Origin of the sequence: Micromonospora chalcea, from assembly GCF_002926165.1 — a bacterium.
GTDB lineage: Bacteria > Actinomycetota > Actinomycetes > Mycobacteriales > Micromonosporaceae > Micromonospora > Micromonospora chalcea.
Genome location: NZ_MAGP01000139.1, coordinates 1 through 41,840, shown reverse-complemented (window position 1 = coordinate 41,840; position 41,840 = coordinate 1). Strand labels below are relative to the sequence as shown.

Genomic DNA, 41,840 nt, shown 5'->3' with positions numbered 1-41,840 from the left:
ATGGCCTTCGGCTTCCACTCATCCGAAGCCCTCATTGCCATGGCCATGCTCAGCCTCGGCGGCCACCGACCCGAACTACCCCGCCCATGAACACCCGACCCACACATCCGTCACAAGACCCATATTTTTTCGCCTTCTATCGTGGCGATGGCTCGACTCGTCGCGAACGGGGAACCTCGCGTGTACGGTTGATCATCTTCTGCGCGCCAGTGGCGTTGGCGATGGACTGCACGGTCATGACGTGATCGTTTGTGGTGCGCGCGGACCCTGGTCGAGGTGCCGCCACCTTGATCGATGCCGAGGGCGTGCCGCAGGCGTGAGGTAGCCTGCCCGCGACCCCACGGTCTATCGGCGGCGACACAGTGAAGTGCGGAACCCCTCAAAGCGCCGCCAAGGGTCTAATAGCTGGTTGTTCGCCATCAAGCCCACCATTTAGGGCGTCGTGATAAGTGAATGACTATATATGCACTCGGAGATTCTGCTAGACGCCATCTGGCGCTGCAGCGGAAGGGACCCGTCGATGCTCACCACTCGATCACCGTGTGGAACAAGAGCAGTGCGCCGCCGGCTGCGCCACCGCCCAACAGCACAGCTGTCGGAACGGAGCGATCGTTCAAGAATGACAGTGCACCGGCAAGCAGGCCGACGAGGAGTGCCAGCAATAGCACTACAGCGGCGCGGACCGTCAGTAGCGGACGGGGCGGAGACGGGGTCACAGCAGCCTCCCAAAGGTGATGAACGGACACCGGCTCATAGGTGGCGATTAGTGCCCTGCCCCACGCAGAGCAGTGGATTACCGATCACGGTGAAGATCACGCAAGAAGTTCGAGAATTTCCGTGGGCTACATGGCAAGGACCCACCTACAAGCACTGACCGATGGGGACTGAACCTGCAACCGCAGGGCGAAACGAGACAACCGGAGGAAGCGGGCAGTGATGGGCGTCGGCAAGGCGGGGGGTGAGAAGCCATCAGCACGCGTGAGTCCTGCCATGGTGCAGCCCTCGAACCAACTCGGCCCCGCGGGCTACGAAGCGGTGCCCTTCGATGCGTATACCAACATGGCTCCGCAGCTCGTCAACGGGAGCAGTCTGGACGAGACGATGGCTCGCCGTAGAGCCGACCGGCAGGTGCTCCATGAGTTAACTGCCTGCAACTTTACCGGCCCGCGCTACCGAAGGTTCGAGGACGAACTGGCCGCCTACGGTTTGTCGGTGCTGCAGGGCTTGATGCACTCCGGCTACATCTTCCGCCTCACGGCCGCCCAGGGGTTCACACTGCACCCCAGCGACGCCGAGCTGGAGGAGCTGTTCAGGGACGCTGACGCACGGGATGAGTTGGCAATTATGACCGTAGCCCTCGCGTTGATCCGTTTCCGCGAGGACGCCCTGATCAGGGGTGGATGGCGCGTTGAGGCGGGTGCCAGTCTTTCCACCTACTTTATTGGCACTTGCTTGTACATATTCCCGAATGAGCTGCGCAAGTGGCGGTCCCAGCGTAAGAGGTGGTCGCTGCAAAATAATGAGCACTGGGCGCTGATCGAGCCGGATGAGGATGTCACCTCCGACCCGGCGGTGCTTGCGCTGGGCAAAATCCGTGTGTGTGCCGCCCTTAAGCGCCTTGACGAGCGCACTCGCGCAATCGTTGCGCTCACTATCGATGGCTACACCCAGCAAGAGATTGCCGATCTCCTCGGCGAGACGTCTGTTCGAGCCGTTGAGGGTGTGCTACGTCGATGGCGCATGAAGGAGAAACTGAACAAGCAGTGGGGAGGGGAACCGGATGAAAAAGAGTGACAGAGAGTTCGACGAGTTGCTAAAGCGCTCTTCGCTCGGCAAACGCGATGCCCAGCCTGGCCAGGACGGGCGGCGAGAGCACGTAGAGGTCGTGCGTAAGATCGTCGACCTCCGCCGCCGAATGAGTAATCCGGTGCAGCCCGGTGACCCGGAAACCGCGGCTATTGAGCTTTCGCGGCTCTTCTTTGATCTCGGCTACGTCGGGCAAGCTGAGCAGGTACTGCTCGAGAGACCCGCGAGACCGGCGCAGTCGCCCAGCGTGGCCACCTTCCCCGGGTCGAATCGACCCTTCGCGGTGGTGGTCGGTCCTAGGCGTAGCAGGCGTCGGGCCGTGGTTGGGGCGCTGCTCGGCATGCCGGAGCTGGACCTGCCGGTGGCGCCGGATAGCTCAATCGTTCTGAAATATGGAAATGAGACTGGCGTCTTGGCCTATGTTCCTGGCCATCGCGCCCCTCAGCCCTACGAAGACCCGACAGGTCAGACCCTGGCGCGGCCGCCGCGGCGGATTGAGCTAACCCTCCCACAGTCGTTACTACGGCACTTCGAGCTCGTGTATACGGCAGACAACGAGATGCTCGGCCTCGCTGGGCGCCGAGTGGCGCTCGATGCTGCAAGGCGCGGCGGTGCTCTTCTCTACGTCACCTCGGCCGATCAGCCGTTCGATCCGGCAGATCTGGACCTACTGGCGAAGGTGGCGAGCGGGCCCGTGGTTACGAGCTTTGTTGTGACGCCGAGAGCCGACGACGGCTGGTGCACGGCTGCGGGGCCGGCCAAGCCGGACGGGGTTAAGCAGACCTCAGCGGCTCTCGCCGCTCAGCGGGCAGCACTGCTGGCCGCCGTGCCAGCGCTAACCGACGCGCGGTGGTTCGTAGTGGACCCGGGAACCAATGACATCGCACAGTTGCGCCGCGCTCTGGTTGCTTGGGCTGCTGACGACGGTATTCGCCGGTCAAGCGACGTTCTGCCGCCTATCGTCTCCGGTCCTGAATGGACGAACCGGGTTGCCGCCGCCAACATCACGGCCACCGACATAGACAGAACGCACTGGATCGAGCGACTTAATCGCGCGGCTGGAATGGGTGCTCGATGGGTAGGGCAAGCTCTTGCCCTGGAGTTGGCCAACATCCACCTGCGCTGCACACATGAGTTGATGTTCGGTGGGGAGCGCTCTGGATTTCCGGGTCTGCTCGATCGCGAATTGCACGCCCTGTCCCTGTTTGCGACAGCGGCGTGCGACGGGCGGGTACAGGATATTTTGCAAGATCTTACCCATGTCTTTGGTGAAACCGCCTTGAGCGACATCGTGACGGAAGGGTTGACCACCGCCGTGCGTCAGCGCTTTGCGGACCACCGCGGCGAAAAACTAAACAGGCAGCTGCTCGTCACCAGTTCAGGAGCGATAGCTGGCCTCTCCGGACTCGGTGCGGTAGAAGCCCTTGGCGTTTTCCCCTCGGACTCCGATAGCGGCATCCTGCCGCCGGTCGGTCTAGCTCTCGCCGACGGTTGCTATCGGCAATGGAGCAACATCAATAGTGTAGACGCTAATCGTGCCAGAGCCTGGGTGCAAAGGGCTTTACGCGAGGTTGAGTCCGAGCTCAAGCGTGAGGTAACTCGCCGTTTCGATGTGCTTCGTCTCGTGCTGACCACCGTTCTGGCCGATCAGCCGCCGCTGCTTGGCCTTGGCGACCAAGGCGTTGCGGCGCGTTCGGCGAGCTCAACGGCCCAACGCCTTAATGACGAGTTTTGATGGGGCGAATTCAGGGGATGCCCGGCAGGTGAGGGTTAAGGCCCGAGGGCCTGGCTTTTTGTGGCGCAGGCTGCTCGGGCTCTGGCCACCTTTGCGGGGGATCGAAAGGGCTCGGCAAGTACTTCGGTCATGAGCGCCAAGACGAGATCGTCATCTTCCGGTGCCGCGGGATCGACGAAGTCTCCGTGCGTCATCTCGTTTCCGAGGCGGCGCACTTCATGGGCCGCCTGTCTGACGTTTTCTCATGAGTTCTTGGTTGCCCATTTCGTCAATCTTCGCCGCCAACCCGCTGTTTTCGATGCCCTTCTCCTTGGCGGTTTCCTCAATTATGGAACGTGCAGTTAGGCAGCTCCCCGCAGGTTCAGGCTTTCCGCGCAGCGGTGTTCCTCCGATGCCGCACCTCCTATTCGTTCAGGCACGTCGGGGAAGCTCCCTGCAGTGGTTCCGGCCGGGGGCCACCACAAGAATTCGCGAGGTCGCAGAAGAAGGATAGGGTGTCGCTAACCCTCTCGCTATCCGGATAGCTGTCGGCCTCAACGGAGGCAATCATCAGTCCCGAACAACCATCGCACCTGTAGTAGACCATTGTCGTTGCCGTGAACGTCTCGGGGTCCATGAACCAAGTCGCCGCTTGTGATCCGTCCACGTACGCCATCAGGGCCTCGGCAAAGTCGTGACGCTGTCCGACTTGAGGCTTCTGGAGTAGAAGCGCCAGCGTTGGTGGCAGCAAGACGGGCATGACCGGCTCAGAAGATCATCAAGGTTCCTACGCCACGGTGATCGATCCGAAGTGAGTCATGCCCGCTCTGCCATCATCGCTGATCTCGTCTTTGTCCGATGCACCGGCTCTGACTGTGTCCGAAACCGCTGGCGGGCTGCCCGCAGCACTGGCCGGAGTGCCTGATCCACGGGCTCGCCGCGGTGTGCGGCATCGGTTGTGGTGGTGACCGCGGTGGTGTGTGCCGTGGTAGCCGGCTACCGCTCGTACTCCGCGATCGCGGAGTGGGTGGCCGACGTCCCGGACGAGACGGCCGAGGCGCTGGGTATCGCCGCTGACCGGCGCCCGTCGGAGACGATGATCCGCCGGTTACTGCAGGCCCTGGACCCGGATGTGCTGACCACGGCGATCAGCGGCTGGCTCGTCGGCCGGGCCACGACCAGCGCCTCGGGCAGCCTGCGGGCGATCGCGGTCGACGGCAAGACGCTACGCGGATCCCGCACCGCCGTCACCGCCGCCGATCACGTGATGGCCGCCTGTGATCAGGGCACCGGTGTGGTCCTGGCCAGCACCGACGTCGACGGTAAGACCAACGAGATCACCCGCTTCCGGCCGCTGCTCGACCAGATCGGCGACCTGCGCGACACGGTGATCACCGCCGACGCGCTGCACTGCCAGCGCGAACACGTCGCCTACCTCGCCGAACGCGGCGCGCACTGGATCCTGACCGTCAAAGCCAACCAGCCCCACCTGCACGCCCAACTCGCCGGCCTGCCCTGGCGGGCCGTCCCCGACGCCACCCGCCACGACGACCGCGGGCACGGCCGCCGCGAGATCCGCACGTGCAAGATCCTGACGATCGCCACCGGCATCGACTTCCCACACGCCGCCCAGGCCATCCAGGTCCGCCGCCGACGGCGACGCCTCGATGAGCCGAAACGCTTCACCACCGAGACCGTCTACGCCATCACCGATCTGCACGTCCACCAGGCGAAACCGGATCAACTGGCCGTGTGGATCCGCGGCCACTGGTCCATCGAAAACAAAATCCACTGGGTCCGCGATGTCACCTACGACGAAGACCGCAGCCAGATCCGTACCGGCACCGGACCGTAGGTCATGGCCGCCCTACGCAACGCCGCCATCGGCGCCCTACGCCTCGCCGGGGTCACCAACATCGCCGCCGCCAACCGGCACCACGCCCGCGACAGCAGCCGGACACTGGCCCTCCTCGGCATCACCTAACAACTTTGCCGGGGCCCTGCGTACGCCATGTGGGCGTACCGCTGGCACCAAGCGCAGTAAGCTCTTGCCATCTGGGGAAGCCGACGTCCCAATCGAGGCACGACCCACCCATGCCTAGGCCCGGGCTACTCGACGTTGGGGGGCTGGGTGGGGAAGGTTGTCCTTGCCGGGTGTGGATGAAGCTGCCACCATCAACTGCCTCTTGAGTGGCGGAGGAGGACTCAACCGTGGAGCCCTTTTCATCCTGCATGACGGTTGGCTTCGACGTGGTGCAGAACGAGGATGGCCTGCACGATCGGGGTCGCTCGCCGTGGGCAGGAGCGCAGCTTGTTCAGGATTTTCCAGGTCTTGAGGGTGGCGATCGCGTGTTCGCCGCGAGCGTGGATTTTTGCGTGGGCGCGGTTCACGGCCTTCTGCCGGCGTGACAGCTTCGGGCGGAAGCGGCGCCGTTTGAACGGGGTGCGCACGCTGCCGAGGGCTTCTTGGTAGCCCTTATCGGCGAAGGTCATCACGTCTGCCGGGGTCAGCGCCGCGATGATGCCGTGGGTTCGGGCTGCGGTCAGGTCATGGACCGAACCGGGCAGCGCCGGTGAGGCCCAGGCGAGCCGGCCAGCGGCATCGGCGATGACCTGCACGTTCACGCCGTGGTGCTTGTGTTTTCCCGAGTAGTACGGCTTCTGGTCCGCGACCCGGTCGATCGGAATCAGGGTGCCGTCCAGGATTGCGTACGCCAGTCGGCGGATCCGTTCCATGGCGGTGGCCAGGTCATTGGCGGCCGTTGCGAGCAGGACTATCGCTTCTTGCACGTAGCGCCAGGTGGTGGCGAGGCCGACCTCGAAGCCGGCCGCGAGTCGGGTGTAGGTGTCGCCGTTACGCAGGTGGGCGAGAGCGAGCAGCGCCTGCCGGCCGGGTTCCAGGCGCCGCCATCGGGATCGGCGCTGTTTACGGTGGCCGCGGATCCGTTCGAGGTGGTTCCGGGTGCGGCTGGACAACGGAATCGTGGCGGGGTAGGACATCATGGCGAGGCTCCCGGTCGGGGCTTCGAGTCTTGGTCGACAGCTCTCCTACCTGGAGCCTCGCACCCATCGATCACCGGGCCTGCCGCACCCGTCCTGAGCTGCAAGATGATTTTGGAAAAGGCTCGTGGATGCGGAAGCCGTCTCGACGGTTCACCGTGACGTGAATTTCAGCAGGGGCCGTAGCCCTCGTCGAAGAGGCGGCGGGCCCAGTCCGCGTACCCGGCGATGATCTCGCGGACGGTGACGCCGTCGTGCAGGAACAGGTACGCGCGGTCGCCGTCGCGGGCGAGCAGCCCGGCGAAGCGGTGACTGCCGGGCGGCGCCGGCAGGTCGGTGGCGCCGGGGTACGCGGCGCGGACCTCGCCGATCGGCGTGCCGGCGCTGATGCCCTCGGGTGTGCTCATCGGGTCGTCCAGCCAGAGCAGGACGAGCCGGTCGTCGACGAAGATCGGGCTGACCGCCCCGTGTCCGACGAGTGCGGGCCCGCAGGCCTCCTCGTCGGCGCGCAGCACGCCGCGGCGGGTCAGGTCCGCCTCGGTGGCGCCGAACTCCGCGTCGCGCAGGCCCTCCAGGCTGACCACCTGGGCGGCGCCGACGGGCCGGGCCGGCCACTGTGGATGAACGCCGCTGCCCGCCACTGATGCGGCAGCAAGCAGTACGGCAATAAAGCCGAATTGTCGTAATTTCATGCAATCCCCCAGTCACCAACGGGACCGGGGCGATGAGGTTGCTGGTGCTGGCCGGATTGGCGAAGTTCCCACTCTTCGGCCAGCTCGTCCCAGTAGTCGGCGGACAGCCCGCGCCGGCCGTGCGTCAGCCAGCCGTCGGTGTCGCGCTCCAGGTGCAGGCCCAATTCCGCGAACGGGTCGATCCACGCGCCCGGCTCCGCGCCCAGCCTGGCCAGCGCCGTGTTGATCGGCCACTCGGTACGCGGCCGGTCCAGCGCGGCGTCGTACCGCGGCCCCCAGCTCACCTCGCCGCCCAGCCACACCACCGCCGACTGGTGGCCCAGCCCGCCCGCGAACTCCGCCTCCAGGTACGCGACCGGCCCGCTGGTGGACCAGCGGGCCATCACCTCCGCCAGCGGCGGCGAGAGCACCAGCCGGAACGGACGCTCGGCGCGCGGCTCGTCGGTGGCGAAGTCCGGCAGCCCGCCGGTCAGTTCCTGCACCAGTTGCGGGGTCACCGGCAGCAGCGCGAAGTCCTGACGGAGCGCGGCGAGTACCGCGTGGTCCAGGTCGGCGGTCTGCTCGCGTAGCAGCTCGACGTCGGCGACCACGGCGCTGAGCTGGTAACTCATCCGGTCCTCTCGGCGTCCACAGGCTGTGGATGGAACATGTGTACGACGGTCTCAGGCGGTTCCGTTGGTCAGATATCTCGGGCGTCCGTCGCTCAGCGCGGCCACCGCGTGACGCAGCCGATGCCAAACGTACGGGCGAAGCAGCGCCTGCGCATCATCGAGCGCGACGAATCGTGCGTCGGCCAGTTCGCCGTCAGCCGGTTTCAACGGCTCGGCGGGAGGCAGTGCACCGCCGTCGAAGATGAACATCAGGCTGTCGTCCCACGGGCCGTGCGGTGCGACCCAGTCCACCGCCAGCAACGGTCCGACGCGCAGTTCGAGACCCAACTCCTCGCGCACCTCCCGCTCGGCGGGCAGGTGCGGCGGCTCGTTCGCCTCCGCCATGCCGCCCGGCAGGTCCCAGTCCGGCTTGTAGCGCGGATCTACCAACAGGATGTCGCCGTCACCGTTGCGCAGCAGTACGTCGGCTCCCACCCGCTTCCGGGGCTGCCGCGCGTTGCCCTCGGCGAGGTGGGCCTGCCAGGCTGCCGGATCTCGCTCGTACAGGGGACGCTCGTCGGCCATACCGACGATTGTCGGCCGTCCTCACGCCGTCGGCAGCGGCCTCGGCGTTCGCGTACGAGAATCGCCTGGTCGATCTCGGCGGAGGTGGTCGGATCGGGGTGGAGGCGTTCGTAGCCGGGGTGACGGCGGCCGACGATAGTAAAAGAGGAACCGATGGCGCAGTACCTGATCTCCGTACTCGACGACACGACCGGCTCGGCCACCGAGGCGGAGATGGCCGCGATCGGTGAGTTCAACGAGCGGCTGCGCGCCGACGGCCACTGGGTCTTCGCCGGTGGGCTCGCGGCACCGGAGACGGCCACAGTCGTGGACGCGCGGGACGGGAACCCGGTGTTCACCGACGGCCCCTACGTGGAGACGAAGGAGTACGTCGGCGGATTCTGGATCGTCGAGGCGCCGGACTTCGACGTGGCGCTCCCGCTCGCCGCGCTGGCGTCGCAGCGGTGCAACAGGCGGGTCGAGCTGCGGCCGTTCCTGACCGCGTGACAGACATCGGCGAGGCGCTCACCCGGGTCCACCGCGAGGAGTGGGCCCGGGTGGTCGCCACGCTCGCCCGGCGCATCGGCGATCTCGACGTGGCCGAGGAGATGACCGCCGAGGCGTTCGCCGCCGCCGTCGAACGCTGGTCGGCCGACGGCGTACCGCCGAACCCCGGCGCGTGGCTCACCACAGTCGCGTACCGCAGGGCCGTCGACCGGATCCGGCGCGAGAGCCGGCGGGAGGACAAGCACCGGGAGGCGCTGATGCTGACCGACGTGCCGGAACCGCTCGGTGTCATCGACGACGACCGGCTCCGCCTGATCTTCACCTGCTGCCATCCGGCGCTGGCCATGGAAGCGCGGGTGGCGCTGACGCTGCGCCTGGTCGGCGGACTCACAGTGCCGGAGATCGCCCGGGCGTACCTGGTTCAGGAAGCCGCCATGAGCCGGCGGATCACCAGGGCCAAGACGAAGATCAAGGCGGCCGGGATCCCGTACCGGGTGCCGTCCCGCGAGGACCTGCCGGCCCGCGTCACCGGCGTGCTCGCCGTTCTCTATCTGGTTTTCAACGAGGGCTACCTCGCCTCCGACCCCGACAAGGAGGCGGTGCGCGCCGACCTGACCGGCGAGGCGATCCGGCTCACCCGGCTGGTCCGTACGCTGCTGCCCGACGACCACGAGGTCACCGGTCTCTTGGCGCTGATGCTGCTGACCGAGGCCCGCCGGCCCGCCCGGGTCTCCGCGACCGGCGAACTCGTCGTCCTCGCCGAGCAGGACCGCAGCGCCTGGGACCGCGACCTCATCGCCGAGGGCCACGCCCTGGTCCGCGCGTGCATCGCCGCCGGACGGCCGCCGGGCCGCTACCAGATCCTCGCCGCGATAAACGCCGTACACACCGACGCCCGCGACGCGCGGGACACCGACTGGTCGCAGGTCGCCGCGCTCTACGACCACTTGGTACGCGTCGACCCGTCGCCGATCGTGCGACTCAACCGGGCCGTGGCGGTCGCCGAACTGGATGGGCCGCAGGTCGCGCTCGCCGAGGTGGACGGGTTGCCGCTGGAGGGATATCACGCGTACCACGCGACGCGGGCCGAGCTGCTGCGGCGGATCGGGCGGGGTGGGGAGGCGCGGGAGGCGTACGAGCGGGCGATCGAGCTGGCGGGGAACAGCGCGGAGACGGCGTACTTGAAGCGGCGGCGGGACCAGCTGGGCACCGGGTGAGGAGTGCCTGCGAGAAGCGGACGGGGAATGCCGGCGCCTGCGCTGACCAGCACCGAACTCACTTCCTTTTCCCCTTTTTCCTCCCTTCATGTTTCCTGTAGGCTGCGCCGAGTCCTTCAAGAGTCTGGCTGGCGTTGTCGGCAAAGCCTTGTATGGCCGGCTCGGTCACGACGTGAACTATTGTATGGCCCTGATTGGCTGGCGTGACCGAGTTTCGCCACACCAGTGTTCCGCAATCGACACGCCAGAGCTTCAGTTCGCCTGAACTGCTATCAAGACTGCATTTAAACAGGGGTGCATCGATCACTACGACGGGGAAGGCGACTAGAGATACCCTCTCGTCAGGGTTCTCGCTAGCCTCCTTTGCCGTCCAATGCGCGGCTTTAACGGCGGAGAGAGTAGCTTTATATGCAACGTCTTCCCGTTGATTCGGGCCGAGAGAGGCTCGAATGAGGTTGTGACCCGGATGATCCTCTACTCTCAGAAGAGGAAGGTTTTGAACGCTGCGGCGCAGTGCAGCCGCTCCTAGCCAGTCTCGCGCCGCCGGTGAGGATATTCGCTGCAATGCCGCAGCGATCGGGTGCAAGGGCTGCTCCTCTCCGCTAAAGAGGACCCAGGGCTTATCGGGGGCGCTCTTCGCCTCTATGCAAAGAGCGACTTCAAGCCAGCTCAAAAGGTTTTCGGAGTCCGCCTGCAGTGTGACGCGCACGTCGATCTCTCGGTAGCACTGAGCGTCGGTATCGTAATAGTAGTCGGATTGTTGGACTCGACCCCTGCCCTGGAAGGCTCTAGCCGTTCGAAGTTCGAGCGGGTAGCCCTGGTCATTAAGCCAACTGTGCAGCTTTTCTCTGAGTGGATCTGGTGGAGATTCGTCGGGGTCCCGTTGCGGGGGCGCTCCTTGCAGTTCGTGCATGACGCCATTAAATCGATTCGAATGGCGGCGAGCAACCTGGCCGTTATCTCGTCCCGGGAAGCGGGGGCGGAGGACCGAAGCAGCGGGAGTGGCCGCTGGGCCTACCCGGCACCTGGCACGTGCTGCGGTCTCCGACGCTCGGGGTCAGTTCTGGGAGCCGTTCATCCTGACGGTGGTCCCTCGATCACGTAGCTGGCGGAGGAGGGGGCCGTCAGCGAGCCGCAGCAGGGTGCGAACGAAACGACAAGTGAGACGAGGTGGCCCCAGGCACGACGCCGGGCCAGCCCTAGCTGGGCTGGCCCGGTCGTTTTTCCTGCTCAAGCGAGCGGAGGATACGAGATTCGAACTCGTGAGGGTGTAAACCCAACACGCTTTCCAAGCGTGCGCCCTAGGCCTCTAGGCGAATCCTCCGCGAGCCAGGATACAGGTCTCCCGACGGCGGGCCACCCCACCCTCCCGGAAGATCCACAACCCTTCGGGTAGGCTTGGCGTCACCTCCCGTGCGGCGGTACCTCGTGAACCTCCCCAGGGCCGGAAGGCAGCAAGGATAAGCGAGCTCTGCCGGGTGCACGGGAGGCCTTTCTGTCTCCCGGGCCGGGTAACGTCGCTGCGGGTCGGGTCACGGGGTGGTGGGTGGTCACCCGGGGCCGACCGGCGCAGAATGGCTCGGTCGAGAGGAGGCGGGACGGGTGGCACTGGCCCTTTACCGCAAGTACCGGCCGCGGACGTTCGCCGAGATCATCGGCCAGGATCACGTCACCGAGCCGTTGTCGCAGGCGCTGCGCAGCGGCCGGTTGAACCACGCGTACCTCTTCTCCGGCCCCCGGGGTTGCGGCAAGACCTCCAGCGCCCGGATCCTGGCCCGCTCGCTCAACTGTGAGCAGGGCCCCACGCCCGAGCCGTGCGGGCAGTGCGAGTCCTGCCGTTCGCTCGCGACCGACGGCGCCGGCTCGATCGACGTGATCGAGATCGACGCGGCCAGCCACGGTGGTGTGGACGACGCCCGTGAGCTGCGGGAGAAGGCGTTCTTCGCGCCGGCCCGTAGCCGCTTCAAGATCTACGTCATCGACGAGGCGCACATGGTCTCGTCGGCCGGCTTCAACGCGTTGCTGAAGCTGGTCGAGGAGCCCCCGGAGTACGTCAAGTTCATCTTCGCCACCACCGAACCGGAGAAGGTCCTCGGCACGATCAAGTCGCGGACCCACCACTACCCGTTCCGGCTGATCCCGCCGAAGGTGCTCCGTCCCTACCTTGAGCAGCTCTGCGAGGCCGAGGGCGTAACTGTCGACCCGGCTGTCTTCCCGCTGGTGGTCCGCGCCGGTGGCGGCAGCGCCCGGGACAGCCTCTCCGTACTCGACCAGCTCATCGCCGGCGCCGGCCCGGAGGGTGTCGGCTACGCCCGGGCCGCCGCGCTGCTCGGCGTCACCGACTCGGCGCTGATCGACGAGATGTGCGACGCGCTCGCCGCCGGTGACGGCGCCGCCGCGTACGCCACTGTCGACCGGGTCGCCGAGGCCGGCCACGACCCGCGCCGCTTCGCCTCCGACCTGCTGGAACGCCTCCGCGACCTGATCGTGCTCCAGCAGGTGCCGGATGCCGCCGCCAAGGGCCTCATCGACGGCCCGGCCGACCAGATCGAGCGGATGGCCGCCCAGGCGCAGCGCCTTGGCCCGGCCACGCTGTCCCGCTGCGCGGACATCGTGCACAACGGCCTGGTCGAGATGCGCGGCACCACGGCGCCCCGGCTGCTGCTGGAGCTGATCTGCGCCCGGATGCTGCTGCCCGGCGCGGACGACTCGTCCGGCGGCCTGCTCCAGCGCCTGGAGCGGATGGAACGCCGGCTGACGCTGGGCGGCGTCGAGCCGTCGCCGTCCGCGCACCCCACCCAGACCCCTGAGGTACGCCCGGCGGCTCCCGCCCCGGGCGCGGCTGCCGCCGCGGTCCACCCGGACACCGCCGGCACGCCGGCGGCTCCCGGTGCCCCGACCGGTGCCGCCGCCGCACGTGCCGCCGTAGCCGCCGCTGCCGGTTCCCGCAGCGCCGCGCCCGGTTCCCGCCCGGGCTCTGCCGTCGGGGCTACCGGCTCCCGTCCCGCCCCGGCCGGTGCGGCTGCCGACGCCGGCCCGGCCGCTGCCGATTCCGGCTCGTCGACGACCGAGGCGACAGCGGCTGCCGGAACTCACCCCGGCACGGATGCCGGGTTCTCCGCGTCGGCCTCCGAGCGGTCAACTGCCGGCCCGACGACTTCCGGTCAGGCCCCCGCCCGACGCCCGGTGCCGCCGTCTGCGGTGATGCCCGACCCCGCCACGCCCGAGCCGCCCCGCCCCGGCGCGGCGAATCCGGGGGCGCTCGACGCGGTGGCGGTGCGCCGGGTCTGGCCCGAGGTGGTAGGCAAGGTGAACCGGAGCAACAAGCGGATCGCCGCGCTGATGCGGGACGCGGTGGTGCGCGACCTGGACGGCGACACGCTCGTGCTGACCGTGAAGTCGACGGTGCTGGCGAAGATGATGGCCGACCACGCGGCCGTGCTGACCGACGCGCTCTACGAGGAGTTCGGCGGTCGCTGGCAGATCCGCTGCGAGGTGGCGGGCGAGCGCGGCGCCGCATCGCTCGGCGGCCCGTCCCGCCCGTCCGGCGCGGCACGAGCGCAGACCGACAGCACGCCCGACCGCGCACCGTCCGACAGCGTCCCGGGCCGCCCGGCGTCCGCTCCGACGGCTCCGGCGTCCGACACCCCACCCGGTCGCCCGGCCCCCGGAGTGGCGGTCAACGCTCAGGCGCGCTCCGATTCCGGCAGCTCGGGCGACTTCTTCCACTCGACCACACCCGACGCGAGCCGTCCGGGCTCGACGGACGCCGGACCGGGCCGTCCTGACTCCGGTGCTGCCGGTCGTCCGGCATCCGCCGGTCTCGGCGACGCCCCGGGACAGTCGGTGTCCGGCTCGGCCGGTGCCACGGGCAACCGAACCCTCGGCAGTCAGGGCGCGGCCGGGCAGGCCGACGAGGACGACTGGCCGGAGCCGGTGCGGCCCGGTGGCGCGGCGACCGCTGCCGCCTCGGCCGCGAGCGCCGGCGACGCGGAGGACTGGCCGGCGGCGGCACGTCCGGGCGGGGGCACGGCGACCGCTACCGCCCCTGTCGCCGTACCCAAGCCTGCCGCACCCCCGACGGCGCCGGCCGGTGGCGCGAGGCCGGGGGGCGGCGGGCCGAAGAACAGCGCGATCGCGGCGGCGCGTGCCGCAGCGGCGGCGGCTGCTGCCGGCGGTGGTCCCGGCAAGGGGTCGCGCGCGGCGCAGCCGGCGCGGAAGACGGCCGACGCCGAATGGGCGGGCGAGCCGCCCTACGACCCGGACTTCGACGGCCCGGTGCGGGGTGGGCGGGCGCCCGCCGCGGCGCCGGCCTACGAGGGGTTCGACCCGGGCGACGAGCCGCTCGACGACGTGATCGACGAGCGGACGGCCCGGCAGTCGAGCGAGGAGCAGGCGGTTCAGCTGCTGCGTGAGACGTTCGGGGCCGAGAAGATCGACGAGGTGGACGCGCGCTGAGCGCGCGCCGACCGAGAAGGAGCTGCGCCGTGGCCCGACTAGGCTGGGCGCGGCCGAGCAGACGAGTGGAAGAAGGAGCGGTCCGTGCGCCCAGGTGGACAGCCGAACATGCAGCAGATGCTGAAGCAGGCGCAGAAGATGCAGCAGCAGATCGCCAAGGCCCAGGCCGAGCTGGCCGAGGCGGAGCTGACCGGCACCGCCGGCGGTGGCCTGGTCACCGCCACAGTCGCCGGCACCGGTGAGCTGAAGGCGATCAAGATCGACCCGAAGGCGGTCGACCCGGAGGACGTCGAGACGCTCGAGGACCTGGTGGTCGCGGCCGTGCACAACGCCGCCGAGGCGGCCCGCGAGCTGACCGAGAAGAAGATGGGCCCGGTCGCGGGCGGCATGGGCGGCCTCGGCCTGCCCGGGTTCTGAGCCGGCAGATGTACGAGGGTGCCATCCAGGACCTGATCGACGAGCTGGGCCGGCTGCCGGGCGTGGGGCCGAAGAGCGCCCAGCGGATCGCGTTCCATGTGCTGTCGGCGGATCCGGCCGACGTGAACCGGCTGGCCGGCGCGCTGCGCAAGGTCAAGGACCTGGTCCGGTTCTGCACGACCTGCTACAACGTGGCCGAGTCGGAGCAGTGCCGGATCTGCCGCGATCCCCGGCGTACCGACGAGGTGCTCTGCGTGGTCGAGGAGCCCAAGGACGTGGTGGCGATCGAGCGGACCGGGGAGTTCCGCGGGCGCTACCACGTGCTCGGTGGCGCGATCAATCCGCTGGAGGGCATCGGTCCGGACAACCTGCGGATCCGTGAGCTGATGACGCGCCTCGGCAGTGGTTCGGTACGTGAGCTGATCCTGGCCACCGACCCGAACACCGAGGGCGAGGCGACCGCCACCTATCTGGCGCTGATGGTCAAGCCGATGGGGATCGCGGTGACCCGGCTGGCGAGTGGGCTGCCGGTCGGCGGCGATCTGGAGTACGCCGACGAGATCACGCTGGGCCGCGCGTTCGAGGGGCGCCGAGCCGTCTGAGTTGTGCCGCGTCGCTTCCGGCGGGTGCCCTGCGGGGTGCCCGCCGGACGTGTTCGCGCGCTGGAACCCGGCGCGCGCCGATCTGACACGAACGTGCGTCCGGGACCGGATCGACGTAATAAATTCGGCCTTCAAACCGACGAAAATTCGGCGCTAGGCAGTGTTCTCCTTCGAATCGAATGCCTCGATCCAGAACAGACACGATTCGATACCAACCCGCCCCCCGCCCGTTTCCGCGCCGTCCACCCGAGGGCTAAGGTCTGCGCACATCGGTGACCCTGTCACCACGTTGTCCGTACCCCCAAGGACGAGGTGAAGCACCATGCGTGCATCCAGGCCGAAGGTCGCAATCGCGGCCGTCGCGGTCGCGGCCCTCGCGGTTGCAGGCTGCGCCGAGAGCGACCGTGAGAGCGGCTCCGGAGGAAATAGCAAGAAGGACACCCTCGTCTTCGGCGTCGCCGGAGACCCGAAGGTGCTCGACCCCAGCTTCGCCAGCGACGGTGAGTCGCTGCGCGTGGCGCGCCAGGTCTTCGAGACGCTGGTCCGTCCGGAGGAGGGCGGCACCAAGGTGACGCCGGGCCTCGCGGAGTCCTGGACGCCGGACGCGGCGGGCACCACCTGGACCTTCAAGCTCCGCTCGGGCGTGAAGTTCCACGACGGCACCGACTTCAACGCCGAGGCCGTCTGCGCCAACTTCGACCGCTGGTACAACGCCAAGGGCCTCATGCAGAGCCCGGACGTGACCGCGTACTGGCAGGACGTCATGGGCGGGTTCGCCAAGAACGAGGACCCGGAGCTGGGGCCGAGCCTCTTCAAGTCCTGCACCGCCAAGGACGCCACCACTGTGGACCTCACGTTCACCCGGGTCTCCAGCAAGATCCCGGCCGCGCTGATGCTGCCGTCGTTCTCGATCCAGAGCCCCAAGGCGATGGAGCAGTACGACGCCAGCAACGTGACCGGCACCGCCGAGGACATCAAGTACCCGGCGTACGCGATGGAGCACCCGACCGGCACCGGCCCGTTCAAGTTCAAGGCGTGGGACATCGCGAACAAGACGCTCACCATCGAGCGCAACGACGACTACCACGGCGAAAAGGCCAAGCTGAAGACCATCATCTTCAAGACGATCTCGGACGAGAACGCCCGCAAGCAGGCGCTCCGCTCGGGTGACATCCAGGGCTACGACCTCGTCGGCCCGGCGGACGTGGAGCCGCTGAAGAAGGAGGGCTTCAACGTCCTCACCCGGCCCGCCTTCAACATCCTCTACCTGGCGATCAACCAGAAGGGGAACCCGAAGCTGGCCGACCTCAAGGTCCGGCAGGCCATCGCGCACGCGCTGAACCGGCAGGCCCTGGTCGACTCGAAGCTCCCCCCGGGCGCCAAGGTCGCGATGAACTTCTTCCCCGACACCGTCGAGGGCTGGAACGGCGACGTCACCAAGTACGACTACGACCCGGCCAAGGCCAAGGCTCTGCTGGCCGAGGCGGGCGCGTCGAACCTGACGCTGCGGTTCCACTACCCGACCGAGGTCACCCGGCCGTACATGCCGAACCCGAAGGACATCTTCGAGCTGCTCTCGGCGGACCTCAAGGCGGTCGGCATCAACGTCCAGGCCATCCCGCTCAAGTGGAGCCCGGACTACCTGAACGCCACCACCTCCGGCAACAAGCACGACCTGCACTTCCTCGGCTGGACCGGTGACTACGGCGACGCGTACAACTTCATCGGCACCTTCTTCGACCGCCAGAAGGACGAGTGGGGCTTCAACAACCCCGCGCTCTTCGCGCAGTTCAAGGACGCCGACACCACCGCCGACGTGGCGGCCCGGACGGAGAAGTACAAGGCGCTGAACAAGACGATCATGGACTTCCTGCCGGGTGTGCCGATCTCGCACTCCCCGCCGGCGATCGTGTTCGGCAAGGACGTGACCGGGGTCAAGGCGAGCCCGCTCACCGACGAGCGGTACTCGAGCGCAGAGTTCAAGTGATCTGAACGCACCGTACGCGGGCGGGCGCTGTGACCACAGCGCCCGCCCGCACCCCTCCGCACACCCTCCGAGGCGCCCGTGTTCCGGTTCATCGTCAGACGCCTGCTACAGCTGATACCAACGCTGTTCGGGCTCTCCGTTTTGCTGTTCATCTGGCTCCGCCGACTTCCCGGCGGTCCCGAGACCGCGATCCTCGGTGAACGGGGCACGCCCGAGTCCCGCGCCGCGATCCGGCGCAACCTCGGTCTCGACGAGCCGATCCTGGTTCAGTACGCCCGTTTCCTGCGGCGGATGATCCGGCTCGACCTGGGCACGTCGACCGGCACGAAGCGGGCCGTCACCACGGAGTTCCTGGAGCGGTTCCCCGGCACCGTCGAGCTGACCGTCATGGCCATGATCCTCGCGGTCGGCATCGGGATCCCGCTCGGCTACCTCGCCGCCCGCCGCCGCGGCCGGTTCCTCGACCACGCCTCGGTCGGCGGATCGCTCATCGGCATCTGCATCCCGGTCTTCTTCCTGGCGTACGTGCTCAAGGCGATCTTCGCCGAGAACCTGGGCTGGTTCCCCTCCAGTGGCCGTCAGGACCCGACCATCGGGGCGACCCGGGTCACCAACTTCTTCGTCCTCGACGGGATCATGACCCGCGAGTGGGACGCCGCCGCCGACGCGCTCTGGCACCTCGTGCTGCCGGGCATCGCGCTGGCGAGCATCCCGCTCGCGATCATCGTCCGGATCACCCGGGCCAGCGTCCTCGAGGTGCTCAACGAGGACTTCGTCCGGACCGCCGAGGCCAAGGGCCTGACCGAGCGGACCGTCCGTCGCCGGCACGTGCTGCGTAACGCGATGCTGCCGGTGGCCACCTCGATCGGTCTGCAGACCGGTCTCCTGCTCTCCGGCGCGGTGCTCACCGAGACCGTGTTCGCCTTCAGCGGCATCGGCGCGTTCGTCGCCGAGTCGATCAGCCAGCGCGACTATCCGGTGCTGATGGGCTTCATCATGATCATTGCGGTGGTGTACGTGCTGGTGAATCTCCTGGTCGACCTCTCCTACAGCGTGATCGACCCGAGGGTGAGGGTGCGATGACCATCACCGGAGGCAAGAAGCGCGAGAAGATCGACCGGCTCGCCGAACTGTCCGCCCGCGAGGACGAGCAGGGGGTGAGCCTCTGGAAGGAGGCGTTCCGCCGCCTGCGGCGCAACCCGGCGGCCATCATCGGCGTCGTCATCCTGGCCGTCTTCGTCCTGGTCGCGGTGATCGGGCCGTTCTTCGTCCCGTACAGCCCGACGGACTCGATCGGCATCCGGGAAGGGCTGGTCAAATCCGGCCAGGGCATCATCCCGGGCGCCTCCGCCGACCACTGGCTGGGCTTCGACCACCAGGGCCGGGACGAGTTCAGCCGGCTGGTCGTCGGGGCCCGGCAGACGCTGCTCGTCGGCGTGGTCTCCACCCTGATCGGTCTCGCGGTCGGCGCGCTGATCGGCGGCGTCGCCGGCGCGGCGGCCGGGCTGGGCGGACGCTGGGGCCGCTGGATCGACACCACCTTGATGCGCTTCATCGACATGCTGCTGGCCATGCCGAGCCTGCTGCTCGCGGTGAGCATCGCGGCGCTGCTCGGCGCCAGCCTCACCACCGTGATGATCGCCGTCGGTGTGGTGTCCGTGCCGATCTTCGCCCGGTTGCTGCGCGGCTCGATGATCGCGCAGTCCAACAGCGACTACGTGCTGGCGGCGACGGCGCTCGGCGTGAAGCGGTCGAAGATCGCCCTCACCCACGTGGTGCCGAACTCGATCGCCCCGGTCATCGTCCAGGCCACGCTGACGCTGGCGACCGCGATCATCGAGGCCGCCGCGCTCTCCTTCCTCGGCCTCGGCAACCCCGACTCGGCCATCCCGGAGTGGGGCGTCATGCTCGCCGACGCGCAGCCGTACCTGGGCATCCGGCCGGGCCTGGCGATCTACCCGGCGCTCGGCATCATCATCACCGCGCTCGGTTTCACCCTGCTCGGCGAGGCGATGCGCGAGGCCCTCGACCCGAAGCTGCGGAAGTAGGTCTCTCTCATGGCACTGCTCGAAGTGGACGACCTCTCCGTCACGTTCGCCCGGCGTGGGCAGCGCACCGTGCGCGCGGTGGACGGGGTGTCCTTCTCGGTCGACGCCGGCGAGGTGGTCGGCCTGGTCGGCGAGTCCGGCTGCGGCAAGAGCGTCACGTCGCTGGCGATCATGGGCCTGCTGCCGAAGCAGCCGGGCCTGCGGGTCGGCGGCAAGGCGGTCTTCGACGGCAGCGACCTGCTCCAGCTCGACGACCGGTCCCGCCGCGACATCCGCGGCCGGGACGTGGCGATGATCTTCCAGGATCCGCTCTCCTCGCTGAACCCGGTCATCCCGATCGGGCTGCAGGTGACCGAGGTGCTGACCCGCCACCGGGGGATGAAGGGCGAGGCGGCCGCCAAGGAGGCCGCCGAGCTGCTCGACCGGGTGGGCATCCCGGACCCGCGCCGCCGGCTCAAGGAGTACCCGCACCAGCTCTCCGGCGGCATGCGGCAGCGGGCGCTGATCGCCATGGCGGTCGCCTGCCAGCCCCGGCTGTTGATCGCCGACGAGCCGACCACCGCGCTCGACGTCACCATCCAGGCGCAGATCCTGGAGTTGCTGAAGGACCTGGTCCGCGACTCCGGCACCGCGCTGGTGATGATCACCCACGACCTCGGCGTGGTGGCCGGCATGTGCGACACCATCAACGTGCTCTACGCCGGCCGGGTGGTGGAGACGGCCACCCGCCGTCCGCTCTTCCGCCAGCCCCGGCACCCGTACACCGAGGGGTTGCTCGCTTCGGTGCCCCGCCTGGACGCCGGCCGTGGCGAACGGCTCAACCCCATCCCCGGCTCGGTGCGCGACGTGCTGCCCTGGCCGGACGGCTGCGCGTTCGCCCCGCGCTGCGCCCGCCGTGTCGACGAGTGCGTGGGCGAGCCGCCGGAGCTGGTGCTCACCCACGACGCGCGCAGCTACCGCTGCGTCAACCCGGTGCCGATCCCCGGCCTGACCCCGGAGGCGGAGGTCCGGGCCAGCGCGCCGACGACCGCCGAGCCGGGTACGGTGCCGGCCCAGGCCGAGCCGGCCGACCCGCCCGCGGCGCCCGGTTTCGGACCGGCGCCGCGCGAGGAGGAGACCCCATGAGCGACAACGACATCCTCGTCGAGGTCCGCGACCTGAAGGTGCACTTCCCGATCCGGCGGGGCGTGCTCTTCGACCGGACCGTCGGGCACGTCAAAGCCGTCGACGGGGTCGACCTGAGCATCCCGCGCGGCAAGACGTACGGGCTGGTGGGCGAGTCGGGCTGTGGCAAGTCCACGCTCGGCCGGGCGCTGCTGCAGCTCACCCCGCCGACCGCCGGCGAGGTGCAGTTCGACGGCGTCGAGCTGACCACGCTGCCGGCCGGCAAGCTGCGGACGATGCGCCGCCGGATGCAGATGATCTTCCAGGACCCGATGTCCAGCCTGGACCCCCGGCAGAACGTCGAGTCGATCCTCACCGAGGGCCTCCAGACCCACGGCATCGGCACCGACCGCAACGACCGGCGGCGGATCATCGGTGAGACGCTGGACGCGGTGGGACTGCCCAAGTGGGCGCTGTCCCGATACCCGCACGAGTTCTCCGGCGGCCAGCGCCAGCGCATCGGCATCGCCCGCGCGCTCGTCCTCGGCCCGGAGCTGATCGTCGCCGACGAGCCGGTCTCCGCGCTCGACGTGTCGATCCAGGCGCAGGTGGTGAACCTGCTGGACGAACTCCAGGACAGCCTCGGCCTGACCTACCTGGTCATCGCGCACGACCTGGCGGTGGTACGGCACATCTCCGACATCGTCGGCGTGATGTACCTGGGCGCGCTGGTCGAGGAGGCGCCGAGCGACCGGCTCTACACCGAGCCGCTGCACCCGTACACCCGGGCGCTGATGTCGGCGGTCCCGGTGCCGGACCCGGACGTGGAGGACCGGCGCGAGCGCATCCTGCTCGCCGGGGACCTGCCGTCGCCGGCCAACCCGCCGTCGGGTTGCCGGTTCCACACCCGCTGCCCGTGGGCGCAGCCGACCCGCTGCGCCGACGAGCGGCCGGAGCTGCGCCAGATCGGCGCCAGCCGGGTGGCCTGCCACTGGGCCGAGCAGATCGCCGCCGGTGAGCTGCGCCCGCACGAGGTGACCGCGAAGATCACCCGGCCGGAGGGCGAGGGTGAGGAGCCGGGCGTGGTCTCCGCGCCCAGCGAGCCCGGCTCGTACGTCTGATCAGACAAAGGCGCGTCCCCACCGGGCCGGGTGGGGACGCGCCTTTTGTCTGTCGGTCAGCCCTCGGGGCGGTTGAGCAGCCCCACCGCGATCGTGTGCACGGCGTCCAGCGCCGCCGGGTCGGCCAGCGGCGCGGAACCGCCGGTGACCGCGTACCACTCGTCGGCGTCCTTGTACTGCACCCGCAGCGTCACCCGGCCGTCGGCGTGCTCGGTGCGCAGCGTCAGCTCGCCGGTCACCACGCCCACCTCGTCGGTCATGACCCCGCCCGGACCGGGGACGATGTCGGTGGTCCGGTCCGCCGGTCCGGCCGGCGCGCCCCCGGCCGGCGCCCCCGGCACCGCGTCGGCGGTCATGCCCGCCCCGGCGACGTCCGCCGACTCCGGCTGCCGGCCGTCCGCCGTCATCCCGGCCGAGGCCGGACCGGCGGGTGCGGCGTCTGTCTCCGGCGTGCCCGCCGGGGCCGGTGTGGCGTCCGGCCCGGTCACGGTTTGCTCGCCCATGTGCAGCCCTCCAGCATGTCGGTGAGAGCGGCCTTCTCGGCACTTGTCACAGTCAGCCGCCAGTAGTGCTTGACCGTCACCCAGTCCGCCGCGTACTGACACCAGGACGACCGGTTCGGCGGCTTCCACTGGGACGGATCCTGGTCACCCTTTGCCCGGTTGGACCGCGCCGAAACCGCGATGAGCTGCGGCCGGGTCAGGTCGTTGGCGAAGTCGCCGCGCTTCGAGTCGTCCCACTCGTCCGCGCCCGACCGCCACGCGGCGGCCAGCGGCACCGTGTGGTCGATGTCCACGCCCGACGGATCGGTCAGCACCACCCCGTCGTAGACGCTCTCCCACCGGCCACCCACCACGTTGCAGCCGGACAGCTTGATGTCCTCGCCGTCGCGCTGCAGCACGCTGTCGCGTACGTCGCAGTTCTTGCCGGTGCCCCGCCAGTGCGGGAAGCGGGAACGGCTGTAGCCCTTCATCGACCCGGCGGTGGCCACTGTCAGCTCACCGAGCTGCTTGTTGACGTTCCCGGCGGCGCTCGGCGGCGCCTCCGGCTCGGTGACCGACACCTCGCAGCCGGCCACGCCGAGGGCGAGCACCGCGCTCAGCGCGGCCGCCAGCCCGGCTCGGGCTCCTGATCTCGTACGCACAGACGACACCTCTCCAGCTTGCGTGCTCCGGGCGAGTCCGCACAGTACCCGGCGGCGGTTTCTGCGATTCGTGGCGTCGAGGATGGGCGGCGGGCAGAGTGGTGAGACGTGACCGCACCCGCACCCGCTCCCGCGCTGCGTACCGGCTCCGCCGCCGGACGCGGCACGCTGCTCGCCGCGATCCTCGCCTCCGGCATGGTGTTCCTCGACAGCACTGTCGTCAACGTCGCGCTGCCGCGCCTCGGCGCGGAGCTGGACGCCACCGTCGCCGGTCTGCAGTGGACCGTGAACGGCTACCTGCTCATGCTTGCCGCGTTCGTGCTGCTCGGCGGCGCGCTCGGGGACCGGTTCGGGCGGCGGCGCATATTCCTGCTCGGCGTGGTCTGGTTCGCGGTGGCGTCGGTGCTCTGCGGGCTCGCCCAGGACACCGGCTGGCTCATCGCCGCCCGGTTCCTCCAGGGCGCCGGCGGGGCGCTGCTCACCCCCGGGTCGCTGTCGGTGCTCCAGGCCAGCTTCCACCCGGACGACAGGGGCCGGGCCATCGGCACCTGGTCCGGACTGTCCGGCGTGTCCACAGCGCTCGGCCCGCTGCTCGGCGGCTGGCTCATCGACACGCTCTCCTGGCGGTGGATCTTCTTCGTCAACCTGCCGTTGGCCGTGGGCGTGGTGTTCGCCGCGCTGCGCTGGGTGCCGGAGAGCCGCGACGAGGCGGCGTCTCGTACCGGAAAGGGGCGGCGGTTCGACGTGGCCGGTGCGCTGCTCGGCGCGCTCGCGCTCGGCGGAGTCACGTACGCGCTGATCGACGCCCCGGCGCGCGGCGCCTCCCCGGCGGTGCTGGTCGCGGCAGTGCTCGGGGTGGTCGCCGTGGTGGTGTTCGTGCTGGTCGAGCGGCGGCGTGGCGACACCGCGATGCTGCCCACCGGGCTGTTCTCCAGCCGGCTGTTCTCCGTGCTGAACGTCTTCACCGTCGTGGTGTACGCCGCGCTCGGCGGGTTCACCTTCTTCCTCGCCGTCTACCTGCAGAACGTGGTCGGCTGGTCGGCGCTGCTCACCGGCCTGGCCACAGTGCCGATGACGGTGCTGCTGCTGGTCGGCTCGCCGCGCGCGGGCGCGCTGTCGGCCCGCATCGGTCCCCGGCTGCCGCTCACCGTCGGCCCGGTGATCGCCGCCGTGGGTCTGCTGCTGCTGCGCCGGGTCGGGCCTGGTGCGTCGTACTGGGTGGACGTGCTGCCGGGCGTGGCGCTGTTCGGCGCCGGGCTCACGCTCGTGGTCGCGCCGCTGACCACGTCGGTGCTCGGCGCGGTCTCGGACCGGTTCGCCGGGGTGGCGAGCGGCTTCAACAACGCCGCGTCCCGGGCCGGCGGTCTGCTCGCGGTGGCCGCGCTGCCGCTGCTGGTCGGGCTGTCCGGCACCGGGTACGAGCAGAAGGGCGCGCTGGCAGGCGCGTACCGGGGGGCGTTGGCGTGGTGCGCGGGGCTGCTGCTCGCCGGCGCGGTGCTAGCCGCCGTGCTGATCCACCGCCCCGGGCGGAAGCGTTAAGAAGGGCCCCCTCCTATGCAGAATGCGTTAAGAAGGGGCCCTTCCTTACACCTCAGGCGCGGGTGCGGTTCACCGCGCTCGTGACCGCCTTGATCGAGGCGGTGACGATGTTCGCGTCCACCCCGACGCCCCACACCGTACGGCCGTCCACCTCGCACTCCACGTACGCGGCGGCCTGCGCGTCCCCACCGGAGGACAGCGCGTGCTCGTGGTAGTCGAGCACCCGTACCGCCACGCCCAGGGACTGCAGCGCGTTGACGTACGCGTCGATCGGGCCGTTACCGACGGAGGTCAGCGCGCGGGTCTCCCCGCCGAAGCCGACGCGGGCGTCGATCTCGACCTTGCCGTCGACGGTGCCGATGGTGTACTCGGCCAGCTTGACGGCCGGGTCGACCTGGTGGTCGACCAGGTAGTTGCGGGCGAAGATCCCCCACATGGCGCCCGGCTCGACCTCGCCGCCGTCGTGGTCGGTGACCTGCTGCACCACGCCGGAGAACTCGATCTGGAGGCGGCGCGGCAGGTCGAGCTGGTGCTCGGTCTTCATGATGTACGCGACGCCGCCCTTGCCGGACTGCGAGTTGACCCGGATGACCGCCTCGTAGGTGCGGCCCAGGTCCTTCGGGTCGATCGGCAGGTAGGGCACCGCCCAGGTGAAGTCGTCGACCGGCACCCCGGCCGCCGTGGCGTCGGCGTTCAGCGCGGCGAAGCCCTTGTTGATCGCGTCCTGGTGCGAGCCGGAGAACGCCGTGTAGACCAGGTCGCCCGCGTACGGGTGGCGCTCGTGCACCGGCAGCTGGTTGCAGTACTCGACGGCGCGCTTGATCTCGTCGATGTTCGAGAAGTCGATCATCGGGTCGATGCCCTGGGAGAACATGTTCAGGCCCAGCGTCACCAGGTCGACGTTGCCGGTGCGCTCGCCGTTGCCGAACAGGCAGCCCTCGATCCGGTCGGCGCCGGCCAGCAGGCCCAGCTCGGCGGCGGCCACGCCGGTGCCCCGGTCGTTGTGCGGGTGCAGGCTCAGCACCAGGCTGTCCCGCCGGGGCAGGCGCCGGTGCATCCACTCGATCGAGTCGGCGTAGACGTTCGGCATCGCCATCTCGACGGTGGCCGGCAGGTTGATGATCAGCTTCCGGTCCGGCGTCGGGTCGATCACGTCGATGACCGCCGAGCAGACCTCCAGCGCGTACTCCAGCTCGGTGCCCGTGTACGACTCCGGCGAGTACTCGTAGTGGATGTCGGTGTCCGGGGTGTGGATCTCCGCGTACTTCTGGCACAGCCGCGCGCCCTGCGTGGCGATGTCGGTGATGCCGTCGCGGTCCAGGCCGAAGACCACCCGGCGCTGCAGCGTCGAGGTGGAGTTGTAGAAGTGCACGATGGCCCGGCGGGCGCCGCGCAGCGACTCGAAGGTCCGCTCGATCAGGTGCTCCCGGCACTGGGTCAGCACCTGGATGGTGACGTCCTCGGGAATCAGGTCCTGCTCGATCAGCTGCCGTACGAAGTCGTAGTCGGTCTGGCTCGCCGACGGGAAGCCGACCTCGATCTCCTTGTAGCCCATCTGCACCAGGAGCTGGAACATCCGGCGCTTGCGCTCGGGCGACATCGGGTCGATCAGGGCCTGGTTGCCGTCGCGGAGGTCGACTGCGCACCAGCGGGGCGCGGCCTCGACGCGGCGGGTCGGCCAGGCGCGGTCCGGCAGGTCGACGCCGAACTCACGGTCGTACGGAACGTAGCGGTGGACCGGCATCCGGCTGGGGCGCTGGCTGGCGAACGGATCGGTCTCGGTGACAGGTTGAGCCATCTCGGAGTGCTCCCTGGAACATGTGGCGTCAGCAGATCGGAAAGGTGTCGGCGGGCTGCCGGGCGACGGTGCGCGGCGGTGCCGAGAAGAAGATCGGATGTGCTGGACGGCGCGTAGCGACTCCGCGACGAGGTGCCGGCCGGTCAGGCCTCGTCGCGGCAGCCAAGGAGAAGGTACGCGCGCCACATGACAAGGTCACCCTACGTGGTGGGACGTGCCGTGGGAAGGCTGGTCCGGACTATGGGACCAGAGTCACGGAGCCGGAGGGCTTCGCCACGTCCGGTAGCCGAGGTGTCCGTTCCGCCCGGGTCACCGCGGGCACGATCGCCAGTCCGACGAGGATGAAGATCGCCGCGGCCGGGTACCAGCCCCAGCCGCCGGTGCTCACGCCGAGCGCGGTCAGCCCGGCCGGAGCGATCAGGAACTGCAACTGGGAGCCGAGCCCGAACGCGCCGACGTACGCGCCGCGCTGGGCGGCGGGTGGCAGCGTGGCGGTGAGTCCCCAGGCGCCCGCCGACTCGATCAGCTCCGCCAGGATGAGCAGTGTCGCGGCGGCCACCAGCGCGACCACGGTGAGCGCTCCCCGGGTCGCGCCGGAAATCGGCAGGACCAGGCAGAACAGGGCGATCAAAACCGCGCCCCGACGGGACGCACGGGCCGCGCCCGGCGCGTCGTCCGCGCCCCGGCTGGCGCGTACCTGGAACAGCACGATCAGCACGGTGTTGAGCAGCACCAGCCCGGCGATGATCGTCTTCGGCGCGTCGGTGTGGGTGAGGATCCACAGCGGCATCACCGTCAGGTAGAGCGTCTGGTGCGCGGTGAGCAGCCCGGAGAGCAGCGCGACGGTCATGAACGGCCGGTCCCGCAGCACCGCCAGTCGGCTCATCGGCTCGGCCGTGCGGGTCACCTCCGGCAGTCGCGGCAGCCGGCGGACGAAACCGGCGGTCACCAGGAAGACCACGGCGATGAACCAGACCATCCCGCGGTACGCCCAGATCGTGTCGACGGCCAGCACCAGGCCGCTGATCAGCGCGCCGATCCCGAAGCCGACGTTCAGCGAGGAGCGCTGGTAGGCCATGGCGGTGACCCGTTCCTCCGGGCGCAGCACGTTGATCGAGTAGACCTGGCGGGCCACGCCGGTCGCCGCGCCCGTCACGGCCAGCGCGATCACCACCGCGAGGAACCCGGCGAAGCCGCCGACGAACGGGTACGCCGCGAACAGCGCCGCGTCCAGCAACAGGCAGACGATCCACACCCGCTGCGGCCCGTACCGGTCGGTGAGCCCGCCCAGCGGCACGGTGCCGAGCAGTGACGCGCCGGCGGCGAGGGAGAGGCCGAGACCCACCTGGGCCGGACTCAGCCCGAGCGCCCGGGTGAAGAACACGGCGCTGCCCGCCTGGAACAGTCCGGTGCCGACGGCGTAGACCATCGCCTGCACGGCCAGGGCGCGGGTCAGCCCGGCCGGTGGTACGACGTCGCGGACGGCGGTGCGGATGCTCTCTCTGGCCCCCATGACCGATGAGCAGATCGTGCCCCCCGCGTGCCGGTCGAGCCTTTTAGGCTGAGGCGAATCGGGGGGGTGCGCATGTCCGAGTTGCGGTTCACGCTGGCCGACGTCGCGGGTGTGCGGTTCGGTGTGTCGCCGGCCAACGAGACGGTCATGAGCATGTGGGCGCTCGCCGCTCCGGCCCGCTATCCGGTGCACCTGCAGTGGATCGACCGGGCCCGGGCGACGCTGCGCCGCCCGGAGGTGGCCGAGCGCGTCTCTCCGCTGGTGCACCTCACCCTGCCGCGCCGCTGGCTGCCCGACTTCCTCACCCCGGCGGCCCGCCCCGGGGTGGAGATGGACGGCCAGCTCGACCAGATCGCCGCGACGCCGCCCGACGTGGTGGTCCGGGACCTGCTGGCGACCCCGCCGAGCGGACCACTACGCCCGTTCGGGCGGGCGTTGCTCGCCGACCCGACCGAGCTGTTGCCGCCGCTCGTCGAGGCGATGCGGGTCTGGTACGACGAGGCGATCGCCCCGGACTGGCCGCGGATGCGAGCGGTGCTCGACGCCGACGTCGCGTACCGGGCGGCCCAGCTCGCCGAGGGCGGGACGGGGAATCTGTTCGAGCGGCTCCACCCCGGCCTGCGGTGGCTCGGCGACCGGGTGGTCAGCGACGACCCGTTCGAGCGGGACTTCGACCTGCGGGGGCGAGGGCTGGCGTTGAACCCGAGCGTGTTCAGCCGCCAGCGGGTGCTGTGGAACCTGCTGGAGGACTCGTTGCCGGCCGCGGCGTACCCGGTTCGGGCGGTCGGGACGCTGTGGGAACGCGGACCTGAACCGGCCGGCGACGCGCTCGCCCGGGTGGTCGGCGGCGGCCGGGCCGCCCTGCTGAACCTGCTCGACGCGGCGACGACCACCACGGACCTCGCCCGGCTCACCGGGCTGTCCGCCGGGAACGTGTCCCAGCACCTCTCCGCGCTGCACGCCGCCGGTCTCGTCACCCGGTCCCGCGCCGGGCGGCACGTGCTCTACCGCAACACCGAGGTCGGTGCCGCGTTGCTCCGGGCCGCGCGGGGCGGCTGAGCGGAACGCGTCACGGCGCTCCCGGGCTCGGGGCGTCCCGGCTCACCGGCTCGCCGTCGGTCACCGCGCCGGCCAGCTCGACGGTGCCCGGCGCGGCGCCGGGCTCGCCGGTCAGCGTCAGCGTGCCGAAGCCGGCCCGGACCGCCGCCGGTGTGCCGTCCTCCCGGAAGCAGTAGATGCCCACGTCCAACGGCGCGTTCAGCGAGGCGGAGGTCGTGTCGACCGAGTAGCACCGGCCGGTGACGCCGGGCAGCGGCGCGGCGGGGGAGACAGCGAGCGGCGCGCGCCTGTCGGTCAGCACCTCCAGCCAGTCGGTGAACGGGTGCTGCACCCTGGGGTCGAGCCGGCGGGGCACCGCGTCGTCGGCGTCGCCGAGCCGGACACAGCTGGCCGCCTGCGTCCAGCCGGCCGAGGGCAGCGCGCACTGGAACAGCCCGTCGGAGGTGGCGGCGAGCGAGACGTCCACCGTCCCGTCCCGCCCCCAGCCGGGCACGTCGACCCGCCAGCTGCCGTCGTTGGCGCTGGTCACCGCCACCGTGCGGGGAGCGCCTTCGGCCGGGGTGAAGGAGTACGCGGCGGTGTGGTGCCGGTCCTGCGCGGCGGCGGCCAGCCCGGCCAGCTCGTCGCGGGCGGCGTCCACCTGCACCGGCACCGGGTCGGCGGAGCCGGTGGGCGCCGTTTCGGGCCGGTCGTTCACACAGGCGGCCAGCAGCGTCGGCAGGATGAGCGCGAGCGCGCCGGTCGCCCGGCGGGCCGCGCGTCGATGAGCGTGCACCGGCTCATTCTGCGTCGTCCGGGCGGCCGCGGACAGCCCACCGTACGGCTGTACCGCTTGGCGTGTCGCGTACTCCCGGGCTGGTGAGCCGCCCCACGCCGGGGCCGGATGGTGGGATCACCCGACCCGGCGTCGCGGGCCGCCCGATAGGCTGAGGCGGTCTGACACGCGCCGCCGGACCGAGAGACCCGGCGGCGTCGGCACGCTCAGGGTCGTCGCTGGGAGGGAGTGCACCGTCGTGGCACTCGTGGTGCAGAAGTACGGCGGGTCCTCCGTCGCCAACGCCGAGCGGATCAAGCGGGTGGCCGAGCGCATCGTGGCCGCGCGCAAGGCCGGCGACGACGTGGTCGTGGTGGTGTCTGCCATGGGCGACACCACCGACGAGCTGCTCGACCTCGCCAACCAGGTCAGCCCGCTGCCGCCCGGCCGCGAGCTGGACATGCTGCTCACCGCCGGGGAGCGGATCTCCATGGCGCTGCTCGCCATGGCCATCCACAACCTGGGGTACGAGGCCCGCTCGTTCACCGGTTCCCAGGCGGGCGTGATCACCACCTCGGTGCACGGCCGGGCCCGGATCATCGACGTGACCCCGGGGCGGCTCAAGGGCGCGCTGGACGAGGGCGCGGTGGTCATCGTCGCCGGCTTCCAGGGCGTCTCGCAGGACACCAAGGACGTCACCACGCTCGGGCGGGGCGGCTCGGACACCACCGCCGTGGCGCTCGCCGCCGCGCTGGAGGCGGACGTCTGCGAGATCTACACCGACGTGGACGGCATCTTCACCGCCGACCCTCGGATCGTGCCGAACGCCCGGCACATCACCCGGATCACCTACGAGGAGATGCTGGAACTGGCCGCCTGCGGCGCGAAGGTGCTGCATCTGCGCAGCGTCGAGTACGCGCGGCGCGCGGGCTTGCCGATCCACGTCCGTTCGTCATACTCGACCAACACCGGCACGATGGTCACCGGATCGATGGAGGACCTTCCTGTGGAACAGGCACTGATCACCGGGGTCGCCCACGACCGCAGCGAAGCGAAGATCACGATCGTCGGTGTGCCCGACGAGCCGGGCGCCGCCGCGCGCATCTTCGACACGGTCGCCGGCGCGGAGATCAACATCGACATGATCGTGCAGAACGTGTCCACCGAGGGCACCGGCCGCACCGACATCTCGTTCACGCTGCCCAAGGCGGACGGCCCGACCGCGATGACCGCGCTCAGCAAGATCCAGGAGACGGTCAAGTTCAAGGGCCTGCTCTACGACGACCACGTCGGCAAGGTCAGCCTGATCGGCGCCGGCATGCGCTCGCACCCGGGAGTGGCCGCCGGCTTCTTCGCCGCCCTCGGCGCGGCCGGCGTCAACATCGAGATGATCTCCACCTCGGAGATCCGGGTCTCCGTGGTCTGCCGCGACACCGACCTGGACAAGGCGGTCCGCGCCATCCACGACGCCTTCGAGCTGGGTGGTGACACCGAAGCCGTCGTCTACGCCGGCACCGGGCGGTAACGCGCCGTGGCGTCGCTGCCCACCCTCGCCGTGGTCGGGGCGACAGGTGCCGTCGGTACGGTGATGTGCCAGATCCTCTCCTCCCGGCGCAACGTGTGGGGCGAGATCCGGCTGCTCGCCTCCGAGCGGTCGGCCGGCCGGCGCGTGCAGTGCCGGGGCGAGGAGCTGACCGTCCAGGCCCTCACCGCGGACGCTCTCGACGGCGTCGACGTGGCCATGTTCGACGTGCCGGACGACGTGTCGGCGCAGTGGGCCCCGGTCGCCGTCGCGCGCGGCGCGGTGGTGGTCGACAACTCCGGCGCGTTCCGGATGGACCGCGAGGTGCCGCTCGTCGTCCCCGAGATCAACCCCGACCAGGTACGCAACCGACCCCGGGGCATCATCGCCAACGCCAACTGCACCACGCTGGCCATGATCGTGGCGATCGCCCCGCTGCACCGCGCGTACGGCCTGCGCGAGCTGGTGCTCGCGTCGTACCAGGCGGTGTCCGGGGCCGGGCAGGCCGGCGTGGACGCGCTGCACCTGCAGCTCGGCAAGATCGCCGGGGACCGGGCGCTCGGCTCCCGCGCCGGTGACGTGCGCCAGGCCGTCGGCGACGAGCTGGGTCCGTTCCCGGCGCCGCTGGCGCTCAACGTCGTACCGTGGGCGGGCTCGCTCGCAGACGACGGCTGGTCGTCGGAGGAGTTGAAGCTCCGCAACGAGTCCCGCAAGATCCTCGGGCTGCCCGACCTCAAGGTCTCCGCCACCTGCGTACGGGTGCCGGTGGTGACCGGTCACTCGGTCGCCGTGCACGCGGTCTTCGCCACCGAGGTGGACGCCGAGGAAGCCCGCGAGGTGCTGCGCAACGCGCCGGGCGTGATCCTGGTCGACGACCCGGCGTCCGGGGAGTTCCCGATGCCGATCGACGCGGTCGGCACCGACCCGTCCTGGGTGGGCCGCATCCGCCGCGCGGTCGACGACCCGAGAGCCCTCGACCTCTTCGTGACCGGCGACAACCTCCGCAAGGGCGCCGCCCTGAACACGGCCCAGATCGCCGAACTCCTCGCCAGGGAACTCACCGCCTAGCCCCGTCGATCTTGCACTTCACGCCCTGGCATAAGGGGTAAATGCCCCGTGCTTCGGGCCGCAAGTGCAAGATCGCGGGATCGCGGGGGAGAAGGTGGTCAGGCGGCGGAGAGGTGGACTCCGTCTCGGCCGTGGCGCTTGACCGCGTAGAGGGCCTGGTCGGCTCGGTGCAGGGTGCGTTCGGGGGACTCGCCGGGCCGCGGCAGCGCGATGCCGACGCTGATCGTCCGGCCGGTACGGCGGGCCGCCTCGGTGAGCCGCTCGGCGATCCGGACCGCCTCCTCCGGGCGGCTCACCTCGATCACCGCCACGAACTCGTCCCCGCCGGTCCGGTACAGCTCGTCGCCCTGGCGCAGCGCGCCCTCCAGTGCCCGGGCCAGCCCCACCAGCAGCCGGTCGCCGGCCTGGTGGCCGTACGTGTCGTTGACGTCCTTGAACCCGTCCACGTCGATCGCCAGCAGGGCGGTACGCCCCGGCGTGGCGGTGGCGATCCGCTGCCCGAACGGGCCGGTGTGCCGTAGCCCGGTGAGCGGGTCGGAGCTGGCCTGCTCGCGCAGCCGGGCGAGCGTACGCAGCCGGTCCAGGCAGGTCCACGCCTGCCCGGCGAGCAGTTCGATCAGGTTGACAGTGGTCGGGTCGGGGCGCAGGCGCTGCTCGTCGGCGACCAGCAGCACGCCGCCGGCGGCCGGCGTGCCGACCGGCACCGCCACCAGTGTGCGCGCGCCCGCCCGGGTCAGCGGCAGGTACTCCTCGGTGGGCGGGTGCCCCGCCTCGCCCAGCGTGTACGCCGAGCCGTACCGGTGGGCCCGGTCGATCATGCGGTCCAGCGCGGCCGGGCCGGCCTCGGCCAGCTCGGCGCGGATGCGTGTCTCCAACTCGCCGGGGGTGTCGGTGGGCGCGCCGAGGCGTGGGCCGCTCCGCCCGGTGAGGACCAGCACGGCGGCGGAGAGCGCCGACACGTCCCGGGCCGCGGCGAGCGCGGCGGTCATCAGGTCCCAGTCGGTCGGGGCGGCGGTGAACGCGGCGGCGTGCCGGAGCAGCTTCTCGCTGCGGCTCTCGGCCGGTGACCCGCCGAGCGCGGCGATCCGCCCGCCGAGGCGGTCGGCCACCAGTTCGGCGGTCTCCCGCCACGCCGCGAGCGGGACGGGCTCGCACCACTGCAGGTCGAGCACGCCGATGGGCCGGCCGTCCGGGTCGCGTACCGGAACGCAGAGTTCGGCGGTGACGTCCGGCCGGACCGGCAGGTAGTCGGGGTCGGCGCTCACGTCGGGCACGACGGCGGTCACCCCCGAGGCGTACACCCGCCGCACCACCGAGGGTTCGGGTCGGTGGCGGGCGGGCGCGTCGGCGGTCGCCGGGACGTGCGAGAAGACCTGCCACGCGCCGGTGGCGGCGACGCAGCGCAGACGGTCGTGGACCCGGAGCAGGACGGCGGCGGTCGCCGGGGTGTGCCGGGCGAGCGCGGCGACCGTCCACTGGCACGCCTCCGGGACGGTGGACGCCGTGGGGAGGCGCACCGTGACGTCGCGGAGTACTCGCTCGTGATCCACGTCGTTCCTGCTCGGAGGGGGTAGGTCGCGATCAAGCGTACTCAGCGCGACCGTCACCGACCTTCGTACACATGTGCTATCCACAGGCTGTGGACGCAGCCTGTGGGCGGGATCGGGCCTGCGCGGGGAGGGCGCGCGGCGATAGCGTGAGGGCCCGGGCACCCCGAGGAGGCGGCCGATGCTCATCGCCCAGCTCAGCGACCCGCACGTGACCACCGGCCCGCTCGCGGCCGACCCGGCGTCCGGGCTGCACCGGGCGCTCGGCACGGTGCTCGCGCTGCGTCCCCGGCCCGACTGCGTGGTGATCACCGGCGCGCTGACCGCCAACGGCCGGCCGGACGAATACCTCGCCCTGCGCGAGATCGTCGGCGCGTTCCCGCTACCGGTGCACCTGGCCACCGGCAACCACGACGACCGCGAGTCGCTGCTCGACACGTTCGGCGGCACCCCCTACCTGGCCGGCGGCTTCTCGGCGCACTACCACGTCGACCTGCCGGACGCGACGCTCGTGGTGCTCGACTCGCTCACCCCGGGCAGCACCGGCGGCCGGCTCGGCGACGAGCAGCTCGCCTGGCTCGACGGGGTGCTCGGCGGGCGTACCGACGCGCCCGCCGTCGTGTGCCTGCACCATCCGCCGGTCGCGGTCGGCGTACCGGGCATGGACGCGATGGGCCTCGCGGACGCCGACGCGCTCGCCGCCGTGGTCGGCCGGCACCCCCATGTCGTACGCGTCGCCGCGGGGCACCTGCACCGCCAGGTGACAAGCGCGTTCGCCGGTACGGTGCTGACCGTCGCGCCGAGCACGTGGATCCAGGTGAGCCTCGCCATGACCGACGAGGAGGAGCCGGGGTTCGTCGCCGAGCCGACGGCCTTCCTGCTGCACCTGGTCGCCGACGGCGGCTGCGTGACACACACCGTCCAGGTCAGCCACGCCGCCGGGCGCACCTGCTGGTTCTGACGGCGACGCCGATGCTCTGGTACGTCGCGTACGGCTCGAACCTGCACGCCGCCCGGCTCGACTGGTACCTGCGTGGCGGACGCCCACCCGGCGGGCTGCGCACGTACCCCGGCTGCCGGGACTGCCGGCCACCGCGCCGGACCGTCCCGGCGCTGATCCCCGGCGGGGTCTATTTCGCGGGCGAGTCGCGGGCCTGGACCGGCGGCATGGCGTTCTACGACCCGCAGCTGCCCGGCCGGGCGGCTGCGCGCGGCTACCTGGTGACCGTCGAGCAGTTCGCCGACATCGCGGCGCAGGAGATGTACCGGCCGCCGGGCGCCGACCTGGCCGGTATCCGCGCGGCGGTCGAGACCGGGCGGGCGAGGCTCGGGCCGGGCCGCTACGAGACGCTGCTGCGGGTCGGCGTCCGCGAAGGGCTGCCGATGCTCACGTTCACCGCGCCGCACCGCGCGGTGGAGGTGCCGTGGACCCGGCCCGCTCCGCTCTATCTCGGGATGCTGGCGCGCGGTCTGCGGGAGGCGCACGGCTGGGACACCGCGCGGATCGTCGGCTACCTGGCGGGCCGTCCGGGAGTCGCCGGGCGGTGGAACCGGCGGGCGTTGCGCGGGCTCGTCGCCGCCACCCACAGCCGGCTTTCGAACCGGCTCTCCGGGGCTTCGGTCGAATTCGGACAGTCCGTTGCGGATGTCGATCCGTCAGACGTGAACGACCGTTCGGCTCGCGATGGGTGTCCGCCAGGCGCTGATTCCGGCGAGGACGGTTGCCAGCGCAAGGAATTGCGCGTGACATGAGCGTCGGCGCCGGCTCCCTGTCCCTGGGAGCCGGCGCCCTTCACGACGCGGGCATCGACAGCGAGCGCCGCGCGGAAATTCACCAGACCGTCATGTCCGACTCGTCCGGCGGACCGGTACGGGTCTCCCACCACGTCGACGATTCCGAATGCCACCCCGGTCGACCTGAGGCCCGGTGGATGAGAAGCTACCCCCGAGCGGGGGTGGCGTTCCCCGATTGCCGCCTTCCACGATCGACCCCTGTCATGGCACGGACCAGGGCCACCGGGCGAACCATCGTCCGGACACCAGCATCGGTATCTCACGAGGAGTTCCATGTCCGTCACCGGGATGCGACGCCGGGCCGTAGTCGGCCTGGCCGCACTCGCCGCGACCGCGTTCACCGCTGTCGCCGTCACCCCCGACCAGGCCGAGGCGCGCCCGAAGCCGGTCGACGTCCAGCTGCTCGCGATCAACGACTTCCACGGCAACCTGGAGCCGCCGAGCGGGTCCAGCGGCACCATCGACGGCCAGCCGGCCGGTGGCGCGGAATACCTGGCCAGCCACCTGAAGTCGATGCGCGCCGAGGCCAAGAAGCAGGGCAAGGGCACCGTCACTGTCGCCGCCGGTGACCTGATCGGCGCCTCGCCGCTGCTGTCCGCCGCGTTCCACGACGAGCCGACCATCGAGGAGATGAACCTCGCCGGGCTGGAGTTCGCGAGCGTCGGCAACCACGAGTTCGACGAGGGCGCGGCCGAGCTGCTGCGCATGCAGCGCGGCGGCTGCCACCCGGTGGACGGCTGCGCCGACGGCACCCCGTTCGGTGGCGCCAAGTTCAAGTACCTCTCGGCGAACGCGTTCAAGACCTCCACCGGCCTGCCCCTGATGCAGCCGTTCGGCATCAAGATCGTCAAGGGTGTGCCGATCGGCTTCATCGGGATGACCCTGGAGGGCACCCCGAACATCGTCAGCCAGCAGGGCGTCGCCGGCCTGCGGTTCAGCGACGAGGCCGACACCGCCAACAAGTACGCCAAGATCCTGCGCCTGCTCGGCGTCAAGAGCATCGTCGTGCTGCTGCACGAGGGCGGCGTGCAGAACGGCGGCGGCATCAACGACTGCACCGGGTTCAGCGGCCCGATCGTCGACATCGCCAACCGGATGGACCCGTCCATCGACGTGATCGTCAGCGGGCACACCCACGCCGCGTACAACTGCAACATCAACGGCAAGCTGGTCACCAGCGCCAGCTCGTTCGGCCGCCTGGTCACCCAGATCGACCTGAAGATCGACCCGCGTACCCGCGACGTGGTGAGCGCGTCCGCGAACAACGTGGTGGTCACCCGGGACGTGGCGCCGGACAAGCCCTCGACCGACCTGATCAACCGGTACAAGACCGCGCTCGGCCCGGTGGCCGACCGGGTCGTCGGCGAGACCACCGCGGCGATCACCAAGACGCAGGAGAACCTGTACCAGACCGGGGTCGACGCCAACGGCAAGCCGACGTACCAGACCGGTGAGTCGCCGCTGGGCAACCTGATCGCCGACGCGCAGCTCGCCGCGACCGACACCGAGCAGAACGCGGTCGCCGCGTTCATGAACCCCGGTGGCGTACGCGCCGACCTCGACGCCGGCCCGGTCACCTACGCCGAGGCGTTCACCGTGCAGCCGTTCGCCAACAACCTGGTGACGCTCGACCTGACCGGCGCGCAGCTCTACTGCATGCTGGAGCAGCAGTTCACAGTGGCGCGCGTGCTCTACGCGTCCTCGACCGTCAACTACGTCGTGGACGTCGACGGCACCACCGCGCCGGCCGGCACGCCGTGCGCCGGCACCCGGGTGGTCCGGGGCAGCCTCACCATCAACGGCACCCTGGTGACGGACGCCGCCACCTACCGGGTCACCGTGAACAACTTCCTCGCCGGTGGCGGCGACGGCTTCAGCGTCCTGACCGGCGGCACCAACGCGGTGACCGGCCAGATCGACCTGGACGCCTTCACCGCGTACCTGACCGAGAAGTCGCCGGTCTCCCCGCCGGCGCTGGACCGGATCCGCACCACCACCGAGGTCGCCGCCGGCTGACCGCCGACCGCACTGCCGACGGGCCCCGGAGCGAATGCTGCGGGGCCCGTTCGCGTGTCAGGCCGCCGGGGACGTGTCCCGGGTCAGGTCGCCCGCGCGGGCTCGGGCTCCGGCGTCTCGGCGGCCGTCAGGCGGCCGTCCTGCGCGGCGGTGAGCAGCGGACGCAGCGACAGCGCGAGCAGCGAGGCGGCCAGGCAGCCGCCCACCACGACCGCCACCCAGACCCGGCCGTTCGCCGCGCCGATCAGCGGCCCGGCGGTGACCGGGCCGACCACACCGCTGATCCCGAAGATCATCGAGCTCATCGCGTTGTACCGGCCACGCAGCTCGTCGGTGGCGAGCGCGTTCGTGAGCGCGGGCATGACCGGAGACAGCATCGTCTCGCCGAACCCGAAGATCGCCGAGCAGGCCACCACGCCGAGCGCCGCGAGCAGCGCGTTGCCGCTGCCCACCACGCCGGCCGCGCCGAGCACCAGCCACGCGCCGGCGAACACCGCGCCGACGGTGGCCAGGGCACGGGTACGGCTGCGCCCCTCCAGCCGCCGGATCACCAGCAGCTGGGAGAGCACGATCATGACGGTGTTCGCGGCGAGCGCCCACGCCACCACGCGCGGCGTCACCTCGACCACCCGCACCGAGTACGCCGCGAAGCCCACCTCGATCTGCGCGTACCCGCAGGTGGTGAGCACCAGGCCGAAGATGACGAGGCGGCGGAACGGCCGGTCCCGCAGCACCGTGAGGTAGCCGCCGGTCCTCCGGTCGGCGGCCTTCGCCCCCGTGGCCGCGACCGGCCGGCGCCCCACGTGCGGCAGCGTCAGCAGGATCAGCGCCGGCGTCAGGTAGCTCACCGCGTCCAGCAGGTAGATCACCTCGAACGTGACCGGACGGGCCACGTCGACCACCGCGCCGGAGATCAGGCCGCCCGTGCCGATACCGAGGTTGAGCAGCGCGAAGTTGAGCCCGAAGACGCGCTGCCGCTCGCCGTCGTCGGTGAGCGAGGCGAGGATCGTGTTCTGCCCGGCCCAGATCGCCGAGCTGCCGACGGCGATGAGCGTCATCACGCCGAACGCCGAGGCGGTCGAGTCGACGAGCGCCAGTGAGCCGACGCCGATCGCCTCGATCACCAGGCAGGGCAACACGACCCGGCGCGCGCCGAAGCGGTCGATGAACGTGCCGGCCAGCGGCGAGAGCGCCAGCGTGACAGCGCCGAACCAGCCGATCACCAGCCCGGCCCGGGTGTCGGTCAGGCCGCGTACGTCGGTGAGGTAGATGAACAGGAACGGCAGGGTGAGGCCGCGCCCGACCGCGGAGAACAGCGTGCCGAGCAGGATCCGGCGGGCTTCGGGACGGGCGGGCAGGGCGCGGCGCAGCATGGCAGGGATTCTGTGCTTCGGGTACGACTCTCGCGACCCGTTTACCCCTTACACACGCGGTCGCTGGGCCGGAAGGTGAGCGAACACACGTGCTCTGCCATGCTGACCCGGTGACGACGACCTGGCGGCACCTGCCCGCACCGGCCCGCGAGATCGCCGAGACGGCCACCGACGCGGTGGGCGCCGCGCAGGCCCGCGACGCCGAGGCGTACGCCCCGGCCGTCGAGCGGCTGGCCACCGCCGACCGGTCCGGGCTGGTGCTCGGCGGCGTGGTCCGGCTGCTGCTGGAGGAGGGGCATCCGGACGGGCTGGACGGCGACGACGTACGCCAGGTGCTGGAACAGTGCGTCCGGTCGGCGGCGGCCTGGTGGGCCGACGTCGACCCGCACGTGCTGCTGGTGCTGCTGGCCGGCGCGCTCGGCGTCTACGACCCCGGTGACGACGACAATCCGCCCGGCCCGGCAGCGGTCGCCCGGCACGCCCCGCTGCTCGTGGCCGACCTGCTGGCGGTCACCGGACGACCGGTCGCCGAGTACCTGACCGCCGCGTTCGCCGAGGTGGCGCGCACGGAGACGCACGACTGACGGACCCGTTGGGCCGGCGGCTCACCGGCCGGCGGCTGGCGCGTCGGTTTACGGGCCCGCGGCTGGCGCGTCGGCCTACGGGCTCGCGGCCAGGAAGACGAACGCGGCGAGCAGCACCAGGTGCACGCCGCCCTGGAGCACAGTGGCCCGGCCCGGCACGACGGTGAGCACCGCTGTCACAGCGGTCAGCGCCAGCAGCGTCATCTGGGTGCCGCCCAGGCCCAGCATCAGCGGCCCGTCCAGCCAGATCGAGGCGATCGCGATGGCCGGGATGGTCAGGCCGATGCTGGCCATGGCCGAGCCGAGCGCGAGGTTGAGGCTGATCTGCACGCGGTCCCGCCGGGCCGCCCGGGCGGCGGCGAGCGTCTCCGGCAGCAGCACCAGCAGCGCGATGACCACGCCGACGAACGCCTGCGGCAGGTTCGCCGCGCTGACCGCGGTCTCGATCGCCGGAGAGATCGTCTTCGCGTCGCCGACCACCGCGACCAACGCCACCACCAGCAGGGCCAGGCTGGCCAGGGCGGTACGTGTGGACGGCGGCTCGGCGTGGCCGTCGCCGGTCTTGTCCTCGGCGAGGATGCTGCCCTCCTGGGTGACCGGGAGGAAGTAGTCGCGGTGCCGGCCGGTCTGCACCATCACGAACAGCAGATAGAGGGCCAGCGAGGCGACCGCCGCGAAGGCGAGCTGGGCGGGGGAGAACTCCGGGCCCGGCCGGCTCGTGGTGAACGTCGGCACCACCATGCTGAGCGTGGCGAGCGTCGCCACCGTCGCCAGCGCCCCTCCGGTGCCCTCCGGATTGAACACCGCCACCTGCCGGCGCAGCGCGCCGAGCAGCAGCGACAGGCCGAGGATGCCGTTGCAGGTGATCATGACGGCGGCGAAGACGGTGTCCCGCGCCAGCGCCTGCGTCTTGTCCCCACCGCTGATCATCAGCGTGACGATCAGACCGACTTCGATCACGGTGACCGCCACCGCCAGCACGAGCGAGCCGTACGGCTCACCGACCTTGTGCGCCACCACCTCGGCGTGGTGTACGGCCGCCAGTACAGCCGCCGCGAGCAGGGCCGCCACCACGAAGATGAGCGGGCCGGGCAGCTCCCGTCCCCAGGTCATCACGAGCACGAGCACGGCGACCAGGGGCGCGACGGTGGTCCAATCGGTCAGGCGGGATCGGATCATCGGCGGCATGCGCATAACTTTGCCAGGCGGCAGGGTCGACGCCGCGTGGCGGGGTGGCTTCGGGCAGTCCTGTCGATCTATTCGGTCGAGGCCGGTTGCTCCACATGGGTGGGCAGGTCACGGAGGTTCGCGATCACCGGTCCGATCCAGCCGGGATCGGTGTCCTGGTGCTCGGTGGTCCGCAGCACCGTCATGCCGACCGCCGCCGCGCCGGCCAGTTCGCCGTCCGCGCCGTCGCCCACGTAGACGCATTCCGCCGGCGCGACGCCCAGGCGCTGCGCGGCGGTGCGGTAGATCGCCGGGTCCGGCTTGGCCAGCCCGACCGCGCTGGAGAAGACCGCGACGTCGAAGCGCCGGGCGAGTGGGCCGGCCGCCCACGCCTCGGCGGTCTCGGAAGTGGCATTGCTGATCAAGGCCAGCCGGTGGCCGCGCTCGCGCAGCGCATCGAGCACGTCCAGGGTGCCGACCGGGACGCGGTTCAGCACGCGGCGGGCCAGCGCACGCCGATGCGCGGCGGCGCGGCTTACCTGCTCGTCCGTCGGCGAGCCGCCGAGGCGTTCGGCGAGGATGCGGACGGTCTCCTCCGCGCTCCACCGGACGAGCCGGTCCCGCCATGTCGCGTGGTACGCGGCGACGAGCGCCGCCGGAGCCACCCCGACCAGGAGCGCCATCTCGCCGACCACTCGGTCCCGCTCGTCGTCGGCGCCGTGGACCAGGGTGTGGAAGAGGTCGAAGACGATCGGCCGTGGCATGCCGGGATCCTACTGCGAGGGTGATCACGGCTGGGGAAACGCAGAGGGCACATCCGATGGATCGGATGTGCCCTCTTACCTCTGGTCGGGGTGGCCGGATTCGAACCGACGACCTCTTCGTCCCGAACGAAGCGCGCTACCAAGCTGCGCCACACCCCGAGGCGTGCCGACAAATAGTAGCCCACCCGCCCGCACGGTCAAACTCGGTACCCCCCGCTCCGCGCGGGCGGCAGATCTTGGTACGAACCGGCCCTCGGAGGGGCGGGCGCGTACCAAGATCTGCCGGGAAGCGGGGACGCCGGGCGGCGGGGTCAGCGGGAGATCAGCGTGAGGATGCTCGCCTCGGGCGGGCAGGCGAAGCGGATGGGGGC

Annotated in this window: 36 protein-coding genes, 2 tRNA genes and 1 other RNA gene; 23 read left to right on the top strand and 16 right to left on the bottom strand. The window is 70.5% G+C overall.

Going from position 1 to position 41,840, the window contains the following annotated elements; translation table 11 throughout:
* Positions 1-936 precede the first annotated feature (936 nt).
* The 4 genes from BAW75_RS23505 (at position 937) to BAW75_RS33250 (ending at position 5,504) form a co-directional block, all read left to right on the top strand.
* On the top strand, positions 937-1,794 hold the full coding sequence (locus BAW75_RS23505; protein WP_146074894.1) for an RNA polymerase sigma factor: 858 nt from the start codon (positions 937-939) through the stop codon (positions 1,792-1,794).
* Positions 1,781-3,541 carry a hypothetical protein gene (locus tag BAW75_RS32145; protein ID WP_146074893.1) on the top strand — a complete coding sequence of 587 codons (1,761 nt, stop codon included), beginning with the start codon at positions 1,781-1,783 and terminating at the stop codon, positions 3,539-3,541. Before BAW75_RS23505 ends, BAW75_RS32145 begins: the two co-directional genes overlap by 14 nt.
* A gap of 943 nt (positions 3,542-4,484) precedes the next feature.
* Complete coding sequence (locus tag BAW75_RS23495) at positions 4,485-5,375, top strand: ISAs1 family transposase (RefSeq protein WP_244206236.1); 891 nt, start codon at positions 4,485-4,487, stop codon at positions 5,373-5,375.
* 3 nt (positions 5,376-5,378) lie between these two features.
* Positions 5,379-5,504: a hypothetical protein gene (locus BAW75_RS33250; RefSeq protein ID WP_275937809.1), complete on the top strand. Its 126-nt coding sequence runs from the start codon at positions 5,379-5,381 to the stop codon at positions 5,502-5,504.
* A gap of 239 nt (positions 5,505-5,743) precedes the next feature.
* On the opposite strand, the gene BAW75_RS23490 is transcribed toward BAW75_RS33250, so the two are convergent.
* From BAW75_RS23490 to BAW75_RS23470, 4 genes are all read right to left on the bottom strand, one after another.
* The gene (locus BAW75_RS23490) at positions 5,744-6,523 is read right to left on the bottom strand and encodes a transposase family protein (protein ID WP_104114946.1); all 780 of its coding nucleotides are present in this window, start codon (positions 6,521-6,523) and stop codon (positions 5,744-5,746) included.
* A 167-nt stretch (positions 6,524-6,690) separates the two neighbouring features.
* Positions 6,691-7,212: a hypothetical protein gene (locus BAW75_RS23480; RefSeq protein ID WP_043327830.1), complete on the bottom strand. Its 522-nt coding sequence runs from the start codon at positions 7,210-7,212 to the stop codon at positions 6,691-6,693.
* Positions 7,209-7,823: a hypothetical protein gene (locus tag BAW75_RS23475; RefSeq protein WP_104114945.1), complete on the bottom strand. Its 615-nt coding sequence runs from the start codon at positions 7,821-7,823 to the stop codon at positions 7,209-7,211. The genes BAW75_RS23480 and BAW75_RS23475 overlap by 4 nt, the downstream gene beginning before the upstream one ends.
* Positions 7,824-7,874: 51 nt before the next feature.
* On the bottom strand, positions 7,875-8,387 hold the full coding sequence (locus BAW75_RS23470) for an NUDIX domain-containing protein (RefSeq protein WP_104114944.1): 513 nt from the start codon (positions 8,385-8,387) through the stop codon (positions 7,875-7,877).
* Between the two features lie 153 nt (positions 8,388-8,540).
* On the opposite strand from BAW75_RS23470, the gene BAW75_RS23465 reads away from it, so the two are divergent.
* Positions 8,541-8,873 (top strand): YciI family protein, encoded by a 333-nt coding sequence (locus BAW75_RS23465; protein ID WP_104114943.1) that lies wholly within the window; start codon positions 8,541-8,543, stop codon positions 8,871-8,873.
* Positions 8,870-10,090, top strand: coding sequence for an RNA polymerase sigma factor (locus BAW75_RS23460; RefSeq protein ID WP_104114942.1), 1,221 nt, complete (start codon positions 8,870-8,872; stop codon positions 10,088-10,090). The genes BAW75_RS23465 and BAW75_RS23460 overlap by 4 nt, the downstream gene beginning before the upstream one ends.
* Positions 10,091-10,148: 58 nt before the next feature.
* Here the strand turns inward: BAW75_RS23460 and BAW75_RS32140 are convergent, their stop codons facing one another.
* Both BAW75_RS32140 and BAW75_RS23455 read right to left on the bottom strand, forming a co-directional pair.
* Positions 10,149-11,003 carry a hypothetical protein gene (locus BAW75_RS32140; protein WP_146074892.1) on the bottom strand — a complete coding sequence of 285 codons (855 nt, stop codon included), beginning with the start codon at positions 11,001-11,003 and terminating at the stop codon, positions 10,149-10,151.
* A gap of 326 nt (positions 11,004-11,329) precedes the next feature.
* Positions 11,330-11,414: transfer RNA gene (locus BAW75_RS23455), tRNA-Ser, on the bottom strand.
* Positions 11,415-11,495: 81 nt separating this feature from the next.
* Here BAW75_RS23455 and ffs point away from each other — a divergent pair.
* From ffs to BAW75_RS23410, 9 genes are all read left to right on the top strand, one after another.
* An RNA gene (ffs, locus tag BAW75_RS23450) (signal recognition particle sRNA small type) lies at positions 11,496-11,585 on the top strand.
* A gap of 107 nt (positions 11,586-11,692) precedes the next feature.
* On the top strand, positions 11,693-14,548 hold the full coding sequence (locus BAW75_RS23445; protein ID WP_104114941.1) for a DNA polymerase III subunit gamma and tau: 2,856 nt from the start codon (positions 11,693-11,695) through the stop codon (positions 14,546-14,548).
* A gap of 108 nt (positions 14,549-14,656) precedes the next feature.
* Positions 14,657-14,965: a YbaB/EbfC family nucleoid-associated protein gene (locus tag BAW75_RS23440; RefSeq protein WP_030502117.1), complete on the top strand. Its 309-nt coding sequence runs from the start codon at positions 14,657-14,659 to the stop codon at positions 14,963-14,965.
* A gap of 8 nt (positions 14,966-14,973) precedes the next feature.
* The gene (gene recR / locus BAW75_RS23435) at positions 14,974-15,567 is read left to right on the top strand and encodes a recombination mediator RecR (RefSeq protein ID WP_069088852.1); all 594 of its coding nucleotides are present in this window, start codon (positions 14,974-14,976) and stop codon (positions 15,565-15,567) included.
* A gap of 322 nt (positions 15,568-15,889) precedes the next feature.
* Entirely contained in the window at positions 15,890-17,554 is a 1,665-nt protein-coding gene (locus BAW75_RS23430) for an ABC transporter substrate-binding protein (protein WP_104114940.1), read from the top strand.
* A 78-nt stretch (positions 17,555-17,632) separates the two neighbouring features.
* On the top strand, positions 17,633-18,637 hold the full coding sequence (locus BAW75_RS23425) for an ABC transporter permease (protein ID WP_069089549.1): 1,005 nt from the start codon (positions 17,633-17,635) through the stop codon (positions 18,635-18,637).
* The gene (locus BAW75_RS23420; protein ID WP_104114939.1) at positions 18,634-19,602 is read left to right on the top strand and encodes an ABC transporter permease; all 969 of its coding nucleotides are present in this window, start codon (positions 18,634-18,636) and stop codon (positions 19,600-19,602) included. Before BAW75_RS23425 ends, BAW75_RS23420 begins: the two co-directional genes overlap by 4 nt.
* Positions 19,603-19,611: 9 nt before the next feature.
* Entirely contained in the window at positions 19,612-20,727 is a 1,116-nt protein-coding gene (locus BAW75_RS23415) for an ABC transporter ATP-binding protein (protein ID WP_104114938.1), read from the top strand.
* Positions 20,724-21,827 carry an ABC transporter ATP-binding protein gene (locus BAW75_RS23410; RefSeq protein ID WP_104114937.1) on the top strand — a complete coding sequence of 368 codons (1,104 nt, stop codon included), beginning with the start codon at positions 20,724-20,726 and terminating at the stop codon, positions 21,825-21,827. Before BAW75_RS23415 ends, BAW75_RS23410 begins: the two co-directional genes overlap by 4 nt.
* Positions 21,828-21,883: 56 nt before the next feature.
* On the opposite strand, the gene BAW75_RS23405 is transcribed toward BAW75_RS23410, so the two are convergent.
* Positions 21,884-22,330, bottom strand: a complete 447-nt coding sequence (locus tag BAW75_RS23405; RefSeq protein WP_069089553.1) for a hypothetical protein — start codon at positions 22,328-22,330, stop codon at positions 21,884-21,886.
* Positions 22,312-22,971: an HNH endonuclease family protein gene (locus tag BAW75_RS23400; protein ID WP_069089554.1), complete on the bottom strand. Its 660-nt coding sequence runs from the start codon at positions 22,969-22,971 to the stop codon at positions 22,312-22,314. The genes BAW75_RS23405 and BAW75_RS23400 overlap by 19 nt, the downstream gene beginning before the upstream one ends.
* A 108-nt stretch (positions 22,972-23,079) precedes the next feature.
* Between BAW75_RS23400 and BAW75_RS23395 the strand changes: the two genes are divergently transcribed.
* A complete protein-coding gene (locus tag BAW75_RS23395; RefSeq protein WP_104114936.1) occupies positions 23,080-24,510 on the top strand; it encodes an MFS transporter in 1,431 nt (476 codons plus the stop codon).
* 52 nt (positions 24,511-24,562) lie between these two features.
* Here the strand turns inward: BAW75_RS23395 and leuA are convergent, their stop codons facing one another.
* A complete protein-coding gene (leuA, locus tag BAW75_RS23390; protein ID WP_104114935.1) occupies positions 24,563-26,308 on the bottom strand; it encodes a 2-isopropylmalate synthase in 1,746 nt (581 codons plus the stop codon).
* A gap of 238 nt (positions 26,309-26,546) precedes the next feature.
* Positions 26,547-27,821, bottom strand: coding sequence for an MFS transporter (locus tag BAW75_RS23385; RefSeq protein WP_064446811.1), 1,275 nt, complete (start codon positions 27,819-27,821; stop codon positions 26,547-26,549).
* Positions 27,822-27,893: 72 nt separating this feature from the next.
* On the opposite strand from BAW75_RS23385, the gene BAW75_RS23380 reads away from it, so the two are divergent.
* Positions 27,894-28,880 carry a DUF5937 family protein gene (locus tag BAW75_RS23380; protein ID WP_104114934.1) on the top strand — a complete coding sequence of 329 codons (987 nt, stop codon included), beginning with the start codon at positions 27,894-27,896 and terminating at the stop codon, positions 28,878-28,880.
* Positions 28,881-28,890: 10 nt separating this feature from the next.
* Here BAW75_RS23380 and BAW75_RS23375 read toward each other — a convergent pair whose 3' ends face one another.
* The gene (locus BAW75_RS23375; protein ID WP_051611336.1) at positions 28,891-29,655 is read right to left on the bottom strand and encodes a hypothetical protein; all 765 of its coding nucleotides are present in this window, start codon (positions 29,653-29,655) and stop codon (positions 28,891-28,893) included.
* A gap of 238 nt (positions 29,656-29,893) precedes the next feature.
* On the opposite strand from BAW75_RS23375, the gene BAW75_RS23370 reads away from it, so the two are divergent.
* The gene (locus tag BAW75_RS23370) at positions 29,894-31,159 is read left to right on the top strand and encodes an aspartate kinase (protein ID WP_030502103.1); all 1,266 of its coding nucleotides are present in this window, start codon (positions 29,894-29,896) and stop codon (positions 31,157-31,159) included.
* A gap of 6 nt (positions 31,160-31,165) precedes the next feature.
* Positions 31,166-32,224, top strand: a complete 1,059-nt coding sequence (locus tag BAW75_RS23365; RefSeq protein WP_104114933.1) for an aspartate-semialdehyde dehydrogenase — start codon at positions 31,166-31,168, stop codon at positions 32,222-32,224.
* Positions 32,225-32,322: 98 nt separating this feature from the next.
* Here BAW75_RS23365 and BAW75_RS23360 read toward each other — a convergent pair whose 3' ends face one another.
* Complete coding sequence (locus BAW75_RS23360) at positions 32,323-33,774, bottom strand: sensor domain-containing diguanylate cyclase (RefSeq protein WP_104114932.1); 1,452 nt, start codon at positions 33,772-33,774, stop codon at positions 32,323-32,325.
* Between the two features lie 178 nt (positions 33,775-33,952).
* On the opposite strand from BAW75_RS23360, the gene BAW75_RS23355 reads away from it, so the two are divergent.
* The 3 genes from BAW75_RS23355 to BAW75_RS23345 all read left to right on the top strand — a co-directional run bounded on the left by BAW75_RS23355 (position 33,953) and on the right by BAW75_RS23345 (position 37,581).
* Positions 33,953-34,732: a metallophosphoesterase gene (locus tag BAW75_RS23355; RefSeq protein WP_104114931.1), complete on the top strand. Its 780-nt coding sequence runs from the start codon at positions 33,953-33,955 to the stop codon at positions 34,730-34,732.
* Between the two features lie 11 nt (positions 34,733-34,743).
* The gene (locus BAW75_RS23350) at positions 34,744-35,523 is read left to right on the top strand and encodes a histone deacetylase (RefSeq protein ID WP_231915504.1); all 780 of its coding nucleotides are present in this window, start codon (positions 34,744-34,746) and stop codon (positions 35,521-35,523) included.
* A gap of 315 nt (positions 35,524-35,838) precedes the next feature.
* Positions 35,839-37,581, top strand: a complete 1,743-nt coding sequence (locus BAW75_RS23345) for a bifunctional metallophosphatase/5'-nucleotidase (RefSeq protein ID WP_104114930.1) — start codon at positions 35,839-35,841, stop codon at positions 37,579-37,581.
* 83 nt (positions 37,582-37,664) lie between these two features.
* Here the strand turns inward: BAW75_RS23345 and BAW75_RS23340 are convergent, their stop codons facing one another.
* Positions 37,665-38,954, bottom strand: coding sequence for an MFS transporter (locus BAW75_RS23340; RefSeq protein WP_104114929.1), 1,290 nt, complete (start codon positions 38,952-38,954; stop codon positions 37,665-37,667).
* A 110-nt stretch (positions 38,955-39,064) separates the two neighbouring features.
* Between BAW75_RS23340 and BAW75_RS23335 the strand changes: the two genes are divergently transcribed.
* Positions 39,065-39,538: a hypothetical protein gene (locus BAW75_RS23335; protein WP_244206235.1), complete on the top strand. Its 474-nt coding sequence runs from the start codon at positions 39,065-39,067 to the stop codon at positions 39,536-39,538.
* A gap of 75 nt (positions 39,539-39,613) precedes the next feature.
* Here the strand turns inward: BAW75_RS23335 and BAW75_RS23330 are convergent, their stop codons facing one another.
* From BAW75_RS23330 to BAW75_RS23320, 3 genes are all read right to left on the bottom strand, one after another.
* Positions 39,614-40,717 (bottom strand): calcium:cation antiporter, encoded by a 1,104-nt coding sequence (locus BAW75_RS23330; RefSeq protein ID WP_043330855.1) that lies wholly within the window; start codon positions 40,715-40,717, stop codon positions 39,614-39,616.
* A gap of 77 nt (positions 40,718-40,794) precedes the next feature.
* Entirely contained in the window at positions 40,795-41,469 is a 675-nt protein-coding gene (locus BAW75_RS23325; protein ID WP_104114927.1) for an HAD family hydrolase, read from the bottom strand.
* Between the two features lie 82 nt (positions 41,470-41,551).
* Positions 41,552-41,628 (bottom strand) — tRNA-Pro (locus tag BAW75_RS23320).
* Positions 41,629-41,840 lie beyond the last annotated feature (212 nt).

Bases quoted from the DNA above. Each gene is read 5' to 3' on its own strand.
- BAW75_RS23505 (WP_146074894.1), top strand. From the start codon at position 937: ATGGGCGTCGGCAAGGCGGGGGGTGAGAAGCCATCAGCACGCGTGAGT.
- BAW75_RS32145 (WP_146074893.1), top strand. From the start codon at position 1,781: ATGAAAAAGAGTGACAGAGAGTTCGACGAGTTGCTAAAGCGCTCTTCG.
- BAW75_RS33250 (WP_275937809.1), top strand. From the start codon at position 5,379: ATGGCCGCCCTACGCAACGCCGCCATCGGCGCCCTACGCCTCGCCGGG.
- BAW75_RS23490 (WP_104114946.1), bottom strand. From the start codon at position 6,523: ATGATGTCCTACCCCGCCACGATTCCGTTGTCCAGCCGCACCCGGAAC.
- BAW75_RS23480 (WP_043327830.1), bottom strand. From the start codon at position 7,212: ATGAAATTACGACAATTCGGCTTTATTGCCGTACTGCTTGCTGCCGCA.
- BAW75_RS23475 (WP_104114945.1), bottom strand. From the start codon at position 7,823: ATGAGTTACCAGCTCAGCGCCGTGGTCGCCGACGTCGAGCTGCTACGC.
- BAW75_RS23470 (WP_104114944.1), bottom strand. From the start codon at position 8,387: ATGGCCGACGAGCGTCCCCTGTACGAGCGAGATCCGGCAGCCTGGCAG.
- BAW75_RS23465 (WP_104114943.1), top strand. From the start codon at position 8,541: ATGGCGCAGTACCTGATCTCCGTACTCGACGACACGACCGGCTCGGCC.
- BAW75_RS32140 (WP_146074892.1), bottom strand. From the start codon at position 11,003: ATGCACGAACTGCAAGGAGCGCCCCCGCAACGGGACCCCGACGAATCT.
- BAW75_RS23440 (WP_030502117.1), top strand. From the start codon at position 14,657: ATGCAGCAGATGCTGAAGCAGGCGCAGAAGATGCAGCAGCAGATCGCC.
- recR (WP_069088852.1), top strand. From the start codon at position 14,974: ATGTACGAGGGTGCCATCCAGGACCTGATCGACGAGCTGGGCCGGCTG.
- BAW75_RS23430 (WP_104114940.1), top strand. From the start codon at position 15,890: ATGCGTGCATCCAGGCCGAAGGTCGCAATCGCGGCCGTCGCGGTCGCG.
- BAW75_RS23420 (WP_104114939.1), top strand. From the start codon at position 18,634: ATGACCATCACCGGAGGCAAGAAGCGCGAGAAGATCGACCGGCTCGCC.
- BAW75_RS23415 (WP_104114938.1), top strand. From the start codon at position 19,612: ATGGCACTGCTCGAAGTGGACGACCTCTCCGTCACGTTCGCCCGGCGT.
- BAW75_RS23410 (WP_104114937.1), top strand. From the start codon at position 20,724: ATGAGCGACAACGACATCCTCGTCGAGGTCCGCGACCTGAAGGTGCAC.
- BAW75_RS23405 (WP_069089553.1), bottom strand. From the start codon at position 22,330: ATGGGCGAGCAAACCGTGACCGGGCCGGACGCCACACCGGCCCCGGCG.
- leuA (WP_104114935.1), bottom strand. From the start codon at position 26,308: ATGGCTCAACCTGTCACCGAGACCGATCCGTTCGCCAGCCAGCGCCCC.
- BAW75_RS23385 (WP_064446811.1), bottom strand. From the start codon at position 27,821: ATGGGGGCCAGAGAGAGCATCCGCACCGCCGTCCGCGACGTCGTACCA.
- BAW75_RS23380 (WP_104114934.1), top strand. From the start codon at position 27,894: ATGTCCGAGTTGCGGTTCACGCTGGCCGACGTCGCGGGTGTGCGGTTC.
- BAW75_RS23355 (WP_104114931.1), top strand. From the start codon at position 33,953: ATGCTCATCGCCCAGCTCAGCGACCCGCACGTGACCACCGGCCCGCTC.
- BAW75_RS23350 (WP_231915504.1), top strand. From the start codon at position 34,744: ATGCTCTGGTACGTCGCGTACGGCTCGAACCTGCACGCCGCCCGGCTC.
- BAW75_RS23345 (WP_104114930.1), top strand. From the start codon at position 35,839: ATGTCCGTCACCGGGATGCGACGCCGGGCCGTAGTCGGCCTGGCCGCA.
- BAW75_RS23340 (WP_104114929.1), bottom strand. From the start codon at position 38,954: ATGCTGCGCCGCGCCCTGCCCGCCCGTCCCGAAGCCCGCCGGATCCTG.
- BAW75_RS23330 (WP_043330855.1), bottom strand. From the start codon at position 40,717: ATGATCCGATCCCGCCTGACCGATTGGACCACCGTCGCGCCCCTGGTC.
- BAW75_RS23325 (WP_104114927.1), bottom strand. From the start codon at position 41,469: ATGCCACGGCCGATCGTCTTCGACCTCTTCCACACCCTGGTCCACGGC.